Origin of the sequence: Oscillatoria salina IIICB1, from assembly GCF_020144665.1 — a bacterium.
GTDB lineage: Bacteria > Cyanobacteriota > Cyanobacteriia > Cyanobacteriales > SIO1D9 > IIICB1.
Genome location: NZ_JAAHBQ010000004.1, coordinates 1 through 57671 on the forward strand (window position 1 = coordinate 1; position 57671 = coordinate 57671).

Annotated in this window: 52 protein-coding genes (1 of these 52 running past the window's edge); 27 read left to right on the top strand and 25 right to left on the bottom strand. The window is 40.3% G+C overall.

Going from position 1 to position 57671, the window contains the following annotated elements:
* Window positions 1-160: 160 nt before the first annotated feature.
* The 3 genes from G3T18_RS01065 to G3T18_RS01075 all read right to left on the bottom strand — a co-directional run bounded on the left by G3T18_RS01065 (window position 161) and on the right by G3T18_RS01075 (window position 4908).
* Entirely contained in the window at window positions 161-2008 is a 1848-nt protein-coding gene (locus tag G3T18_RS01065) for an ArnT family glycosyltransferase (protein ID WP_224408663.1), read from the bottom strand.
* A 183-nt stretch (window positions 2009-2191) separates the two neighbouring features.
* Complete coding sequence (locus G3T18_RS01070) at window positions 2192-3004, bottom strand: SPFH domain-containing protein (protein ID WP_224408664.1); 813 nt, start codon at window positions 3002-3004, stop codon at window positions 2192-2194.
* Window positions 3005-3297: 293 nt separating this feature from the next.
* Complete coding sequence (locus tag G3T18_RS01075; RefSeq protein ID WP_318013911.1) at window positions 3298-4908, bottom strand: mechanosensitive ion channel; 1611 nt, start codon at window positions 4906-4908, stop codon at window positions 3298-3300.
* Window positions 4909-5243: 335 nt separating this feature from the next.
* Between G3T18_RS01075 and G3T18_RS01080 the strand changes: the two genes are divergently transcribed.
* The gene (locus tag G3T18_RS01080; RefSeq protein ID WP_224408666.1) at window positions 5244-5699 is read left to right on the top strand and encodes an SRPBCC family protein; all 456 of its coding nucleotides are present in this window, start codon (window positions 5244-5246) and stop codon (window positions 5697-5699) included.
* A 238-nt stretch (window positions 5700-5937) separates the two neighbouring features.
* Here G3T18_RS01080 and G3T18_RS01085 read toward each other — a convergent pair whose 3' ends face one another.
* The 3 genes from G3T18_RS01085 to recJ (G3T18_RS01095) all read right to left on the bottom strand — a co-directional run bounded on the left by G3T18_RS01085 (window position 5938) and on the right by recJ (G3T18_RS01095) (window position 10850).
* Window positions 5938-6771 (bottom strand): SirB1 family protein, encoded by an 834-nt coding sequence (locus tag G3T18_RS01085; protein WP_224408667.1) that lies wholly within the window; start codon window positions 6769-6771, stop codon window positions 5938-5940.
* 67 nt (window positions 6772-6838) lie between these two features.
* Window positions 6839-8380, bottom strand: coding sequence for an FAD-dependent monooxygenase (locus G3T18_RS01090; protein WP_224408668.1), 1542 nt, complete (start codon window positions 8378-8380; stop codon window positions 6839-6841).
* A gap of 145 nt (window positions 8381-8525) precedes the next feature.
* Complete coding sequence (gene recJ, locus G3T18_RS01095; RefSeq protein WP_224408669.1) at window positions 8526-10850, bottom strand: single-stranded-DNA-specific exonuclease RecJ; 2325 nt, start codon at window positions 10848-10850, stop codon at window positions 8526-8528.
* 68 nt (window positions 10851-10918) lie between these two features.
* Here recJ (G3T18_RS01095) and G3T18_RS01100 point away from each other — a divergent pair, with 68 nt between their 5' ends.
* From G3T18_RS01100 to G3T18_RS01110, 3 genes are all read left to right on the top strand, one after another.
* Window positions 10919-11218 carry a P-II family nitrogen regulator gene (locus tag G3T18_RS01100; RefSeq protein ID WP_224408670.1) on the top strand — a complete coding sequence of 100 codons (300 nt, stop codon included), beginning with the start codon at window positions 10919-10921 and terminating at the stop codon, window positions 11216-11218.
* A 68-nt stretch (window positions 11219-11286) separates the two neighbouring features.
* Entirely contained in the window at window positions 11287-11808 is a 522-nt protein-coding gene (locus tag G3T18_RS01105; protein WP_224408671.1) for a hypothetical protein, read from the top strand.
* 38 nt (window positions 11809-11846) lie between these two features.
* A complete protein-coding gene (locus G3T18_RS01110; RefSeq protein WP_224408672.1) occupies window positions 11847-12368 on the top strand; it encodes a DUF29 family protein in 522 nt (173 codons plus the stop codon).
* Between the two features lie 67 nt (window positions 12369-12435).
* Here G3T18_RS01110 and G3T18_RS01115 read toward each other — a convergent pair whose 3' ends face one another.
* Both G3T18_RS01115 and G3T18_RS01120 read right to left on the bottom strand, forming a co-directional pair.
* A complete protein-coding gene (locus tag G3T18_RS01115; protein WP_224408673.1) occupies window positions 12436-12663 on the bottom strand; it encodes a hypothetical protein in 228 nt (75 codons plus the stop codon).
* Between the two features lie 101 nt (window positions 12664-12764).
* Window positions 12765-17594 carry a two-partner secretion domain-containing protein gene (locus G3T18_RS01120; protein WP_224408674.1) on the bottom strand — a complete coding sequence of 1610 codons (4830 nt, stop codon included), beginning with the start codon at window positions 17592-17594 and terminating at the stop codon, window positions 12765-12767.
* Window positions 17595-17855: 261 nt separating this feature from the next.
* On the opposite strand from G3T18_RS01120, the gene G3T18_RS01125 reads away from it, so the two are divergent.
* Window positions 17856-18539: an SDR family oxidoreductase gene (locus tag G3T18_RS01125; RefSeq protein ID WP_224408675.1), complete on the top strand. Its 684-nt coding sequence runs from the start codon at window positions 17856-17858 to the stop codon at window positions 18537-18539.
* Between the two features lie 61 nt (window positions 18540-18600).
* Here the strand turns inward: G3T18_RS01125 and G3T18_RS01130 are convergent, their stop codons facing one another.
* Together G3T18_RS01130 and G3T18_RS01135 are read right to left on the bottom strand one after the other, a co-directional pair.
* Window positions 18601-19224: a DedA family protein gene (locus tag G3T18_RS01130; protein WP_224408676.1), complete on the bottom strand. Its 624-nt coding sequence runs from the start codon at window positions 19222-19224 to the stop codon at window positions 18601-18603.
* Window positions 19225-19417: 193 nt separating this feature from the next.
* A complete protein-coding gene (locus G3T18_RS01135) occupies window positions 19418-19666 on the bottom strand; it encodes a Ycf34 family protein (protein WP_224408677.1) in 249 nt (82 codons plus the stop codon).
* Window positions 19667-19752: 86 nt separating this feature from the next.
* Here G3T18_RS01135 and G3T18_RS01140 point away from each other — a divergent pair, with 86 nt between their 5' ends.
* From G3T18_RS01140 to G3T18_RS01155, 4 genes are all read left to right on the top strand, one after another.
* Complete coding sequence (locus G3T18_RS01140; RefSeq protein ID WP_224408678.1) at window positions 19753-20985, top strand: tRNA nucleotidyltransferase/poly(A) polymerase family protein; 1233 nt, start codon at window positions 19753-19755, stop codon at window positions 20983-20985.
* A gap of 272 nt (window positions 20986-21257) precedes the next feature.
* Window positions 21258-22265 (top strand): sirohydrochlorin chelatase, encoded by a 1008-nt coding sequence (locus G3T18_RS01145; protein ID WP_224408679.1) that lies wholly within the window; start codon window positions 21258-21260, stop codon window positions 22263-22265.
* Between the two features lie 113 nt (window positions 22266-22378).
* A complete protein-coding gene (locus G3T18_RS01150; protein WP_224408680.1) occupies window positions 22379-23566 on the top strand; it encodes an AAA family ATPase in 1188 nt (395 codons plus the stop codon).
* Window positions 23563-24348, top strand: coding sequence for a DUF4276 family protein (locus G3T18_RS01155; protein WP_224408681.1), 786 nt, complete (start codon window positions 23563-23565; stop codon window positions 24346-24348). Before G3T18_RS01150 ends, G3T18_RS01155 begins: the two co-directional genes overlap by 4 nt.
* Here G3T18_RS01155 and G3T18_RS01160 read toward each other — a convergent pair.
* The 3 genes from G3T18_RS01160 to G3T18_RS01170 form a co-directional block, all read right to left on the bottom strand.
* On the bottom strand, window positions 24324-24542 hold the full coding sequence (locus G3T18_RS01160) for a hypothetical protein (RefSeq protein ID WP_224408682.1): 219 nt from the start codon (window positions 24540-24542) through the stop codon (window positions 24324-24326). The genes G3T18_RS01155 and G3T18_RS01160 overlap by 25 nt on opposite strands.
* A 62-nt stretch (window positions 24543-24604) precedes the next feature.
* Window positions 24605-24817 carry a hypothetical protein gene (locus tag G3T18_RS01165; RefSeq protein WP_224408683.1) on the bottom strand — a complete coding sequence of 71 codons (213 nt, stop codon included), beginning with the start codon at window positions 24815-24817 and terminating at the stop codon, window positions 24605-24607.
* The gene (locus G3T18_RS01170; protein ID WP_224408684.1) at window positions 24801-25076 is read right to left on the bottom strand and encodes a BrnT family toxin; all 276 of its coding nucleotides are present in this window, start codon (window positions 25074-25076) and stop codon (window positions 24801-24803) included. Before G3T18_RS01170 ends, G3T18_RS01165 begins: the two co-directional genes overlap by 17 nt.
* Window positions 25077-25268: 192 nt before the next feature.
* On the opposite strand from G3T18_RS01170, the gene sipA reads away from it, so the two are divergent.
* The 3 genes from sipA (at window position 25269) to G3T18_RS01185 (ending at window position 27217) form a co-directional block, all read left to right on the top strand.
* Entirely contained in the window at window positions 25269-25487 is a 219-nt protein-coding gene (sipA, locus tag G3T18_RS01175; protein WP_224408685.1) for a regulatory protein SipA, read from the top strand.
* Between the two features lie 78 nt (window positions 25488-25565).
* Window positions 25566-26369, top strand: coding sequence for an SDR family oxidoreductase (locus tag G3T18_RS01180; RefSeq protein ID WP_224408686.1), 804 nt, complete (start codon window positions 25566-25568; stop codon window positions 26367-26369).
* A gap of 341 nt (window positions 26370-26710) precedes the next feature.
* A complete protein-coding gene (locus G3T18_RS01185) occupies window positions 26711-27217 on the top strand; it encodes a hypothetical protein (RefSeq protein ID WP_224408687.1) in 507 nt (168 codons plus the stop codon).
* 31 nt (window positions 27218-27248) lie between these two features.
* Here the strand turns inward: G3T18_RS01185 and G3T18_RS01190 are convergent, their stop codons facing one another.
* From G3T18_RS01190 to G3T18_RS01200, 3 genes are all read right to left on the bottom strand, one after another.
* On the bottom strand, window positions 27249-27548 hold the full coding sequence (locus tag G3T18_RS01190) for a TMEM165/GDT1 family protein (protein ID WP_224408688.1): 300 nt from the start codon (window positions 27546-27548) through the stop codon (window positions 27249-27251).
* A gap of 25 nt (window positions 27549-27573) precedes the next feature.
* Window positions 27574-27987, bottom strand: coding sequence for a TMEM165/GDT1 family protein (locus G3T18_RS01195; protein ID WP_397333897.1), 414 nt, complete (start codon window positions 27985-27987; stop codon window positions 27574-27576).
* A 108-nt stretch (window positions 27988-28095) separates the two neighbouring features.
* Window positions 28096-28446, bottom strand: coding sequence for a YkgJ family cysteine cluster protein (locus G3T18_RS01200; RefSeq protein ID WP_224408689.1), 351 nt, complete (start codon window positions 28444-28446; stop codon window positions 28096-28098).
* Window positions 28447-28633: 187 nt separating this feature from the next.
* Here G3T18_RS01200 and psb30 point away from each other — a divergent pair, with 187 nt between their 5' ends.
* Window positions 28634-28765 carry a photosystem II reaction center protein Ycf12/Psb30 gene (gene psb30, locus G3T18_RS01205; RefSeq protein ID WP_224408690.1) on the top strand — a complete coding sequence of 44 codons (132 nt, stop codon included), beginning with the start codon at window positions 28634-28636 and terminating at the stop codon, window positions 28763-28765.
* 210 nt (window positions 28766-28975) lie between these two features.
* On the opposite strand, the gene recJ (G3T18_RS01210) is transcribed toward psb30, so the two are convergent.
* Window positions 28976-31039, bottom strand: a complete 2064-nt coding sequence (recJ, locus tag G3T18_RS01210; protein WP_224408691.1) for a single-stranded-DNA-specific exonuclease RecJ — start codon at window positions 31037-31039, stop codon at window positions 28976-28978.
* Between the two features lie 146 nt (window positions 31040-31185).
* Here recJ (G3T18_RS01210) and G3T18_RS01215 point away from each other — a divergent pair, with 146 nt between their 5' ends.
* A complete protein-coding gene (locus G3T18_RS01215) occupies window positions 31186-35529 on the top strand; it encodes a PAS domain S-box protein (protein ID WP_224408692.1) in 4344 nt (1447 codons plus the stop codon).
* Window positions 35530-35533: 4 nt separating this feature from the next.
* On the top strand, window positions 35534-36640 hold the full coding sequence (locus G3T18_RS01220; RefSeq protein WP_224408693.1) for a hybrid sensor histidine kinase/response regulator: 1107 nt from the start codon (window positions 35534-35536) through the stop codon (window positions 36638-36640).
* Between the two features lie 6 nt (window positions 36641-36646).
* On the opposite strand, the gene G3T18_RS01225 is transcribed toward G3T18_RS01220, so the two are convergent.
* Window positions 36647-37501, bottom strand: a complete 855-nt coding sequence (locus G3T18_RS01225) for an SMP-30/gluconolactonase/LRE family protein (protein WP_224408694.1) — start codon at window positions 37499-37501, stop codon at window positions 36647-36649.
* A 249-nt stretch (window positions 37502-37750) separates the two neighbouring features.
* On the opposite strand from G3T18_RS01225, the gene G3T18_RS01230 reads away from it, so the two are divergent.
* The gene (locus tag G3T18_RS01230) at window positions 37751-38536 is read left to right on the top strand and encodes an SDR family NAD(P)-dependent oxidoreductase (RefSeq protein ID WP_224408695.1); all 786 of its coding nucleotides are present in this window, start codon (window positions 37751-37753) and stop codon (window positions 38534-38536) included.
* Window positions 38537-38697: 161 nt separating this feature from the next.
* Here the strand turns inward: G3T18_RS01230 and G3T18_RS01235 are convergent, their stop codons facing one another.
* Window positions 38698-38847, bottom strand: a complete 150-nt coding sequence (locus G3T18_RS01235; protein WP_224408696.1) for a hypothetical protein — start codon at window positions 38845-38847, stop codon at window positions 38698-38700.
* Window positions 38848-38975: 128 nt separating this feature from the next.
* Here G3T18_RS01235 and G3T18_RS01240 point away from each other — a divergent pair, with 128 nt between their 5' ends.
* Both G3T18_RS01240 and ilvB read left to right on the top strand, forming a co-directional pair.
* Window positions 38976-39524 carry a hypothetical protein gene (locus tag G3T18_RS01240; protein ID WP_224408697.1) on the top strand — a complete coding sequence of 183 codons (549 nt, stop codon included), beginning with the start codon at window positions 38976-38978 and terminating at the stop codon, window positions 39522-39524.
* A gap of 600 nt (window positions 39525-40124) precedes the next feature.
* Window positions 40125-41969, top strand: coding sequence for a biosynthetic-type acetolactate synthase large subunit (ilvB, locus tag G3T18_RS01245; RefSeq protein ID WP_224408742.1), 1845 nt, complete (start codon window positions 40125-40127; stop codon window positions 41967-41969).
* 276 nt (window positions 41970-42245) lie between these two features.
* On the opposite strand, the gene G3T18_RS01250 is transcribed toward ilvB, so the two are convergent.
* The 4 genes from G3T18_RS01250 to G3T18_RS01265 all read right to left on the bottom strand — a co-directional run bounded on the left by G3T18_RS01250 (window position 42246) and on the right by G3T18_RS01265 (window position 45841).
* Window positions 42246-42803 (bottom strand): DUF4276 family protein, encoded by a 558-nt coding sequence (locus G3T18_RS01250; protein ID WP_224408698.1) that lies wholly within the window; start codon window positions 42801-42803, stop codon window positions 42246-42248.
* 14 nt (window positions 42804-42817) lie between these two features.
* Window positions 42818-44044, bottom strand: coding sequence for an AAA family ATPase (locus G3T18_RS01255; RefSeq protein ID WP_224408699.1), 1227 nt, complete (start codon window positions 44042-44044; stop codon window positions 42818-42820).
* Window positions 44045-44229: 185 nt separating this feature from the next.
* Complete coding sequence (locus G3T18_RS01260; RefSeq protein WP_224408700.1) at window positions 44230-44775, bottom strand: Uma2 family endonuclease; 546 nt, start codon at window positions 44773-44775, stop codon at window positions 44230-44232.
* Between the two features lie 34 nt (window positions 44776-44809).
* Window positions 44810-45841: a hypothetical protein gene (locus G3T18_RS01265; RefSeq protein WP_224408701.1), complete on the bottom strand. Its 1032-nt coding sequence runs from the start codon at window positions 45839-45841 to the stop codon at window positions 44810-44812.
* A gap of 428 nt (window positions 45842-46269) precedes the next feature.
* On the opposite strand from G3T18_RS01265, the gene G3T18_RS01270 reads away from it, so the two are divergent.
* Window positions 46270-47517 carry an MFS transporter gene (locus G3T18_RS01270; protein WP_224408702.1) on the top strand — a complete coding sequence of 416 codons (1248 nt, stop codon included), beginning with the start codon at window positions 46270-46272 and terminating at the stop codon, window positions 47515-47517.
* A gap of 109 nt (window positions 47518-47626) precedes the next feature.
* Here G3T18_RS01270 and G3T18_RS25680 read toward each other — a convergent pair whose 3' ends face one another.
* Complete coding sequence (locus G3T18_RS25680) at window positions 47627-47755, bottom strand: helix-turn-helix domain-containing protein (protein ID WP_224408743.1); 129 nt, start codon at window positions 47753-47755, stop codon at window positions 47627-47629.
* Between the two features lie 198 nt (window positions 47756-47953).
* On the opposite strand from G3T18_RS25680, the gene G3T18_RS01280 reads away from it, so the two are divergent.
* The 6 genes from G3T18_RS01280 to G3T18_RS01305 all read left to right on the top strand — a co-directional run bounded on the left by G3T18_RS01280 (window position 47954) and on the right by G3T18_RS01305 (window position 53557).
* A complete protein-coding gene (locus tag G3T18_RS01280; protein WP_224408703.1) occupies window positions 47954-49357 on the top strand; it encodes an aspartate ammonia-lyase in 1404 nt (467 codons plus the stop codon).
* A 201-nt stretch (window positions 49358-49558) separates the two neighbouring features.
* A complete protein-coding gene (locus G3T18_RS01285; protein ID WP_397333899.1) occupies window positions 49559-49774 on the top strand; it encodes a hypothetical protein in 216 nt (71 codons plus the stop codon).
* A 333-nt stretch (window positions 49775-50107) separates the two neighbouring features.
* Window positions 50108-50923 (top strand): DUF362 domain-containing protein, encoded by an 816-nt coding sequence (locus G3T18_RS01290; RefSeq protein ID WP_224408704.1) that lies wholly within the window; start codon window positions 50108-50110, stop codon window positions 50921-50923.
* A 562-nt stretch (window positions 50924-51485) separates the two neighbouring features.
* On the top strand, window positions 51486-51674 hold the full coding sequence (locus G3T18_RS01295) for a hypothetical protein (protein WP_224408705.1): 189 nt from the start codon (window positions 51486-51488) through the stop codon (window positions 51672-51674).
* A 274-nt stretch (window positions 51675-51948) separates the two neighbouring features.
* A complete protein-coding gene (locus G3T18_RS01300) occupies window positions 51949-52461 on the top strand; it encodes an inorganic diphosphatase (RefSeq protein WP_224408706.1) in 513 nt (170 codons plus the stop codon).
* Between the two features lie 193 nt (window positions 52462-52654).
* Window positions 52655-53557: an MBL fold metallo-hydrolase gene (locus G3T18_RS01305; protein ID WP_224408707.1), complete on the top strand. Its 903-nt coding sequence runs from the start codon at window positions 52655-52657 to the stop codon at window positions 53555-53557.
* A gap of 113 nt (window positions 53558-53670) precedes the next feature.
* Here the strand turns inward: G3T18_RS01305 and G3T18_RS01310 are convergent, their stop codons facing one another.
* On the bottom strand, window positions 53671-54066 hold the full coding sequence (locus G3T18_RS01310; protein ID WP_224408744.1) for a response regulator: 396 nt from the start codon (window positions 54064-54066) through the stop codon (window positions 53671-53673).
* Window positions 54067-54465: 399 nt separating this feature from the next.
* On the opposite strand from G3T18_RS01310, the gene G3T18_RS01315 reads away from it, so the two are divergent.
* Window positions 54466-56853, top strand: coding sequence for an ATP-binding protein (locus tag G3T18_RS01315; protein WP_224408745.1), 2388 nt, complete (start codon window positions 54466-54468; stop codon window positions 56851-56853).
* Window positions 56854-56902: 49 nt separating this feature from the next.
* A protein-coding gene (locus tag G3T18_RS01320; protein WP_224408708.1) for a CheR family methyltransferase crosses the window boundary here: on the top strand, window positions 56903-57671 show its 5' portion. The gene runs 626 nt beyond the window's last position; 769 of the gene's 1395 nt are visible here — the first part of the coding sequence; it begins with the start codon at window positions 56903-56905; the stop codon falls past the right edge of the window.

Genomic DNA, 57671 nt, shown 5'->3' on the forward strand with positions numbered 1-57671 from the left:
AGAAAATTTGCTCAAATTAATAAGAGTTAAAATCAATGATTAATTCCTCCCCCTTCCCTTCAAGGGAAGGGGTTTGGGGGGTTAGGTTAGACAATTTTGCGTAGAAAATGAACTTGATGAATTTGAATTAAATATTAGTGATAACTGATAACTAAAAACCTTAATCCGCATTCTCCAAAAAATTTTCTCTAGTAGTGCGAATGAGTTGATAAGAACCTGTTGTCTCCAAAATTTGCAATCGATCGGGTTGAAGATCGGTTTCTTTAATTTCGCCAAGTTGAGTGAGAATTAATAAGTTTTCCGAGGGGTAACTATCGCTACTGGTTTCGGCTAAATATTCTTTAGCTCGTTCGGTTTTGGAAAGAAAGGTGACGGGTTGCTGACTATAAAAAACAATACTAGGTTTTTTGAAGCCGATCATCAATAATTCTTCTTCTGGTTGCTTGATTTCGGCGATCGCTGCGGACATTTCTCGTAATGGTAATTGACGCGCTCGATCGACTAAAAAAGATACTGGAGTAAGTACAAAAATGAAAAAGAGGACAAAACCAATTAAATTTACACTCCACAACCAACGCCAATTTTGTTTATGTCTGAGTAAAATTAAACCCGCGATCGCTACTGCTGTCCAAATAATTGCGGCTTTGATTGGTAAGCCTGATTCGGCGTATAATTCAGGTAAATTTTTAGCTGCGGGATCGTAACCGATCAAATTGGGACTGTAAAGAAAAACGGCTGCGAGAATTAATAAAATCGCGATGTTGACAATTCCACTGATTAATAAACCTCGGTTTTTGTGATGATTTTGTTCAGCTTTTTTCTTGACAAATTCTTGATTTTGTGTTAATAAATCGCTCCAAAGTAAAGCCACAAGAATTGCGGCGGCGGGAAGCAAAGGAATCACATAACTAGGGAGTTTAGTTACGGCGATCGTAAAGAAAACGAAAATAGCGGTAAACCAGAAAAAAGCAAATAAACCTAATTGGCGCGATCGCGGTTGTCGTCGCCAAATCGAGCGTCGCCAAAAACGAGAAGACGCGATCGCTAACGGCAGATAAATTGACCAAGGTATAAAGCCAATTAGCACCACTAGAAAGTAAAAATACCACGGTGCATCATGTCCGTTAACTACACCAGTAAAGCGTTCAAAATTGTGGTAGCCAAAGAAAGAATTAATGTAATCTTGTCCGTTTCTCCAGATAACGAGAACATACCAAGGCACAGTAATTAGTAAAAATAAAGGAATACCCCAAAATAGTTTTAACTCAGCAACAACTTCGCGAAACTTACCCAAATAAAGTAGAAAACTGAGAATAATTAATCCGGGCAAAACCAAGCCCACCGGACCTTTAGTTAATACCGCCAAAGAAATTAGCACATAGAAAGCGAGATACCAAAAATTAGGTAATCGTCGAAATTTTGGGGAATCAGAAGCTACATTTTCCTGCGTCGCATAGCCAACAAAAAAGCATAACAAAGCCATGCTCATACAGCCATTAAGCAGCATATCCGAAACACCGGTACGCGCCCAGACAATCGTTTGGGGATTAAGGGCAATAAAAGCAGCACCAAGCCAAGCAGAAAGCCATAACTGACGCTGATTTTGGGCGATCGTTTGTGTTGGGGAAGCAAAAATGGGGAAACCAAAACGACGTAGCGTGTAAAAAGCCAAAAACATCAACGCGATCGCTGCTAGCGCCGAAGGAAGCCGCACCGCCCACTCATTGACACCAATCAGTTTATAACCAATCGCCATCAACCAATAAACCAAAGGCGGCTTATCGAAACGAGTTTCGCCATTGAAATAAGGAGTAATCCAATCTCCAGTTTCCGTCATTTGGCGGGCAGCCTCAGCAAACAAAGGTTCAGTTTCATCAACCAAACCCGTATTACCCAAATGCCACAAAAAAGCCAACCAACTCAAAAACAACAGCCAAACTAGAGAAAATAATCTCATAGCTTGGGGATACTGCTCAAAAGATTTCCACAAATGTCTAATCGTCGTCATGCGTCATGCGATCGCGCTTACTTTTTTTCTGCTCTGACTAATTTAGCGCTTCTTGAAGGGGATTGGGGAAAGAGTGGGGAGAGGGGGAGGAATTAGGGGATAAACTGTTAACTGGTAACTGATAACTGTTCGCTGATAACTGTTCACTGCTAACTGAACCCAATCCCCAATTCCCGATAAGTTTCAGCCAGCACCATTACCATCATGTCCGCCAACGTTAACATCTTCTGGCGAAATCAAATCAGTTAACGCTTCAGACAGCGCCTTCGGGTCCATAAACAATACCTTAGAATTAGGACTATTACCTAACTTCTCATTGGCATCCACGTAACGTTGAGCAATGAGAAACTGGAGAAAAGCAGGACTACCAGGATCTACCCTTAAAGCCTGGGAAAGCATTTGAATTGATTGAACCTTACCTTCAGTTTCGGCAATATCAGCACGCTTTTTACTTTCAGCCGCCCGTTCTAATTCTAGTGACTCAATAATCGTTTTCGGTGGTGTAATTTCTTGTACCTCAACCCTGGTTACTTTCACTCCCCAGCTATCCGTCGCTTCATCTAACTGATGTAACAACTTTTGGTTAATTTCGTTTCGAGAAGAGTAAGTTTCCTCAAGTTGCATTTGACCAATTTCCGATCGCAGCGTCGTAACTACCAAATTGCTAATCGCTGATTGCAGATCGTCTACTTCGTAATAAGCTTTTTCTAAATCAAAAATCCGCCAGTAAACAACCGCATCTGCTTGTAAAGAAACGTTGTCTTTAGTAATGGCGTTTTGTGGTTGGATATCAATTACTCGTTCGCGAGTAGTTTCTCGAACTACAACTGTCTCAATGATGGGAACAATATAGTTAAGACCAGGCTTGAGTTTTTTATGAAATTTACCAACACGCTCTACTAAAGCTTCGTTTCCCTCGTTGATAATTTTTACGGAACTAATTGCATAGCCGATGGCTACAGCAATGGGGATTAAGAGGGAAAGAAAGGAGTTCATACTCGATCCTCGCAAGCGAGAAATTTTAGCTTAGTGCCTCTACGATAGCGCGTTTATGCTCTGAGAGGGAGAGGGGATTGGGGATTGGGGATTGGGGATTGGGGACTGGGGACTGGTAACTGGTAACTGGTAACTGTTCACTGATAACTGTTCACTGATAACTGTTCACTGATAACTGTTCACTGCTAACTGTTCACTGCTAACTGTTCACTGATAACTGAACCCAGTCCCCAATTACCTGAAAAACTCCTGGTGAGGGATACCAGGAGTTTTTGTGGATGAGTCAATCGAGTTTAGTCGTTTCTCTTAAACGAACTCAGCCATTCGCGAACTTGTTCGTTGGCGATATCGCGAGTACCTAAACCGAAAGCAAGGGCGATCGCCACAGCGACTGCACCGAAGAGTAAGCCAAAAGCTAAATTGACAATACTTTCAGCAATACCCATTTGTTGCAGTGCCATTGCTGTAACTAAGGCGATAATTGCAATACGAGCAGCTTGTCCCAAAATCCGGGATTGACGACTACCAGAACTAACAATCAGATTGAAGGCGAGATTTGCTAAATACAAGCCGATCGCAAAAACAATCAATCCAGCTAAAATCTGACCGGAAATTACGACAATACCAGCTACCAGTACAGTTAATGCTTCTATTTCCAGAATATTAACTGCGGCTAGGACTCCAAATAGTACGATCCCCACCCAAACGATAATTCCTACTAATTCCGATGGTGTTTTCCGAGGTACTTCGGAACCAGGTTGGATAGTGGTAGGTTGTCCGGTTTCTGGTGTGGGTACGCCCAAGTCTGGTGTTGGAGTCGGGCGAGTTCGAGGTTCGGGTATGCCGATCCATTGATAGACGTTGTTGAAACCAATTCCGGTGAGAATATTGGTAAGTAACTCGTAGATATATTTGCCTGCAATGTATGCCAGGATCAAGACTACTGCGGCAGCGAATAGCTTCGGCAGTAGGTTAAAGATTTGGTTGAGCATGGCGATCGCAGGTGCGGAAATTGCCTCAATTTCTAAGGTGTTGAGGGCAGCAACCGCGACGGGGATCAAGATCAAAACATAAACGATCGTCCCGATAATCCAAGAAAGTGATTGACTTTGGGTAGTTCCACTCAGTCCAAATCTTGTCCCGATCCGATCTGCTCCGGTGGCTGCTAACAAGTTGGTAACGACGCGACGCACTATTTGAGCCACTAACCAACCCGCAGCGACAATTAACAATGCTCCCAAAATATTTGGTAACATTGCCAAAATTTCGTTGAGTAGTACCAGTACTGGTGCTAAGGTTCCTTCTAACTCTAATGCGTCGAGAATGAGCGGCAAAAAGAGTAAGAAGATAAACCAGTACAAGGCGTTGGCTATAGTGTCACTGAGAGCATATTGGTTTTGTTCTCTTCCTTCACCAACTTGCTGCCCTAAACGCTCGTCTAGACGCAATGTTCGCAAGCCTCGCGACACTAAGAGTTTGACTAGGGTTGCGATTAGCCACGCTACTCCTAACAAAATTGCCGCACCTGCTAGTTTAGGCAGGAAACTGGTAACTTGCCCCAGCAATACATTTAAAGGCTCGGAAACTGCGTCTAGTTCCAATGCTTGCAAAAAGGCAACGATCGCAAACAGCAGAATTAACCAATAAACTACTCCCGCGATCCAGTCTTCAATCGGGATTGACTCGCTTCCTTCTCCTCCTCCGGTAATCCAAGAAGCAATTTTGTTGTCAATCTGGGTTTTCTTGAGCAATCCTTTGACGATCGCTTTCGCAATCAGAGCGATAATCCAGCCCACAATCAAAATTAAGATTGCTTGGACTAAATTCAGTAGCGATGAGCCAATATCTGCGCCCAACGCTCCCCTCACACTCTCAAAAGGTGAAAAGCCATCTGTCTGTGCCAATATTTTTGGCGCCAGGAGTGGCACTATTGAGCTAAATGGATGTATCATTCTGTCTCAACTTCCTTTGACGGTTTTAGTTAGTCTTTTACCGACTCTAGGGGCAAAATACAATATATTTGCCCCTCTTTGTCGCAATTTCTCTCAAATTAACCCTAAAATTTTCTTGCTTTTTTTTTACATCTGTGGTATGCAAACATCAATAAAAATCTTACTTTCGAGAGATATTAGCAACAATATGGATATTGGGCTAATTTTTTCCTCTATCTTTGTGAGTAATTATCCCAAAAAGGTCAATATTTGCCAAATTTGTCTATTTGCTACCACTGAAAGTTATTATGTCAGCACGTCAAGTTTTTGAACAGTCTATTAATATAAAAGCGAGTTCTACGGTCGTGGAACGCTGTATCGTCGATCGCGAACTGATGCACCGTTGGTTAAATCCAGCTTTACGTTGCGAACCAGTAGGTAAGTGGAGTACGGATGTGGGAAGTCGCAGTCGCTTTAAGATCCAGATTCCCGCGCTCGAACCGAGTCTTAAAAGTGTAGTAGTCGAGAGAGAACCTGGTTTAATTGTCTGGGAATTTGAAGGGTTTTTCCAGGGACGCGATCGCTGGGAATGTCAACCAAATGCTGAAGGAACTACTTTACTCAATCGCTTTGAATTTGAGATTCCCAATCCCATTATCAATTGGGGTTTCAACACGTTCGCTGCTAATTGGACTAAAGATGACATGAAAGCACAACTTAGAAGGTTGAAACGCATCGCTGAAGAGATTTATCAAATCGATTAGATTGGTGATTGGGTTCAGTTATCAGTAAACAGTGACCAGGGAACAGTTAGCAGTAAACAGTTATCAGTAAACAGTTATCAGTTACCAGTTAACATTGACTAGCGATTAGGGAACAGTAAACAGTTATCAGTTTATCCTCTGATTCCTCCTTGTCTCCCTTGTCTTCCCCCAGTCCCCAATCCCCAATCCCCAATCCCCAATCCCCAATCCCTAATACCCAATCCCCAATCCCCAATCCCTAATACCCAATCCCCAATCTACGAATATTAATCAATAAAGCGCGAATTGTATCTGCATCTTCAGCATTAGGAAGCATTTCCAGGTATTGCTGAAAATCTTCCGCAGCCTTAGTATAGCCATTAAGTTGATAATTGAGTAAACCGCGATCGCGCAATTCAATCGGATGCTCTGGAAACAACAACAACAACCTTTCAACAATTCCTAAAGCTTTCGCTAACTCTTGCTGATTAATATAAATAAACTTGAGATTTGTCAACATTCGTGCTATAAACTGCTTACTTGTTACAGGTTCCAAAAAAATTGGTTCCAGTTTAACTGGCTGTTGATAAATCTCGCTTAATCTCTCTTCGCAATCTTGCTCAAATAAAATTTCCCCACCCTCGAATGGATCGACAAAAATGCCTGCATTTTCAAATTCTGGACGAATTATAAAATGTCCCGGCATTCCAATCCCTACCATCGGAAAATCAATTCGTTTCGCTATTTCTAAATAAACTAAAGATAATGTTATCGGAATACCAGTACGATTGTCAATTACATCATTAAGAAAGCTATTCTTCGGATTATAATAATCATCGTTATTACCTTGAAAACCTAAATCCTCATAAAAATAGCTATTGATAGTTTGAATAATTTTCATCGGATAAGGCGTATCTGGTAAACGTTCTCTCACTTCCTCTGCCATTATGTCAAGAGAATTAAGATATTCTTCAGGATCGAGATCCGGATACTCTTCTTGTGCAATATATAATGCAGCTTTGGCTAAATCAATTTCTGATTCCGGTTGACTAATTTCGCGAGTGAAATTTTTACGCCCAAGATAAAAGTTCATAATTCAAACATTATTTAATTAAACTATCTTTCTCTAAATTTTAGACTCTACATTACCACCCGAACCACTAACTATGATAATCTTTACCCGAACCATATTTCCACGCATCAAGCCAACGATGATAAAAATATTGTTGCTGTAAAGGTAAATTTTTCATCAATGGTGCAAAATTCTTTCCGACTGAATATAAACCAGTATAAACAGCTAAATTAAGATAATGTTTCAGCCAATCTAATAACATTGGTAATCCCACCTGGGGAATAATTGGTAATACCAAACTTGGTTTTACCCTTGGTAAAGTTTTTGCTAAACCAGAAAATTTTACTACATCTTGTAAAAATGGTTTGAGGACATCATCACCCAAATTTTCCATCGCCACAAATACACTATTTAATAGATCGTTAATTTGATTTGGTGGTAATTCTTGATTCATTTTTACACTCATGGTACGTTGAAATAACCAAGTTACAGAAATATTCGGTTGATAAGGTTGTAGCAAAGCAAGTTCGTCTTTATTTAAAGCCTCAATTTTCAAAGCCTCATCGATACCATTAGTTAAGCGTTGAAGATGTCTTACCATTGCACCAAAACCACCAAAACTAACCGGAGATTGTCCGCCGCTACTATCGCCAACTGGTAAAATTCTGTTAAAGGAAAAACGTAAAGGACTTTGACGATAAGAAGGAAAGAAACCAAAGAGAAATCGCTCGAATTTTAGTTGCGAAAGTTCGACTTTTTGATATTCTGGTAACAAGCGCAAATACTCTTCCATGAAAAATTCTAAACTAGGGCGATTTAAATCTGCATCAAGATAAGTAAATAAATAAGTTGTGCGTCCATCTCGCGCCGGAAATGCTTCCCAAAAATATTGACATTGGTTTTGAATTGGTGTAAAAGAAACAATTAAATCGCCTATTTTATTCTCAGGATATCCTTGCGCGCAACTCCCCACAACCAAACAAACTCCTTCCGGTTTTTCACCTTGTCTAGCTTGTTGAGCAATTGGAGAAAAGTTACCCATTGCATCAATAAGTAAGCGAGTTTTAATAGTTTTATTTCCTGCTTCCACAACCACACCATTGGGATGCACTATAGCACTGTCAAAAGGAGTATTTTCGAGCAATTGTCCTCCAGCTTCCAGAAACTTTCCTTTCAGGGTTTCAAGAAGATATACTGGATCGATACCGATATTGAGAACATCTCTTACCCAAACATCTTTTCCACCATGAAAACTCACTCTAGCTGGATTATACTCTGTTGCGATCGCGTTTTCTAACTCAGCTTCAGTTAATAACCCTAACTCAACAAACACCTTTAACTCTTGACGCGAGATATTCCACTCTTGATCTCTTCCACGTAAAACACCCTTTTCAATTAAACTAACTTGCCAACCTTGCTTTTGCAAAGCCGCCGCTAATAAAATACCTAAAGTACCGCCACTAATAACAACATCGCAATCTAGACTTTCTAAACTTAGCGAATTCTCCTTAACCACATTCGGAATTTGTAAATCACCCTCTCGCAAAGCCCGCCAAAATTGGTCAGCCTTACGCAAACCTGCAAGTATATCACCTGGTTGTTGAGAAAGAATTTCTTCAGTTAAACTCATCACTAATTCCGATCGACAAAACTTACTCCTTATTCTCCAATCTTTCACTAACTTATCTCCCAAACACACCTCCAAAGTAATAAATTAATCTCAACTAATAAAATCCCCTTAGCCACTTGGCGACTTAGCGAGATTAAAAATCAACTTAAACCAACGTACTTCCCTTAACAATTCCTTCAAGAGTAGCAACAGGAACCTGATAAAAATACTCGCGACGAAATTGCGCTTCTGTAACAGCAGAAATAAATAAATCAATTGCTTGCTTAACAGTTGAAGATGGTGAATTCAACTCAACCACAGCAAAAAAATCGTCATTTCGCTCGACAACAAAACCGAGTTGGGAAAGTGCATCTATTCCCAACTGAAGTATCACCTGACTAATTCCTAACTTCACACAAATTTGCTCCGCAGTCGCCATTTTTCCAGTACGATAGAGATATTTCGCAATTCCCACTAACTGTTGCCAAACTTGCTCGGCTGGGGTAGACTGAGGATGAGAATAAGCGAGGGCGAGTTTTTGGGAATGTGCGATCGCGTTTCTAAACTTAATTTGCAATTCCTCCCACGCTACGGGACAATTTTCCATTTTTAAGACTTTCTCTAACATCTCCTGCATCTCTAAATCTTCTCCTTCTCCTCGCCAATCTAAAATCCATTCATTACCAGCTAAACTACTATTAAATTTACTCGCATCAGCACAACTTTTTACTGCTAACAACCTCACCTCATAATGCGGTTTACCAAAAGTGCTAAAATCCAATTCCACGATCGCATCACACAACTCTTCTTGAGGTAATTCATCTTTATAATGTCCCCACCAAACCCCTGGAAAACCTTCCTTAACCGTCTCATCCCCAAGTTCAAAATTAGTCTTAATGTATTGCACCTTTTTTTTCTTAAAATCACTGGTGTTTTTATTCCAAACATTAGTAAACCAGCAATTTTTAATTAATAATCTTGGCGCTGGATTACCCATTCCGCAAGGTTCGAGAAGTTTCAATTCCCAGAAAAGTTCTTTTCCTAATTCCGCCACAGTCACAATTAAATCCGCCTCAACTATGGGCGCAAGACTGTTAAAATCAACCAAATTTTGCCGTAATTCTTGATTGATTGCTTCTTGAAACAAAGGTAAATTTGCTACTGGTAAACTCAAACCAGCAGCAAAAGGATGACCCCCAAAACGAGCCAACAAATGCGCTTGAGAATTAACTAATTCATAGAGGTCTATATTACCAACAGAACGCGCCGAACCACGAGCAAATTTACCTTCAGAATCTATACTTAATAAAATAGTTGGACGACCGTATTCTTGGGCAACTTGACCAGCTACTAATCCTAACACGCCACCTTGCCATTGTGGATCTGCTAAAACAATCACGCTAGTTGTCGATAAATCGATTTGTTCGAGTCGCTTTTTTACATCTTTAGCAACATTTTTTTGTAATTCTTTCCGACGGGTATTCGCTAATTCGGTTTCTAAAGCTAGTTGCTGCGTGCGAGAATTGTCGCGACTGGTAAGTAACTCCACACAAAAGCTAGCATCCCCTTGAATGCGACTCACAGCATTGATTCGCGGACCCAAACCAAAGGAAATATCCGTCGGGCGATCGCCACTTCTTCTACACAATTCTAACAGAGCAGCCACCCCCGGACGAGTGGGTTCGCTTTTTTGCTTTTGTAACTGTTGAATTCCTTTTTGCGCTAAGTAGCGACAATCTCCACTTAATTGCACTAAATCGGCAATTAAACCAATCGCTACTAAATCTAATAAATCTTCTACAGGCTGTTTCGGGACATCGGGTAAAGTCTCATAAAGTGCTTCAATTAACTTATAAGCAACCGCCACTCCCGAAAGATGAAATAAAGGATGATTTTCGGACAAATAGCGAGGATTAATAATTGCTACCACCGCCGGACGTTCGGGAGGTAAAGTATGATGATCGGTAACAATAATCTCAATGCCTAACTTTTGAGCATAATTTATTTCTGCTAAATTGGTACTACCCGTATCGCAAGTAACAATTAATTTAGTTCCCAATTCCGCTAATTTCTCAATCCCTTCCTTATTCAAACCATGAGATTCCGTCAAGCGATTGGGAATATAATAACTTAGCTGGAGATGTTGCACAAAAAATTGCCCCAGTCCCTCCCAAAGCACACTTGTAGCCGTAATTCCATCCGCATCAAAGTCCCCCCAAATCGTTACTTTTTCACCTACTTCACGGGCTTGGACGAGCCTGTTAACGGCACATTTCATCTCCTCGCCAAACTCAAAACAACTCGCAGGTTGATAAAAATCTGGATTCAGAAAACCAGGTAATTTTTCCACATCCTGTATTCCCCGTTGCCATAATAATTGCGCTGCATAGCGTCCATTTGTCCCCTTCGTATAACCTTTAACTCCCTCTACAAATGACTGGGGAACTTCTGGGGCTGGATTAATTTGCCATTGAGGTTGCGGTTGAAACATAACAATCTTAACTTCGGCTGTGGCTGATTAAGTGGAATACTGGATATAGTCATTGTAAACGTTTTGTTATGTCCTCAAACTCCAAAGAAGCCGTTTTAGTTACGATTATCTGTGAAAGCGTATTGCAAGACCGTCTTGCGAAGCTCTTAAAAGAGTTAGGTATATCGGGTTACACTGTTGTTCAAGCCCAAGGTGCAGGTAGTCACGGCAGAAGGATGGGAGATATTGCTAGTTTTTTAACCAATATCGAACTGAAGACAATTGTTTCACTAGAATTGTCGGAAAAATTAATCGAACAGTTACATCAGTACAAGGAAAAATACGCTTTGATTGCTTACCGACAACAGGTAGATTCTTTTATCGATTAATTTAGTTGCTAAACTACAAAAGTCGAGTAGACTTTTGTAGTTGAAATTAAAATGATCAATGAATAATTATGACTCAGGAACTTATCGACTTACGAAATAGTATTCTTGAAGGGCGTTACGAAGATGCGCTCGAAATGGTTGATGAATTAGAGGGAATGAGCAAACAAGCTATTCTGCGGAATATTCAGTCATTTTTACTTAGACTGCTGACGCATCTCATCAAAAACCATGTTGAGAAACGTTTAACTAATTCTCGGGCAACTTCGATATCTGATTCAATTAGACAAATAAAAAAATTAAACTTGAAAGATAATCAAACCTCTTATTATTTAAAGTCCGACGAGTGGCAGGAGTTAATTGAAGATGAAATGGAAGCAGCTATCGATCTCGCAAGTGTGGAAGTATTTGCTGGTGCTTATAGTCGATTTCAACTAGCAGATATGGTTGATAAAGATCGAGTTAGAGAAATAGCTCAAGATTTGTTAGCTTTGACATATAGTAATTCTGTTAAAGAACTATCATCAATAGTTAATGAATATTTAACCACTTTACCAGGCGGTGAAGATTGGAAAGAAAGTAAACAGAGATAGAATATTTATTGAGAGATTATTTAGATTAGTTGTTAATTATGACTCAGGAACTTATCGACTTACGAAATAGTATTCTTGAAGGGCGTTACGAAGACGCGCTCGAAATTGTTGATGAATTAGAAGGAATGAGCAAACAAGCAACTTTTCGGCAAATTGAATCTTTTTTAAATAGGATGCTCATTCATTTAATTAAAAATCAAATTGAAGAACGTTTAACTAATTCTTGGGCAGCTTCTATTCGCGATTCATTACGACAAATTCAAAAGCTAAATTTGAAAGAAAATAAAAGCTCTTACTATATCAATCGTGATGAATGGGAAGCCGAAATTGAAGATGAACTCGAAGCTGCAATTCGGACAGCAAGTGTGGAAGTTAGGAGTGGTGCTTACACTCCTGCTCAACTTACAGAATTAGTAGATAGAAGTCCGATTGTGCAAAGAGCGCATGATTTATTGGCTTTGACTTATCTCCATTCAAAAAAGGAATTACCTCCAATTATTGATGAATATTTAACTCAATTACCGGGGGGTGAAGAATGGAATCAAGGAGGAATAAGATAATTGCAAATACAGGGGAGAGCTTAGGTTAAGAAACCTAAGCTAAACTTGAAAAATTGCGATTAATATGTTATCGTTTTTGATGAACTTCTTCGGTAGCACGATTTAACATCGATTCTTGTTGATGTTGTTGTTGGTGATGTTTTTTCGCCATTAATTCTCTGGCTTCTTCTTCAGTGTTTGCTGTTTCGTGTTGATGGACTTCTTCGGTAGCACGATTTAACATCGATTCTTGTTGATGTTGTTGTTGGTGATGTTTTTTCGCCATTAATTCTCTGGCTTCTTCTTGGGTACTCATAAATTAAGCTCTCCGATCGCTGGTTCTCTTTCAGCGTTACACAATTTTCGGTATACTGTATCGAAATTGACAGAAATCTTAAAGACTTTTAAATATGTTTTCTACCTTTGAGTAGATGTACTTGATTGAGCCTGGCAATTTGGATGAGTAATTACTACCCCTTGAGGTGTTACTTGGGGTGCATTGGCGGTTAAAACTATTGTACCGTCAGGCATTGTTACCCAACCTTGGGCTTGACGAATAACTGGTGTAGCTTGTTGGGTGGCAATTTCTCGCTGACGTACTACGGGAGGAGTTTTTGACTCGGTTTGGACTTGGGGACGAAACCATTCTATTATACCTGTTAACGGTGTCAGAGGTTGGGTAGGATTGGTTGGTAAACCGCCTCTTCCGGTGATAATAAAAGAACTTCCCCCGGCAATTTTCCCATCTTCAAGACGACACAAATCTCTCGCGACTAACGATTCTACATCGATAGTTTCGGTTGATAGTTCTACTATGCCTTGAGTGGGATCTACTTGAGTGTTAATTTCGATTGTACCGTCGATGCCGCGTTCGGAAGTAGCAGTAATCGCGCTAGTGTTATCTAAAAAGACACCTTCGGCGGTAATTTGAATGTTACCACCAGATCCGGCGATCGCGTTAGCACTGATCGAGCTATTCTCGCGCACAATAATAAACTTCGCATCGCTAGTAATGTTACCCCCTGTCGCACTTCCGGTAGCATTAGTTGTAATCGCGCTATTATTTTCTAACTCAAGATTCGTAGTTGTCAGAGTAATATTACCACGATCTGACTGAGCAGTTTCGGCGCTCAGAGTACCTTGATTAAGATTAATTTCGTCAGCGATAATATTTAAACTACCAGCAATTCCCTCAGTTGAGCTAACCGCAATCTCAGAATTTTGGAAAACGTCTAATCTTCCTGTCTCAATATTCAACGAACCCGCTTCACCTGTAACTGTCGCAGAAGCATTCAAATTACTATTATTATTTAAGCTGATTTCTTGCGGTGCAATTACGGTCAAATTGCCGCCAATTCCCTCTTGCGTTGCTGCTGAAATCGTCGCCTGATTATCTAACCTCAAAGTTTCGGCTAAATCAAGAATAATATTCCCATTTCCACCCAAACTTGTTTCTGCACGAATACTCCCACTATCAAGAAAAACATTACTCGCTGTAATACTTAATTGTCCCGCATCCCCACCACCTAAACTATTAACAAATATTCCCGAATTTTCGCCATTAATTAACAGCAAATTAGTGTTTACAGCTAACGAACCTGCCTCCCCATCTCCCCTAGCGGAAGCTTCTAAGATACTATCATTATTTAAACTTACTTCTTGAGGCGCATTGATAATCAAATTACCGCCATTTCCTTCGTTGGTAGCAGCCGAAATAGTCGCCCCGTTATCCAACCTCAAAGATTCACTTAAATCTAGGAAAATATTTCCATTTCCACCTAGATTAGTTTCCGCACCAATAACCCCATCATTCAGAAAGATATTCCTTGCTGTAATTTGTAATTCTCCCGCATCACCACCACCTAAACTATTGACAAATACGCCGGAATTTCCCCCATTAATTACCAGCACATCTGTATTTACAGTTAACGCCCCTGCTTTACCATCTCCACTTGCCGAAGCAGTCAAATTACTATTATTAACTAAGTTTACTTCTTGAGGGGCATTGACAATTAAATTTCCCCCAGTTCCTGCTCTCGTCGAAGCTGAAATACTCGCATTATTTTCTAAACTCAAACTCTCGGTTAAATCCAGAATAATATTTCCATTTCCACCTAAATTTGTTTCCGCCCGAATACTACCACTATCTACAAAAACGTTGTTAGCGGTAATACTTAATTGTCCCGCATCACCACTTCCTGCACTATTAACAAATATTCCCGAATTACCACTAATAGAAACTAAATCTGTATTTACAGATAACGAACCTGCTTCGCCATTTCCTAAAGCGGATGCACTCACATTACTATTATTTGCTAAACTTAATGACTCGGTTAAATTTATTTGAATATTTGCGTTACTACCTTGATTAGTTTCGGCAATAATACTTCCGTTATTTAGCAAAACATTATTAGCTGTAATTTGCAATTGTCCGGCATCGCCAGTTCCCCGACTACTAACAAAAATATTTGAACTTTGACGCACAAATACTTCTTCACTGTTGATAGTTAAACTACCTGCTTGACCTGCGCCAAAAGCTTCCGCAGAAATTACGCTATTATTTTCTAAAGTTATGTTTGGTGTCTCAATAATTAAATTTCCTCCGATTCCATCAGTAGTAGTTGCAGCAATAACGGAGTTGTTGAGTAAATTTAGAGATTCTGAAAGTTGGATAGTAATCGAACCTTCGGAACCATTATTATTAGAAACATTAATAATACTACCGTCAATGAGAAAATTATTAGCTTCGATCGATAAATTACCTGCTACTTGGTTTGCCCGAGATTGAGATTCTAAGGTGCTAGTAATAGCATCTTCTCTATTGGTATCTATTATTTGGATGTTGTCGGCAGTAATAAAGACATTCCCTGGTTTTCCTTCGCTAAAAGTACCCGCAGCTATTGCTGCTCCATCTAGCATTAAAAGCCGCTCAGTATTAATAGTAATATTACCGCCATCTCCGGTTGCTTCTGTTTGTACATCAGAAAAAAAACCAGTGGGAGATTGACTATTACCAATGATTTCTATTTCAGTAGCATTAATAAGCACATTTGCGCCGTTACCTTCGCCAAAAGTACCTGCACCTATTCTAGCTCCATTGCTAAGGGTAAAGCGTTCTGTATTAATAGTAACAGTGCCGCCATCGCCACTTGCTTCTGGTTTTACGTCTGACAATAAACCAGTCAAAGACTGATTATTAGTAAGCGCTCCGATTAAGTTTATTTCTGTACTATTAATTGTTAAAGCTCCAGCATTTCCTTCACTAAAACTAGAAGCGGAAATTACGGCTCCATCGACTAAATTGAGCAGGTTACTGTTTACCGTAATACTACCACCATTTCCGGTGGCTTCTCGCAAAACATCAGAATAAAATCCGCTACTGGATGAGTTATTATTAGGATTACCAATTAATTCGATTTGGTTAGCATTTACTAATAAATCGCCTGCGTCTCCTCCACCTAATGTGGAAGAAGAAATTATAGCTCCATTTTGGACAGTTAAATTTTCAGTATTAATAGTTAAAATGCCACCATTTCCTGTGGCTTGGGCTTGAACTTCAACGAATAAACCGCTTGATAAATCGGGATTGTCTCCGTTAATTACTGCTACATTAGTAGCATTAATAGTTAAGTTACCAGAATCGCCTGCACCGGAGGTAAAAGCTTTAATTTCTCCGCCATTAATCACGTTAAAAATTTCAGTATCAATGGTTACATTGCCACCAGTTGCAGTGGCTTCGGCGGTGCTACCTGTGCGAATTGTACCATCAATTAATTCTACTGTTTCGGATGCTTTAATAATAATATTACCACCCGATCGCGTGCCTCGATTTTCACCAGAGATGCGTGAGTCGTTAGTCAACGCTAAACGCCTTGCTTGTATTTGCACTTCGCCGCTACCAAAGCCACTGACATCGACGAGGGCGGAATTATTTAGCTCAATGTCGCGAAAGTTCTCTATTTGCTCGTAATTAAGCGCATATCCTCTTTCTACTGTCTCGATACCTACGATACCATCATCAACGCTACCTAATTCAATCCTACCTTCGGCGACTAAGGCAATACCACCATCAAAGAAAATATCTCCGCCAATTAAGGCTAAAGTTTGTTGTGGGGGTACGACTAAACCTGTTTGTTGATTGATAGATTGATTGACAATGCTGCCTCTTTCTTCTCCCACCAAAAGATTAAAAGATAATGCTGTTGGCGCTACGGCAAGTAAGTTACTATTTTCGGGATTTGTGGCACTAAATAAGCCTGTTGTCCCGAAGTTAATGGCATCGGCGGTGCTGGCGATAAATGAACCTGAGACACTTAAACTCGCATTTCCACCAAAGTTAATTCCGTTTGGATTAAGGAGAAATAAATCTGCTGTTCCTAAAACTCCTAAGCTGCCTAAAATTTCTGAAGAATTTTCTCCGGTTACTCGTGAGAAAATGCGCTCAACTCCTGTGGGATTTTCAAATAATATTCTTTCGCCTGCTTCAACGTTAAATTCGGAAAAACTATGAAATAAATTTGCGCCGCGAGTTGAACCACCAGTAATATTTTTGCTTGTATTTTCTGACGTTATTACTAGGGAATTTTCTGTGCCCAAAGTATCATCGGGAATCAAACGCGATGAGTTAGTTGGTTCGCTATTTTCAGCCTCAATAGTTAAAACTTCTCCTGGGTTAACTGTAACTCCAGCGATTTGATTTTGTTGGGCGGTTAAAACGGTTAAACTATTAGAAAATAAGGCATTTGGTTGCACGTTTAATAAGATGCTATTTTCTGGGTTTGTAGCGCTAAATATCCCATTTTCTCCTAGTTGAATAGCGTCCGCGCTGCTAGCCACAAATGAGCCACGAATATCTAAGCTAGCATTTTCACCAAAAAAGATGCCGTTGGGATTAAGTAAAAATAAATTTGCGGTTCCTTCGACACCTAAAACACCAAAAATATTACTTGCATTGCTTCCAGTTACGCGAGTGAGAATGTTTTCAATTCCATCAGGATTAGCAAAATAAACGCTGCTTCCTTCACTAATATTAAATTCAAGAAAGCTGTGAAATAAATTGCTTCCTCTGGTTGCTCCGCCAGTAATTAAATCTTTTAATTCTTCAACTGCATTGACTCGGGAATTTTCTGTGCCTAATGTTGCATCGGGAATTAATTGTGCTTTGAGTTTGCTAGTTTCACTAATGCTGGCAAGTAAAGAAAAAGCTAATGTTAGCGAAGCTACTGGAAGAATTCGCACGAAGTTCATTTTTTTAGGTAGATAATGGGATTGGTTCTAACTTGTGAAAATTGTGTAGACTAAAGAAAATTAAGTGTTTTTTAGTTTAATTAAACTTGTAGTCATTATAGCTAATACAGATAACAAATAGGGGGATGTAAAAATATTTTTTTACATCCATCGAGATCGCAATAAGTTGACAAAACGGCAAGTAGTAGTAAGGATTTGGCTTTGGCTCAAAAAAACGCTATTATCAGTGCTATGTCCATCTGTGGTTTCATCTACAAAAAAATGGTAAAATTGATTTTAATTACAGGGGTTAGTCGCGGTCTAGGTCGTGCTATGACTGAAGAGTTTATTAAACGAGGACATACAGTCTTAGGTTGCGCTCGTAATGAAGATGCGATCGCGAAATTACAAGCTAAATTTGGTTCTCCTCATGATTTCGCAGCAATAGATGTTACCGACGATCGCGAAGTGAAAGCTTGGAGTAAAATTTTATTAGCTGAGTATGGCGCACCAGATTTGTTAATTAATAATGCTGCGACGATCAATAATCTTGAGCCACTTTGGCAAGTTTCAGCTACAGAATTCGATCGAGTTATTGATGTGAATATCAAAGGTGTAGCTAATGTTATTCGTCATTTTCTCCCAGCAATGATCGAACGTCAAAGCGGTATTGTGGTTAATTTTAGCTCTGGTTGGGGTCGTTCTACTTCACCGGAAGTTGCTCCTTATTGTACCACAAAATGGGCAATTGAAGGATTAACGCGATCGCTAGCGCAAGAACTTCCGGTGGGTATGGCGGCAATTTCACTTAATCCTGGTGTTATTCACACTGATATGCTGGAAATCTGTTTCGGTGAAGAAGCTGCTAATTATACTTCTATTGCGGAGTGGGTTAGCAAATCTGTTCCTTTCCTCTTGGAAATTTCTCCTCAAGATAATGGTATGCCTTTAACTGTACCAGTTTAATTTAACTATAAAGAAAGACAGAGAAATTTTTCTCTGTCTTTCTTTAAGTTGATGACAAAAATTATCCTTCAACTTTTTTTCTTCGAGACTCCAACCAAACAGGTATCGTAATCGAAGCAATCAGTAAAATTAGGGCAATAATGCCAAAATTAGTTACCCAAGTTACTAATTGCTGCAAAGGTACAATTCTGCCCAAAAAGAATGATAAAGTAACCATTATTGATGCCCAAATAGTAGCACCACCAATATTACAAAGTAGAAATTGTGGGTAAGGCATCTGAGCAATTCCCGCTAACGGACCTGCGAAAATCCGCAATAAAGCGACAAAACGACCGAAAAATACGGCTCTGGGAGCGTTTTCGCTAAATTCGTTTCTTACTTGTTGCAGTTGCTTTTCACTGATACGGAAAAAACGCCCCACTTTAACTAAAAGATGCCAACCACCAAATTTACCAATCCAATAACCAAAATTATCGCCTAAGACAGCGCCTCCGATCGCGCTTGCCAAAACGTACCAATACCTTAACTCGCCGCTACCTGCCAGGAAACCGCCAACAATCGTAATTGTTTCGCCTGGTAAAGGTATTCCTGTATTTTCGAGGGCAATGCCGATAAATACTGTCCAGTAGCCGTATTCGCGAGCAAGATTCTGGATTGCCTCCAGCGACAAAAACTCAAAAGACATCCAGTACAGCCTTTACAAAGGTTTACCTACCTTTTCATCTTGGCGCGATCGCTACAGTAATGTCAATTACGGTTTCTACAGATTCCTGCTAATTTCCGATCTCATACCATATTTAACTATTCTTGTCAAGATTATTGACGAAAATAGTTAGACGGCAAAAATCCCGCGAGATTTTTGCCGTCAGCAACAAACCCTAGGTAGGGACAGCTTCTCCAGGGCGTAGTTTCGCCCATTTACCATCCTCCCGCAAGAAACTATGACAGCCGACCACATCCCATTCCATCTCGATGTGATCTTCGCGAGGACGGATGTTAACATTGATTGACGGTTCTTTGGGTTCAAAATCCGGGTTTTCCGTCAAATGTTCTTGTTCGTGTTGCGTTTCTACAGCGTGGTAGGTTTCGCAACGGTCTACAAAGTAACAGTTTACACAAATACACATGGCACAAATTTTCGGAGTGCTTTTCTGTTAATTTAGCTCAGACCAAAGCGCGATCGCTGGTTCTTTAGATTGATTTTTGTGAATTAATGACTTTACCGTCAGCAGCAAATTTTCCTTTCAGTTTAGAGTTACTACCCCAACCAGCTTATCTGGTTGGTGGTGCAGTCAGAGATGCTTTACTCAACCGTAAACGTCGAGAATTTGACTTTGATTTTGTCTTAGCAACTCAAGCGGTAGAAACTGCTAGCAAAATTGCGCGTATTTGTCAAGCAGGTTTTGTTTTGTTAGACGAACAAAGACAAATTGCGAGAGTTGTTTTTGACGAGGGAACTGTTGATTTTGCGCTTCAGGAAGGAGATAGCTTAGTCACGGATTTGCAGCGAAGAGATTATACAATTAACGCGATCGCTTATAATCCTCTTACTACTGAATTAATCGATCCTCTCGAAGGACAAAAAGACATTCAAAAAGGTATTTTGAGAATGGTTTCCGTTGCCAATCTCGAAGACGATCCCTTACGTTTATTAAGAGCTTATCGTTTTGCGGCTCAACTTAATTTCACCATCGAACCCACAACTCGCGCAACAATTAGCCGTTTAAATCAATTATTACCTAAAGTTGCCGCCGAACGAGTCCAAACCGAGTTAAATTATCTTTTAGCAGCGCCACAATCTTACATCTGGTTAGCTGCTGCAAACGAAGACAAGTTGCTGCAATTTTGGTTTCCCCAAGCAACTCCAGAAAATTTCCAACTAATTGAAAAGGTTGACAAAGTTACCGAGAATGTAGTAGAAAAATTTCCCAAATTAGCAAAGCAATTAAACACATCAGTTAGCGGAAAATCATTATCGAGACTAAATTTAGCCAAACTTGCTTGTCTGGTCTCGACTCAGCCAGCAGCAGCCGAATTAGAGTTAATTCAATTAAAGTATTCCAAAGCGGAAATTCGTACAGTTACAACTGCATTAAAATCCTTACCAAATTTGCTACCCCAAAGTTTACGAGAAGAATATTTTTTGTTTCAGAATCTCGGAGATGTCTTTCCCACTTTAGCAATCTTAGCCCTAGCTACAGGAAAAGAAATAGAACAAATTGCTAATTTAATTAAACGCTATCTTAACCCAGAAGATTTAGTAGCCCATCCTACATCATTAGTTACCGGAAACGACTTAATTAATCGGCTAAAATTGACACCATCACCCCAAATCGGCAAATTACTCACAGAAATCCAAATCGCCCGCATCGAAGGTAAAATAGTCACGGTAGAAGACGCGATCGCTTTTGCTAGGGAATTGGGGACTGGTTTCAGTGACCAGTGACCAGTGACCAGTGAACAGTGAACAGTGAACAGCGATCAGTGAACAGTTTGTCCTCCAATTCTTTCTTGTCCTGTTTGTTCCAATTTCAAGTCTTAATCGTTATAGATAACTGCTAACTGCTAACTGCTAACTGATAACTGTTCACTGCTAACTGATAACTGCTAACTGATAACTGCTAACTGCTAACTGTTCACTGAAACCCCCCTACCCTGCATTTTGCTCGCAGACGGGATCGGCTAAGATATAAATTCTGTCAAGAAATATTAAGTTGAATGGTTGCTACAAACTCGAACAGCTTCACTGAGAAATCCCTCCAATTACCACCTTTACCATTAAAACGACCCTTACTGGCGATCGGTCACGGTACCAGAGACACAGAAGGTCGTCAAACTTTCATTGATTTTGCCGAAGCTTATCATAAACTAGATTCATCCAGACCAGTAATACCTTGTTTTCTGGAACTGACAACCCCAACAATTCAAGAAGGAGTTGACAACTGCGTCGAACAAGGATACACCGAATTTTCCGTTGTCCCAATTTTATTATTTGCTGCCAGACATAATAAATTTGACGTTACCAACGAACTCGATCGCGCCAGAGAACGCCATCCGCAGGTAAAATTTCATTACGGACGACATTTTGGGATCGCACCTGGTATTCTCGAATTGTGGCGCGATCGCCTCGCAGAACTCGACAAACCAGAGTATAATCCTCACAACATCTCTCGTGCAGAAACAGTTTTGTTATTTATTGGACGAGGTTCGAGTGACCCCGATGCGAATGGTGATGTTTACAAATTAGCCCGCATGATTTGGGAAGGAAGCGGTTATCATACCGTAGAAACTTGTTTTATTGGAATCACTCATCCACGTCTCGAAGAAGGTTTTCGTCGCGCTCGTCTTTACGAACCAAAAAGGATTATTGTCTTACCATATTTCTTGTTTACTGGCGTATTAATGAAAAAGATTTTTAACATTACCGCCGAACAACAAGCACAATATCCTCATATTACGATGAATTGCTTACCAGAAATGGGCATTCAACCGCAATTATTGCAAATCTTACGTTCCAGAGAAATAGAAACTCAACTCGGAAATGTGCAGATGAATTGCGAAATGTGTAAGTTTCGATTAGCTGCTAAAGATAGTGTAAGTAATGGACATTCTCACGAACATCATCATCACCACCACGGTCATCATCACCATCACCACGAGCATGATACACCAGATCCTTATGCTAATTTAGACCAATATCATCAACGTATTTGGCAAGCACCGTAAGATGAAATAAGTACCTGCATTTACCAATTCTACCAGTGGAAAACGAACAACTTTCTGGCGTACCTCGCACCATGTTAACTCTCTCCTAATAAACCACAGTTAAATTAAAACTTATGAACAGCCCTTTAATAAAAATTGTTGTAAAAAACTACCGATGCTTGGCAGATATATCAGTGCAAACTAATTCGCTCAATGTTTTGTTTGGACCGAATGGAGTTGGCAAATCAACATTTTTAGATACAATTTGGTTTTTACGAGATTGTGCAATTCGAGGGGTTGAGTTTGCTTCATCAGATCGAGATCATGGTATTGGCTTGCTTTGGGATGGGGCAGAGGAACAAGAAAATATTATTATTGAACTTGAAAGTAACTTAGCACGGTATCAGGTTTATTTTGGCTATTCTTCAGGACGAATTGAGCCATTTGTAGGTGAAAAATTAATTAGCAAAGAAACTGATTTATCAATGATAAATAGAACAATTGGGAGTAATAGAGTCTTATTTAGTTACGAAGAATCAAAAGAAACATTTAGTAGTCTTAAAGAACCGAATAAACTGGCTTTAACCAAATATGTAGAACTAGCTCAAAATAATTCCGTTGCTTCTGAAATTGATAATTTATTAAGACAAGTTCGTTCTTACAATTCTCGTTCTTACCCCCTTGATAAGTTAAAGAAGTTTGGTTCTGAAGTAGATTATAGCGATCGCTTACAAGATCGCGCTGAAAATTTGTGGTCAGTTTTGCGGAACTTACACGATCGCCATGTCATAGACGATCGTTATCAAACGATCCTCCAATTTATGAGAGAAGCCTTTCCAAACTTTGAAGAACTGTATTTTGAACAAACAGGACGTTTAAGTGTCTATGCTTATTTTCTAGATAAAAAAAGACGTAAACCAATTCAAGCCTCCGGCATATCCGATGGACATTTACAGCTATTAATTAACTTAACTGCTTTGTTTTCTGAAGGTAAAAATAGAACATTGATTTTAATGGATGAACCAGAAACATCCCTTCATCCTTGGGCATTAGCGATTTTTGGCAAAGCGGTTAAACTAGCAACAGAAGAATGGAATAAGCAGGTATTTATCGCAACTCATTCCCCTGTTTTATTAAGCCAATTTGAAGCCCAGGATATCTTAGCTGCCGAATTAGATGCTCAGGGAAAAACAGTTATTAAAAGAGTGAGCCAAATTGAAGAAGTTCAAGACTTACTCGAAAATTATGCAGTAGGTTCGCTTTATATGGCAGAAATGATTGCCCCTCAAAGTCAGCCTGCAATTAAAGAGGTGAAAGCGTGAGTGTTCCCTCTAGTTCACGTTCTCCCTGTTATTACTTTAAGTTTGGCTTACTGGTGACAGGACGAGGAGAAGAACAATATTTGCCTCAGTTATTTAGGTCATTGATGGAAACAGGTATTTGTTCTTTTGAAGTCATTGGTAAAGTAGAACAACTTAATCCTATCACATCTAAAATAAAGAAGTTAAAAATGGTGGGAAGTGGAAAGACAATTTTGAGTAAGGATGAAAAAAGAATTGGTATTCCAGCAAGAGAATATATCAAGTCAGATCCTTGTAAATATGTCATTTTGATTGATGATTTAGAAGCAGATCGCCAAGAGATTGCTAAAGAGGTATTTGATCGTTATCGAACAATCCTAGATACGATGCTACCGAAACAAAAAAATCAGACCTCTGTTCATTTTTTAGTAAATATGCTAGAGGCTTACTATTTTGCTAATGCTCAGTCTATCAATAAAGTTTTAGGCACATCCTTACGAGATTTTGCAGGAGATGTAGAAACAATTCGTCATCCTAAAGGAGAGTTGAAACAAATTTACTCTGGGTTTCAGGAAGTTAGAGATGGCGGAAAAATTTTACAAGAGCTTGATGTTACCCATATTTTAGCTAATCCTGAAACCTGTGCAGCTTTACGCACGCTTTTTGCTTGGTGCTTAAAAATTATTCAACAGTATCCCTATGCTGATGATTTAGATTTAAACTCTTTAGAAGAACTTTATCAGATCAAAACTGGCAAATTATATGAAGTTACTGCTTCTCAATTAGACCTTTTACTTAGTTGAAATCTCTCTGTATGGGCAGCAAGATTATCCGTGGCTACCACAGCAACAGCCCATAATTGAGGAAGCAGAGACTTTTGAGGACGAAGCGCAAAAGTATAATCATCTAAAAAAACTTGCAGATGACTAAGAGAAGCTTTTCCCAGATAAAGAGCAGGACGTTTTCTTATTTTCTCAATTAAAAGATAAAAATCCATAAGTTTAGCTAAAAATCAATTTCGGTAATTTGAAAACCTTTGCTTAACAAGCTAATCATTTATTAGACCGTAATCGACTTCGCTATTTTTGCAAGCAATCGTAAAGCTTCATTCACCGAAGCCGAATCTGGGAAGATTTCTGCAACATCTGGATCGAGGATGATTACATTACTCGATTGCGTATAAGCTTCGTAATATTTACCCCGAACACCACCTGAAAAATCGTATTCAGATCTCATTTCATCGTTACCAGTTTTTTCAGGTTCTTGACTCATAATTTTTCCTCTCCTGTTTAGTGGCTAAACGAGCGCTGATTAGGCGTACTTCGTCTTTTCGCTCAGTATGGGATACAACTAGAAGCCGTTGTAACTTGGAATATCCTATCGTTAGAAGCCGGAACTCACCAACTGAGTGATCGGGGTCAGCGATCGTTACAGCTAATGGATCTCCAAAGACTGTAACAGCTTCCTCAAAAGACACACCGTGCTTTTTAATGTTGCTATTTGCTTTACTTTGGTTCCACTGAAACTTCATAGAACTATTTTAGCTTTTAGCACCAAGATTTTCAGGGGAGAATCTGTATTAAACTCTAATTAGTTAGTGCGACTGAAAAGATTTGTTTATAGTTTTACGAAAATTTCTCGGTATAAATTATAAATATTTAGGAAATTGACAGCCCTAGTCTATTTGCTATTATCAGTTTGAACATCACAGAGCGCAGGATTTATGAGTGAGAAAGAGATTACTGTAGGTGAAAAAGTACGGGTGGTAACTCTACCTCCTTATCTGAAAACGGCGGAACCGATGCCAATGTTACGTCCTCCGGACATAATTAAAGTTGGTGAAGAAGGTGTGGTTCTCGATCGCCGTCCTGGGGGATACTGGGGAGTACGTTTTGCTAAGGGTGCTTTTTTGCTGGAAAATCAGTATATTGAACCTGTATAGCTCTAACTTTCAGCAGAAGCGCGTGAATAGCTGAGTAAATTACCATATTTGCGAAGTTTTTACAGTAGCAGTGAAGTTATGCAACGTCTCAAAAATCAAGTAGCTTTGGTTACAGGTGCAAGTTCGGGAATTGGTATTGCCGTAGCTAAGGCTTTGGCTGCTGAAGGGGCACAGGTTGTGGTAAACTATCGTAGCTCGAAGTCAGAAGCTTTGCAAGTTGTGGAAGAGATCGAGGCTGAGGGTGGAGTTGCGATCGCGCTTCAAGCTGATGTTAGTGATGAAAATGCTGTTCAGCAAATGTTTGCGGAAATGTTCGCGGCGTTTGGTACGATTGACATTTTGGTGAATAATGCAGGTATGCAAAAAGATGCTAATCTCGTCGATATGTCGTTGGCTGATTGGCAAAAAGTGATTAATGTTAATTTAGGCGGTACTTTTATTTGTGCTAGGGAAGCAGCGAAAGAATTTATTCGTCGCGGGGTGATTTCGGAACGTTCTTGTGCTGCTGGGAAAATTATTTTTATGAGTTCGGTACATGATATAATTCCTTGGGCTGGTCATAGTAATTATGCTGCTTCTAAAGGTGGAATGAAGCTTTTTATGCAGAGTATTGCTCAAGAACTTGCTCAGTATAAAATTCGCGTTAATAGTATCGCCCCAGGTGCAATTAAAACGCCAATTAATCGCGAAGCTTGGGAGACAGCCGAGGCAAGAGAAAAGTTGTTGAAATTGATTCCTTATGGGCGGATTGGTGTACCCGAAGATATTGGCAAAGCTGCGGTTTGGTTGGCTTCTGATGATAGCGATTATGTTCACGGTGAAACTTTATATATTGATGGGGGAATGACTCTTTATCCTGGTTTTGCTACTGGTGAAGGTTAGTTTTTTTAGAGGTTTATTTCGCTGATTTTTCGCTGGTAAATGCTTTGATTAAAAGAGTTTTTGAGAAGTAGAGATTTTGCCAGCCTAGTCTCGACAATCAATAAATGAAGCCCCGGTAATTGACAATCTGCATAAAGTTTATTCTTTTCCTGCATAATTTCCGGTTGGATATGGTAGTAATAACCGTCAGTTGAAATAGAGCTTAAGTTTACATTTCTTATTGGTAAGAATTGAGTAGAAATATTACTAGATTACAAATTTTTTCTTTACGAATTTTGATATTTGTTGCTGGAGAAATTAGTTAAGCTAGAAATATACATAAGAAAGGTTGAGGAATATTTATGAATGCTATTCCTAGTCAAGGATTAAATAAAGTTAACTGGCAAACTATAGTAATGTTTGCTTTAGGTTTCTGGCTCAGTGGTAGTTTGCTGTTAGACTTGGCAGTTGTACCAAGTTTATCGGCGGCTGGGATGATGAATCAAGCTGGGTTCGCGGCTGCGGGTTATACTATTTTTGGCATTTTCAATCATATCGAGCTATTGTGCGCGGCTTTGGTGATGACAGGAGCTTTGGTATTACACGGATCTCATAAATTGTCTTCTTACCGAGAAATTGTCTGTCTAGCTTTAGCTGGTGTTTTGTTAGCGATCGCTATTATCTATACTTACATTTTGACACCACAAATGAGTGGCTTGGCGCTGCAATTAAATCTTTTTGCTCCGTCTACCACGATGTCAGGATCGATGATTCCCCTACACGAAGCTTACTGGGGTTTAGAAGTTGTCAAGTTGATTGCAGGTGCAACGTTGCTCCGTTGGTGCTATCGCGATACTTGCGCGATCTAAAATTGCTTTAGAGATGTTGCACCCAACATCTCTAATCACAGCCTTCGGTTTCTTCTGCTTCCGAGTTAAAAAAGAGGATTCGCAGTGCGAGAAGTGCAAAACCGAGTGCAGCGATCGCTTTTACAATCCGAGTTGGTAAAAACTCGGCGGCTGTTTGTCCTAAAATAACTCCCAGGAAGCTAGTTAGCAATAAAGCTGTTACTGAGCCGAAAAATACAGCGCGAGGAGAAATTGAGTTACCAGAAAGCGCGATCGCTGCTAATTGGCTTTTGTCTCCTAATTCTGCTAAAAATACAGTTATAAATGCCAGTCCGAGTAATTGCCAGTCCATTATTTTTTCTCATTCTCAAATTAACTTAACCTTGGATTACATCCCACAACAACCAGGCTGAAACTGATAATAACAGCATTCCTACTACCTTGTCTTGAATTCCCGCAGGTAGTCTTTTTGCTAACCAACAGCCCAACATCACTCCTAATAAACTGGTAGCAATTAAAGCTGTAGCTGCACCTGCAAAGACAATCCAAGGTGAATGAGATTCCGCCGTCATCAAAAGCGTTGCTAGCTGGGTTTTATCTCCCATTTCGGCTAAAAAGATGGTAACAAATGTCGAACTAAATGCGCCCCAAAAGCCCATTTTTTTATTCTTGACAATTTTCTCTTTTTGTGCTATAGCTTCTAAAGTGCACGATTCGAGTTTTGCTGTCGGCAAATTTTCGGACTGGTTAGTTTGAGAAAGCTCTTTTTCAACTGGCTCTGTATAGGTCACGTTAATTATCAGGCTAAGTTTACTACAGCTACAAGGCTAAGGTGGGCTATTTGCCAAGGTTTTGACAAATATTAATTTATTTATTATTCCAGAAATTGTCGGCAAATTTCAACCTGGGAGATCCCGATTATAGCGAAACATTTCCGCAGAATTAAATCCCCACACTCCCGCTATTTGCTGCTGACAGCAGTCAATAGCAAAATCGTTAAACTCTTCTGGAGAGACTTGATACATCTGCTGAAATGTCTCTGGTTGAACCCGACAAAAGCGAGGACGTTCTTCGTAAATGCGACATTTGCGGGTATGATGGTCGAAATTCACGCACCAACCATCTTCTCCCACCATCGTTAAATATTGCTTTAGTTCCTCGGATGAGAGATAATCTTCTAAGTCTGGTCGCTCGCTGGGATCGAGATGACAGCAGGCTCCACAATTTTGCACGCAACGCCAAGTTGACATAGTTATTATTTGGCTGATTCCTCAAATAGGGTAGCAAAATTCTCGCGATCGCCCAGCTAACATAACAAAACTTTATGAATTTTTATGTAGTTTCTGAAAAAAATTTGCGATTTGCCAGGTAATATATTAAACGAGTTTGTGTTTTTGCCTTAAACATTGTTTCGGGTTGCCAAAATCGGGAGGAGATATGGATTTTATTACGAGTGCTTTAACAAGCGTTAACTGGGAAGTAATTTTTCAATTGCTGTTCGTTGCTTTAATTATGCTCTCAGGACCAGTAGTAATTTTTCTACTGGCTGCTCGCGGCGGCGATCTTTAAACCTTTTGCAGTTATCCTGGTTATGGTATGGACGCATTTCGGTGCGTCCATATTTTTAGTGAGTGGGGACTGGGGTTTTCAGTGAACAGTGAGCAGTTACCAGTTACCAGTGGGTAGTGGGTGGTTGGTAGTCGAGGTTGGAAGTGGGAGGGATTGGGGAAATTGTACTAATTGGGAGACAAACTGGTAATTGGTAAATGCGGCTACGTGCTAACTGGTAACTGTATCCAGGGCTGCGATCGCGGCTTGAATTAAGTTAGAGTAGATAGGTTTGCTAATGTCAACTTGGACAGCATCATCTCTGGTTTTTCCGCGCAAACCCACAGTTTCCCCTTGACGAATAGCGAGAACTTCACCACGAGAATTTCTAATTCTGAGTTCATTTTCGGGTTCGACAAGGTTACAAAGATAAGAATTTCCTTGATAATCGAATTTAGCTTTTTTACTAGGAAGAGTCGCGTTTGCAGGTAGTCGCACGCCTACTAATTGTAACTCGATATTCGTGTTGCCTTGAAAATGATTTTCTTGCAACTTGTAAGCGATATCGAGACGATTAGGTAAAGGAAAATAAGCCCCCCAACGCCACGCGATCGCGCTCATTTTTCTAGTACCATGAGGAGTATCTTGACCGAGTACCAGTTTGAGGTGATTTTTGCCAACAATACGCTGTTCCAAAACCCTGACATTTGGAGTCCAAAATATTGGAAAATTATTGGCAATTCCCCAAGGTTGTAAACTATCAATTTGTTGGTAGAAACTAGGAGTTAATTGACTAAAATTTGCCTCCCCATCAATTTCCACAAGCGGTTTGAGATGTTCTCGTTCTAAACATTGATAAGCAAACTCACTCAACCTTTGTTGAAAAGCAACTAAATTAGCCGCAGATAAACTGAAACCACCAGCCGCATGATGTCCGCCATATTTACCTAGTAAATCATCACAATATTCTAAACCCTGAAAAACATTAAATTCGCGAATACCTCTAGCCGAACCCCGAATGTGTGTTTTTTCCTCATCTTCATAAGTTCCGATAAACACAGGAACACCATAACGTTCCACCAAACGAGAAGCAACAATCCCAATAACTCCATGATGCCAATTTGGTTGGACAATAACTAAAACTCTCGCTTGAAGATAATCATAAAAATGAGTTTCAGTCGGCGCAGTAATTAGATCCGGAGCATTAGTTTTGCGATATAGTGCAGGCTGAGGAGATGCTTGTTGAAATTGCTCAATTGCTGAAATCGCCTCATGTTCAATTTGTTCGCAAAGTTGCTGACGCTGATGATTTAATTGTTCGCATTGCATCGCCCTTTCTAAAGCAATACCTTCATCAGTAGTCGTCAACAATTCGATCGCAATTTGAGGATCGCCAATTCTCCCCACAGCATTAATTCTCGGTCCCAGTTTGAAACCAATATCATCGGGTTTTAAAGCTTTTTGTGACTCACTAACACCTGCAACCTGAATCAAAGCTTGAATTCCCCGGATTTCCGACTTTGGTAAGATCCGCAAACCACGCTTCAACCAACGACGATTAACCCCCACCAACGGCGCAAGATCGGCAATAGTTCCTAAAGTAAATAACTCCAGCAATTGATTCGTCAAACCCTTAAGTAAACCTAGACTTTGGGCAGTAGTTACCGCCAAAATATAAGCAACCCCAACTCCAGCCAAACTGCGATAAGGCGAATTAGGACGAATTAACTTCGGATTGAGAATCGCATCGGCGGGTGGTAACTTTTCGGGAATATCATGATGATCGGTAATAATTACCGTCAACCCCAACTCGATCGCCCGCGCGATCGCCTCATAAGCAGAAATGCCATTATCAACCGTTAAAATTAAGCCAACCCCAGACTCCGCAAATTCTTCAACAATACGCTGATTAATCCCATAGCCATCCTTCATCCGACTAGGAATCGCATAATCCACATCTATCCCCAAATGAGCAAAAGCACGTAACAATAAAGCCGTGCTAGTCATCCCATCAGCGTCATAGTCACCACAAATCGCCACTTTTTCCCCAAAAGATCGCGCTTCTGTGAGCAACTCGACACTTTTCGCCAAATCGGGGAAATCATCCAGTGGTGAGGGTAACTGCTCCACTTCCGGGTCAAGATAAGTATAAGCTTCTTGGGGAGTATCAATACCGCGATTGACAATTACTCGAGCAATTAAAGGATCGAGTCCAGTAGTTTGAATGAATAAATCAACTTTTTCCTTTGCTGTTGGTGCTATTTGCCACCGTTGAGCAGGCAATCGATCGATCATTGTTTACTTTCCGTTGTTCATCGTTCATTGTCTCTCCTTCGTTGCAAACTGACAAGTACAGAGATTACACGGTGTATCTCTAAAGAGAGCGTGGTTAAAATCAAAAGAAACCACAGCAAGATTGTTATTCAGTGTTGCGATAGTCTATGTCACTCGAAAACCTCGGATTTTACTCACCCACCTTAGAAGAGATTTGCGATCGCTCTCCACTTCAAGTAACTCCCGATACTCCCCTCGAAGAAGTTCTCGATCGAATGTACCAGACTATCGGCACTCAGTGTTTAGTTGCAGATGGTAAGGCTGAAAGTAAAGTACTTTCTAGCAGCTATGCTTTAGTAATCGAAGCTAACAAAATTGTGGGGATTTTTACCGAACGAGATTTAGTAAATATTGCCGCAAGCGAAAAAAAACTTGCTCAGTTAACTGTTTCTGAGGTAATGACGAAGCATTTGTTTACCTTAAACAAAAGTGAATATCGAGACGTTTTCGGGGTTTTAGCAATCTTACGACAGCATCGCATTCGTCACCTGCCAGCGATCGACGAACAGGGAAATATCTTTGGAGTCATTACTCAAGATCGACTGCGCGAGTGTATGCAACCCCTGAGTTTGCTGAAGTTGCGAACTGTCGCTGAGGTGATGCACGCTCAGGTAATTTGCGCACCAGCAACAACTTCGGTGTTAGATTTAGCTCGGTTAATGGCAATGCACCAGGTTAGTTGTGTTGTAATTGTTGAAAATGGAGAGACTTTACAGACAAACTCTCCACAAAACTCACCAGTTACCAATTCCCAGTCCCTAATTCCCAGTCCCCAGTCACCAGTCACCAATTCCCAATCTCTCAAACCGATTGGGATGATTACTGAGCGAGATATTGTCCAATTTAAAATCTTAGGTTTAGATTTAGCACGTTTACCAGCGTCAGTGGTTATGAGTGCGCCACTATTTTGTCTGAATCCCACTGATAGTTTAGCGATCGCTCATCAAAAAATGCAGCGTCGGCGCATCCGGCGTTTAGTCGTAACTGGTTCTGGGGGAGAGTTACAAGGAATAGTTACCCAAAGCAGTTTATTGCGTCCTCTCGATCCAGTTAATTTGTATGATGTGGTCGAAGTTTTGCAGCAAAAAGTTTGTCGTCTGGAAACCGAGAATTGGCAACTCCTACAGCAAAAGAATACTGATTTAGAGCAACAAGTGCAAGAACGGGCGGCAGCGCTACAACAACAAGCTCGACGCGATCGCCTCTTGGCAGATATTTCTTTACACATCCGCCAATCGATCGATATTAATGACATTCTCAACATTACCGTAACCGAGATTAGAGAGTTTTTTGCTGCCGATCGGGTAATTATTTATCGTTTTTCTGAAGATTGGAGTGGAATTGTCGTCTCCGAGTCAGTTGCAGAAGGTGCTGAGTCGTTGATGGGACGAGTTATTTACGATCCTTGCTTTGCTCCCAACTGGGTTGAACCTTATAAAAAAGGTCGCATTCATCCTGTCAGCGACATATATACCGCAGGAATGGCTCGGTGTCACCTCGAACTTTTAGAGCAATTACAAATACGCGCCAAATTGTTAGTTCCCGTACTGACTGGCGAAGAATTGTGGGGTTTAATGAGTGTAAATCAGTGTTGGGAATCCCGACAGTGGCAACCAGAAGAAATCGAATTACTAGAAAAAGTAGCTACTCAAGTAGCGATCGCCATTCAACAAGCGACTTTGTTCGATCGCGTCCAAGCCGAACTTGAAGAACGTTCTTTAGCCGAAACCAAACTCCGCCTTCGCGCTCAACAACAAGAAGCGATCGCCCAACTCGGTCAAATTGCTTTAGCGCAAACAGACCTCGATGCACTCATGGACGAAACGGCTAAAATCATTGCTAAAACTCTGCAAGTCTCACACTGTCAGGTTTTGGAACTACTTCCCAATCGAGCTGCACTGTCTCTCAAAGCTGGTATCGGCTGGCAGCAAAATTGGCTTGGACAAGCGATCGTTAGTGTCAACCAACGCACGCAAGCAGGTTATACTTTACTGCAATCTCAACCGATAGTAGTTGAAGATTTGCGCGTCGAAAATCGCTTCGGCGGTTCCCCTTTTTTACACAACCACGGCATCATTTCCGGCATAACCGTAGTTATTCCCGGCAAAAATAACGAAGCCTATGGTGTTTTGGGAGTGCATACCACCACAGCCAGAAATTTTACTACCGACGACGTTAACTTTTTACAAACAGCAGCAAATATTTTAGCGATCGCCATCGAACGCCGACAAGCAGAAGAAGAGTTAAATCGCTTTTTCAATATTTCTTTAGATATGTTCTGTATTGCTGGTATCGATGGCTATTTTAAGCGCCTTAATCCTTGTTTTGAATCCACTCTTGGCTACACTGAAACCGAACTACTCACCAAACCATTTATTGACTTTGTTCATCCTGATGACGTAAATTCTACTTTCACTGAATTAGAAAAGTTATCCGCAGGTATCCCCAGCACTTATTTTGAAAATCGCTATCGCACTAAAGAAGGTAATTATCGTTGGTTTGCTTGGACATCTCATCCGGCTGTTGATGGCAAACTTTATTCTGTCGCTCATGATATTACCCAACGCAAAGAAGCCGAAGCCGAACTAAAAAAATTAAATGAAGAACTAGAAACCAGAGTCGAACAACGCACCCGAGAATTAGTTAAAACCGTCGCCGAACTCATGCAAGAAATTAGCGAACATCGGCGCACCGAAGAAAAACTACGCGAAAGTGAAGAACGTTTCCGTAACTTAGTAGAAACTAGTAGCGATTATATCTGGGAAATTGACTGCAACGGAAACTTTACTTATCTTAGCCCCAGAGTTTATGATATTTTAGGTTATCACCCCCAAAAATTACTTGGCAAAAACTTTTTTGATTTAATGCTACCCCAGGAAGCAGAGCGAGTCGAAGAAATTTTTAATCTCCAAGTACGAGCAAGACAAAGTATTCACAACTTAGAACATACCCTTATTCATCGCCAAGGTTATCTCATTTTTGTCGAAACTAGCGGTACACCAATTTTTAACGCTCAAGGTCAATATAAAGGTTATCGCGGTGTTGAAAGAGATATTACCGAACGCAAACAAGGAGAAGCCGAACGACAAAAATTAGCTGCTTTAGTCGAAAATAGTAGCGAATTTATTGTCATGACTAGCGTATCTGGACAGCTTACTTATCTCAACCGAGGTGGTAGGGAATTAGTAGGTTTAAATGAAGATATAGCTTTAGACACCAAACCTATTACTGATTTTTATTCACCAGCAGATTTATCTCAAATAGTAACGAAAATTTTGCCCAAATTACGCCAAGGTGAAGCTGATACTGGCGAAATTGGTTTGCGTCACTTTCAAACTGGAGAAATTATCCCCAGTCTCTATAATGTTTTTCCAATTAAAGAACGAAATACTAAGCAAATTTTAGCTTTTGCTGGCATTTTTCATAATCTCAGCGAACGGAAGAAATTTGAATTAGCTTTACAAGAATCCAAGCAACAAATTTCCGATATTTTAGAAAGTATCACCGAAGGTTATTTTGCTTTAGATAAACAATGGCGATTTATTGCTGTTAATTCTTACTTGGAACCAATTTTACAGCGTCCGGCAACAGAATTAATTGGCAAAAATATTTGGTCAGTATTTCCAGAAGCTATCGGAACTAAGTTTGAAGCTGCTTATCTTCAAGCAACTGAAGAACAAAAAACAGTCGCTTTTGAAGAATATTATCCACCCTTAAAAATTTGGTTTGAAGTGAGAGTATATCCCTACAAAGATGGCATCTCAGTTTACTTCCGAGATATTAGCGATCGCAAAAAAGCTGAAGAAAAAATTAAAGCTTCTTTACGGGAAAAAGAATTGTTACTAAAAGAGATTCACCATCGCGTTAAAAATAATTTGCTCGTAGTTTCTAGCTTGCTTGAATGGCAAGCTGATTATTTCAAAAATCCGAAAATTATTAAAATGTTTGAAAATAGTCAGCATCGCATTCAAACAATGGCTTTAATTCATGAAAAATTATACCGCTCTGACGACTTAGCGCAAATTAATTTTGGTGACTATTTAGAAACATTAGTTAATCATATTTTTATGTCTTGTAATCCTGAATCTCAATCAGTTAAAATCGCTCTAGATTTACAACCAATTAATTTAAATATTGAAACAGCTAATCCCTGTGGCTTGATAGTTAATGAATTAGTTGCTAATATATTTAAACACGCATTTCCTGGTGACAGAAAAGGCAAAATTTGGCTAAAATTAGAGAAAAATAAAGCTCGAGAAATAACTCTAATAGTCAAAGATAATGGTGTCGGCTTCCCCGAAACAATCGATTGGCAAAATACAGAATCATTAGGTTTGCAACTAGTTTGTACTTTAACCGAACAAATAGAGGGTAAACTAGAATTAGAGCGAAGTCACGGCACAACATTTAAATTAACATTTTCCGAATTGCACTACGAAAGGAGATTATAAAATTGTGAATGAAGTTAAGATTTTAATTGTTGAAGATGAGCTATTAATAGCCAAAAGTTTGTCACGAAAATTACAAGCTTTGGGATATACAGTAGTAAGTGTTGTTTCTTCGGGATTAGCAGCTCTACAAAAAACCATTGAACTTAACCCTGACTTGATTTTAATGGATATTGCAATCAAAGGAAACTACGATGGTATCGAAACAGCAAATATGATTCGTGAAAGTCATAATATTCCGATTGTTTATTTAACAGCTTATGCCGATGACGACACTTTAGCAAGAGCTGAAAAATCTGGTTCTTATGGTTATATTCTTAAACCTTTTAAAGAAAGAGAGTTACACGCAACAATTAAAATTGCCTTAAAAAAACACGAGGAACAACTAAAAATTGCCGAAATTCTCGCAGCATCTCAAGCTAGCAATGAAGAAAAAAAGCGTTATATTTCAATTGTATCTCACGACCTAAGTAATCCCCTAACTGCAATCCAAATCTCTACAGAAATCTTGCAAAATTACGATCGGCAATTAGACGAAGAAAAAAAGAAAAAGCAGATCGAAAGAATTCAAGTAGCAGTTAGCAACATGAGCGAGTTATTGGGCGATATTTTAACCTTGAGTCGTGCTGAATCAGGTAAACTAATGTTAAATCCTATACCGCTAAATATTGCTCTGTACTGCCAAAACTTATTAGCAGAATTTAGCATAATTGCTACAGAAAAGCATAGTTTAAAATTTAGCGATCGCGGAGAATGCCGCCTAGTTTATTTAGATGAAAAACTCCTGCGTCACATTCTCAACAACTTACTTTCCAATGCGATTAAATATTCTCCCCAAGGCGGTAAAATTAGCCTCAATCTAGTTTGCAAAACAGAACAAGTTATCTTGCAAGTAACCGATGAAGGAATTGGTATTCCCTCAGATTATCAAAACAAAATTTTCCAACAATTTGAACGAGCAAAGAACGTAGGCAAAATTAAAGGAACTGGCTTAGGTTTATCAATTGTCAAGCAAGCAGTCGAACTCCATCAAGGTACAATTTTTGTAGAAAGCAAAGAAGGAGTAGGTACTAGATTCACCGTCACTCTACCTACACATTCTCCTCGTCAATAACTAATCTTAAAAACCGATACGAGAGGAAAATTCAGGTACACCTTGAATACCTAAATTGAGGTGAAAAATAGCACCAGCACCCGCACCTTCTTCAGCGCGATTATCGCCACCAGCCGTAGTAATAAACATATCTGTATAATCTTCACCACCAAAAGTAAGGCTAGTAACTTTTTTCGCCGGAAAAGGAACGCGCAAAACTTCTTCACCAAGAGTATTATAACGGAAAAGATGTCCTCCATTCCAACGAGCCGACCAAAGAAAACCTTCTGCATCGACAGTTAAACCATCAGGTAAGCCTTCCTTTTTAGGAATGGTAAGATGAACTCGTTGATTACTGAGATTCCCACTAGCAGCATCGTAGTCAAACAGATAAATTTGTCCTACGGTAGAATCGGTATAATACATTTGCTGGCGGTTAGGAGTAAAACCCATCCCATTCGAGCAACCAATCCCATCAAGAACACTTGTCAGAGTAGCATCAGTATTAAGGCGATAAAGTCTACCCAGACGTTCGGGTGTAGGCATTGTACCGCAAAAAACTCGTCCTTGAGGATCGGCGATCGCGTCATTGAAGCGAGATTCACTTTCGTCGGGAATTTCTGCAATTAAAGTCATTTTCCCATCATCCCAGCGCAGAATCTTACCACCAGCTTTTAACAATAGCAAAGCTCCGTCATCTTGAATAGTATAACCCCCAACTGGACTACCTTCATAAATTTGTTCGCTTTTCTTTGTCCCCGGATGATAGCGATACATTCGTCCCCTAGGAATATCCGTCCAGTATAAGCATTTTTCCCTCTTGTGCCAAAGAGGAACTTCTGCATTATGACATTGATAATCGGCAATAATTTCCGGTTTCATAATCTTGCTAATTTCTTCCTCCAGCTTCAGATACTCTTTCTTGTTAAATACCTTTTTTCTCCTTAGTAAAATATCCACTAATAGTTATAATTTCCTCCATCACCCAGTAATTTTTCTTCTAGTTAAGACTACAGATAGAAGCTAAAATAAGACTAATTCTGGCACAATAAATGTAATCTTTGCTTTTCACGGAAATGAATCAGCTCATCTCCCGAACAGCAATTTGTCATAATTAAACTAATAAATTCCATGTCCACAGCTTTAGTTACAGGTGCTTCTTCTGGTATTGGCGAAGCTTTTGCCATTGAACTTGCCAAGCGCAAAAACGATTTAGTTTTACTTGCTCGTTCCGAACATAGACTATACCAAATTGCCCAAGAATTGCAAAATAAATATCAAATTCGTGCCGAAGTAATTGTCCAAGATCTTACTGAAACCGATGCTGGCACTAAAGTATTTAAAGCTGTCCAGGACAAAAAATTGCAAATAGATTTATTAATTAATAACGCTGGTTTTGGCGACTACGGTCGTTTTAGCGAAACTGACCACGAAAAACAACTAGACATAGTTAAATTGAATGTCTTAGCCTTGGTAGACTTAACTCATCAATTTCTCCCTTTAATGCAGCAGCGAGGCAAAGGAAGCATCATCAATGTTTCTTCCTTTGCAGCATTTCAACCTATACCTTATCTCTCGGTTTACGGAGCAACAAAAGTGTTTATTTTGCATTTCAGCGAAGCACTTTGGGCAGAAAATTTAGATACAGGAGTAAAAATTCTCGCTTTTTGTCCCGGACCTACAGAAACTAATTTTTTCAGTCGTGCAGGCTTCGGAAAATTTGCTTCCGGAGGTGAAAAAGAAGGTGCTGCGGCTTCTCCAGAATCAGTAGTTAAAGAAGCACTTCAAGCTTTAGAAAATAATAATTCTTATGTCGTCGCAGGTGGAATTCAAAATAAAATTATCAGCCGACTTTCGGGAATTTTACCTCGACCTTTATTAGTAAGATTAGTTGCCAGACAATTTCGTCCCCAATAAATTTTAAGGCTTTTTTCCTCCCCTAAGCAATAGTTAGCTAGAGGAGGTTATTTCCCACAGTGGACTTTTGTTACACTCACGAGTAAAAATGAGGGTGTTATCAAGAATTTCGCTAAATAAAAGCCAAGGCGTATCCGAGTAAGATTCGATCTTAAATTGTGTTATTCTGATACCCATTTACAAATCAGCTTGCCGTCAATTTTATACCATTTAGCGATAAGTTTCGGTTTCCTAGGACGCGAAATTGATTCTTTAGCAGGGTAAACTTCAGGAAGCGATAAACTTAGTTGAGCAACTTGCATAGTTTTCATCTCCCAACTCTTTTATTCTTAGTCTGGAAGATATTGCTAGCAATCACTCTGATTTTCGTCGCGCTAAGAAGTGATTTAGATCGGTGACTATTTTGCAGTTATCGGTTATTATTGTTAGAAACTCGCCAATGGTTAAACTAATTTGTCCTGGTATCCATTCTCCTCAGTTAACCGACTCGTTTGTACAACAATTGTGTCAAAACAGTGAAGAAAATTTAAAAAACTTCATCATTTTTCCAGCCCAAGAGCGACAAGCATATTCAGCTATTGATATTTTCAACTTTCTGGAGAGCAATGTTACCCTAAATAGTAACTCATCAGTGCTGTTTATTGCTTTTAGTGCTGGCGTTGTTGGTGCTATGGGTGCAGCTTTAGGTTGGCAGATGCAAAAGCGGAAAGTAAAGGCTTTAATTGCTTTTGATGGTTGGGGAATGCCTCTAGCTGGTAATTTTCCCATTCATCGGGTTAGCCACGATTATTTTACTCACTGGAGTTCGGCTTTACTAGGTGCAGGTGAAGATAGTTTCTATGCTGAACCAAGTGTAAAGCATTTAGCATTGTGGGCAAATCCTCAAGCTACACTAGGATGGTGGGTAAAAAGTTCTGGGTGTCGGGTACGTTGCTCGACTAGGGAATTTTTAACTGTACTTCTGAAACGTTACGAAGAAGAACTTTAGCAGCTAGCATTTATCAGTTAACAGTTATTAGTTATCAGTTATCAGTAATCAACTGTCAATAAAGATGAGGGAGTCGGACATGATGGAGGGAGACAAAGAGAAATTAGGGGATAAACTGATAAATACAGGTACTTGCTAACTGTTCACTTTTGACTGATAACTGAACCCAGTCCCTAATTCCCAATCACCAATTCCTAATCCCCAATCTCCGGCAAATTCTAAAACTTGTATAAAGTACGAATAAAGAGAGATGAATTATGAAGTATTAAGGAGTTAAAAGGAAATAGTAAAGTCTCAGCTTAATTTTTTAGTATTATCACACTTATGATAATTTGTCAAGGAAACAGATCGAGAAATTTTGATAAGAGGGAAAGCGCGTACCGCAAGATTGGTGTAGCCATCCCGAGCCAGGGAAAAGTTACAACCTCCAGTTTTTCCGCAAAAAAACTAAATCACCTCTAGACAGTAAGAAAATATTAAATTAAAGTAAAAACTTATACCAATATCAAGTTTTGCTCTAAATTGTTGCATCATTAGCAACAAAACCTAAATATTAAAGTTCGCTTAGTTTGGGAAAGTTATATCGTGGTTACTACAAAGATTTCTAATTCAAGATCGTTAACTATGAAGCCATCGCGCCAAACGGGTGCATACGCCTTAATTGACAGTATCGTTCGCCACGGGGTAAAGCATATTTTCGGCTATCCCGGTGGTGCAATTCTACCAATCTATGACGAGTTATATCGTGCCGAAGCCAGAGGCGACATCGAACATATTTTGGTGAGACACGAACAAGGTGCGTCTCACGCTGCTGATGGTTATGCGAGGGCGACGGGAAAAGTCGGAGTTTGTTTTGCTACTTCCGGTCCTGGGGCAACAAATTTAGTTACGGGAATTGCTACCGCACACATGGACTCAATTCCAATGGTAGTAGTAACAGGTCAGGTTGCACGAGCGGCGATCGGTACTGATGCTTTTCAAGAAACTGATATTTTTGGAATTACGTTACCAATTGTTAAAAATTCTTATGTAGTGCGGGAAGCGACTGATATGGCGAGAATTGTCGCTGAAGCTTTTCACATTGCGAGTACGGGTCGTCCGGGACCTGTTTTAATTGATGTACCCAAGGATGTCGGTTTAGAAGAATTTGATTACATTCCCGTCGAACCTGGTGATGTTAAGTTACCTGGTTATCGTCCTACAGTTAAAGGTAATCCTCGGCAAATTAATGCGGCTTTGCAATTAATTGAAGAGTCAAAGCAACCTTTGCTTTATGTAGGTGGTGGGGCAATTTCAGCGAACGCCCATCCAGAACTTAAGGAACTCGCAGAACGTTTTCAAATTCCGATTACGACAACTTTGATGGGGATAGGAGCATTCGACGAACATAATCCCCTTTCGGTAGGAATGTTGGGAATGCACGGGACGGCTTATGCTAATTTTGCTGTTTCGGAGTGCGATTTGTTGATCGCTGTGGGAGCGAGATTTGACGATCGCGTTACGGGTAAGTTAGACGAATTTGCTTGTCGGGCGAATGTTATTCATATTGATATCGATCCCGCCGAAGTTGGCAAAAACCGCGCTCCAGATGTACCAATTGTTGGCGATGTACGTCAAGTTTTGCAACAAATCTTACAACGCGCCGACCAATTAAATTTACCGGAATCGCGCGATCGCACTGCTGAATGGTTAACGCGCATCGATCGCTGGCGCAATGATTATCCTTTGGTCGCTCCTCAATACCCAGATAGCCTCTCTCCCCAAGAAGTTATCGTCGAGTTGGAACGACAAGCGCCTCACGCATATTACACCACTGATGTCGGTCAACACCAGATGTGGGCGGCACAATTCTTGAAAAACGGTCCCCGTCGTTGGATTTCTAGCGCAGGTTTGGGAACAATGGGTTATGGCTTACCCGCCGCAATGGGCGTAAAAGTGGCAGTTCCTGACGAAGAAGTTATCTGTATCAGTGGCGATGCTTCGTTCCAAATGAATTTGCAAGAGTTGGGTTGTTTAGCACAATATGGTATAAATGTCAAGACCATAATTATTAATAACGGTTGGCAAGGAATGGTACGCCAATGGCAACAAACCTTCTTCGGCGAGCGTTATTCCTCATCAAATATGCAATTAGGAATGCCTGACTTTGAAATCTTAGCCAAAGCTTACAGGATCAAAGGAATGGTAATTTCGTCTCGCGCAGAATTGCCAGACGCGATCGCCGAAATGTTAGCCCACGACGGTCCAGTCTTAATCGATGCACGGGTGAAGAGAGACGAAAACTGCTATCCAATGGTCGCTCCCGGCAAGAGCAACGCGCAAATGATTGGTTTACCCGAACAAAATCGACTTGACAAAGCCGCCGAATTGATATATTGCAGCAATTGCGGCGCCAAAAATATCGCCCTCAACAAATTCTGTCCTGAGTGCGGTACAAAACTGTAGGGGCAAACCCCCCGTGGTTGCCCCTATTTCTCGTGGGGGCAAACCCCCCGTGGTTGCCCTTAACTCAGCTAGTTTAGTACGCTCCTCGCTCTGAAGAAAGCTTGCAGTGGTTTAGTCATACTGCCGTTAGAGCCAATCTAACCGTTGTTTCTTACTTACCGGGATTTCGACCTACTAGAGCGAAGAATCACGTAGATTTTCGTTTTACTCGCTATCAACTATTGTACTAACTTTCTAGTTTCTTTTCAATCAAAGTCGCCGTAGAACAGCGAGGCTTTAAACCCATTTTTTTTGGTAAGAAGCAATTTCTCTTGCAGCTTGAGATTTATCTAATCCTCCTAAGTGATATCCGGCTTTTTGAAGGATTGTTTCCAAAGCTTCCCAAGTTCCTCCCTTAATGGCATCAGGATCTCGATATTTAGATTTATTAGCAAGATTTTTATTGATTCTCGGATAAGCTTTAATTATTGCTTCAATATCTCCAAAAAACCAAGCTTCAAGTTCCTCAATAATAATTCGATTCAAAACTTGAAATTTTTGTTTATTTGTCGCTGAAGACTTAGTTAGTAAGTCAACATCACTTGCTATTTTTTCTAACTTATGTTTAAGTTTTTGACAATCTTCTCGATCTCGATCTAATAAAATAACTATTTTCCAATCATCAGTTATCCAAGCTTTATATCCTTTTAGCCTTGCGGGTAATTTCTTAAGTAAATCAGGTTTTCCTTGAAAGGGGTGAATATTAAAAGTTATATCTCGATCGAGAATTTTGGGTAAGATTAATTCTAAAAATACTTGACTTGAATATTCCTCTACTAAAAACTCTAGATGCAAAGTAAATCGCTCCCTTACATTTTTGTGTTAATTTTTTTCCTAGGCGCACCATGATTTTTAAGAGGATTACCAAATTCAAAAAAGTCTTCCATCCACAAAGAACCTAATAATGCACCATTTTCTATAAATTCTTTAATACCTTGCATATCAGCAGTACGTTTAGCTTGAGTATAACCCTTTTCATCTCGATACAATACCCAGATTTGCTCCGGTTTGAGTCTATTAACAAAAAACGGTGAATGTGTTGTTACCATCAATTGTGTATTTGCAGAAGCATGACGGCACTCTTCAGCAAGTTCCGGTAATAAACGAGGATCGAGATGATTCTCTGGTTCTTCGATACCAATAAGCTGAGGCGGATCTGGGTCGTACAAAACTGTTAAGTATGCTAACATTTTTAAAGTACCATCAGAAGCAAATTTAGCTAAGATTGGAGTAGCGAAAGGAGCATCTTTAATCTGTAGTAATAGCCTGCCATCTTGCATAATTGATGGTTGAACTTTTTCTAAGCGAGGTACGCGAGAAGAAAGTTTCTCCAGAATTTCATTTAACTGTTGCGGATGTTGTTCTTTTAGGTACTGAATCACATTTGGTAAATTATCTCCTGTAGGAGAGAGTCTTTCTTGTGCGCCTGCTTCGGGAATACTACGAGTATTGTCTGCTGTTATATACGAAAGATGCCAATCTGTAACGAAGCGACGTAAGGCACTAACGCGAGGGTGTTTGGCAAACTGTCCAAGGGTGCTTACGGCTAGATATTCAGCAGACTCTAGCTGCTCATATATTCGCTCATCTTGTTCATCAGGCATTTCTCCAGTAATTACTTTTCCTTCTCCTTCTTTAAAGTCAAGAAACTTAAAAGGTTTACCCCTTTGTCCTCTTCGCCATTGCAACCACTCTTCAGCTACGAATGGTCCTTTTACTCTTTCTGCGATCGCTAAGTGATAAGTAATTAAAGGAGATTTTTGGGTTTCTCTATATTTGAGTTCAAAAACTATATTTCCTTCTGTATCTCTCGTCCGTAGTTCTCTAAATCTTCCTCGTCTATCCCAAGCTTTTCTTAATCCATCGGTAAAACTTTCTGCTAAAAAAGCAAAAACATCAAAAATTGTAGATTTGCCGCTACCATTGGGACCCAGAAAAACCGTGAGAGGAGTTAAATTTTTTAATTCTAAGTTATGCAAAGCCAGGTAATTTTGAACTCGGAGGTATTCAATTCTAGGAATAGATTGTTTAGGCATTGTGTATCTTGTTTTTTTGTTCAGATATTGTTATAGCTATTTTAAGCTAATATCTTACTAAATTTAAGTTAGAAGCACTGAGCCTAAGAAAGAAAATTAAGCAAATTATGCTATTATCGAGCCGGAGTCTTAAGCAGTACGTTCCCTAGCAGAGCTAGGGAACCAGGGAAAAAAGGTGAATTTGTTTAAGCTAGCAATCTAGTAACAGGAAGACTAACATCAGGAAACGCCAGAAGCGAGACAGAACCAGAAGTTAGCCGTTGTTCGGAGGTATAATCACCATTATTGGGGTGACGATAGATAATCAGTTGACGCGAGATCAAATCCACAACCCAATAATCGTTAATTTCGGCGATCGCATAAACAAGGCGTTTCTCTTCCGTATCCTTAGCCAAACTCGAATTAGCAAACTCAATAATCAAGTAAACATCAGCAGGAGAGGGATGCGATCGCAAATAAGACTGAGGCTTCACCAAAGCTAGATGCGGTTCCGGTTCGCTGTTACTCTCTTCAATTGTAATCGGTTTCGCCGCACGAACTCGATAGCGACCTTGAGCAGCACCGATCGATAATTCCATCGTATCGGTACTTTTCTCAGCATGAGCGGGTCCTTCCGGCGACATTTCAACAATTAACCCCTTAAGTAATTCCACACGACGAGAGACAAGCAAACCAGTTTCAATCATCCGGTGGTACTCAGCAAGTGTCCAATGGGCGATCGCGGTAGTCATGAATTTCCCAACCTCGTAAAAAAGCCTAGCCTAACTACGAACTTCTAGCCCGCAAAGCCTGAATTATTTCTTCAGCTTTCGGACTCATCTTATCACTTTCCTGAGCAATAGTTTCGCATCTTGCTAATAATGGCGGAACGAAATCCGGTTCTAATTGACCAATTAATAATTCCAGAGGTTGAGGATTTTCAATTTGATGAGAAATTGCCTCAACGGAAGAATCAGGAAAATGTACTGAGTGAATTTCGTTAATCACATCTGCGCGAGTTTTATCAGGATAAACCGCTAAAATCATCTCCACCAAAACTTGATTCATAATCGCTTGTTGAGACTGAGATTTCGTCAAAAAAGCTTCACTTTCCTGATAAATAGTTTCCGGATTGAAATTAGCTGCTTTACCTTGTTTAGCCTCATAAAAACGAGCAGCAGCATAACCAACCGCATACAGCATTGCCGCATTACTCGCCGCACCAACAAAAGCCCCAACACCAGGAATAATCTCGACAAAATTCAAACCCAGTTTAACAGCATTAAAACCACCTGCCAAAGCAAAAATTGTCACCACCTCACCGCGACGAGAAGGTTCTTTTAGATCGAGATTATAAGCAGCAGCAATTTGATAAACCAACTCAGCTTGCATTTGCGTCGTTGCAGCTAATTCAACACCAAACAAAATTGCTGCAAAAGGAGGAAGTAAATTCGTAAATAGTCCCAAACGTCCCGCATTCAAAGCTTGTTCGACCATCAAACGATGAGCAATTTCGCTTTCACTTTCTTGAGGATATTCTGACTTAAATTTATTTACCTTAGCTTCAACTTCGGCAACATCCACCTCACCCAACAAACTTAATAACCAATTTGCCTTAAAAAACTTCACAGTTTGGCGCAAAAAAGGTAAATCTGCGATCGCCTCCAGAGTAGTACCAGTTCCCGCGATCGCGCCAGCCAGTAATTTTTCCGCCTCCCCAAAAGCAGTTTCGAGAACTTCTTGAGAAGTTTTACCTACTGTCTCAGCAACATCAGTAACAGCTTGAATTGGGTCAGGATTATTTTGAGTGTTCGTCATAGAAATTTAGCTTAATAATTGATAGATTAAACCTAGAATAACACCGATAAAAACCAACTTACCCCGACCAAAAGAAAGAAAAATTGGGGATTGGGTTCAGTGAACAGGGAACAGTGACCAGTGAACAGTGGTGAACAGTGAACAGTTTATTCCCTAATTGCTTTTTGTCTCCAATATCTATTGGTAAATGAGTTCTTATAATGAGTAACATAAAAAATATGTATCTAAACATACAATTTTGGGGAAATTTAGCCTATTTATCAAGATATGATGACATTACAGCCCCCTTCCACAACTTACCTGCAATAGTTGCGAGCTTCAAAATTCAATCAGCCTTTAGCTTTTATTGTCCGTATAGGAACTCCGGCGAAACTCTTAGGGTTTAGGAGTCTGTGGAATGGGATGTAAGTTAAAGTTCCCCAAAATCCATGCCAAGAAAAAGATCTTTGGACTACCTGCCTCATACAGAATCAGCCGATCGCGCAATTCGCCTAAGACAACATCAGTACCTCTTCTATTGGCTTTCGATCGCCGCCGGACTAATTTTTCTACAGGGGTATATGATAGCTCCCCTCATTCCCCGTTTAGCTGAAGTATTTAACGTTCCGGTGCAGGAAATCGGCTTTATTGTTCCTGCCTATATGCTGTCCTATGCACTGATGGCATTATTCTACGGGCTACTGTCCGATCGCTTTGGACGATGGTCGATTATTCGTCTCTCTCTAGCCATTTTTGTCCTTTGTACAGCTTTAACAGCGACCTCTCAAACCGCTTCCCAAATGGCAACCTGGCGACTCTTAACCGGAATTGGAGCAAGTGGGGTGATTCCTCTCACCTTTGCCTTAATTGGTGATTTATTCCCATTCGATCAGCGAGGTGCAAAGCTAGGATTAGTATTTGCAGCAATGGAGGGAGGAATGGCAGCAGGATCGGCAGGGGGAGCGATTCTTGAACCATTTATCGGTTGGCGATCGCTGTTTCTCGGAACGGCTGTGCTGGCGGCGATCGTACTTTGGCGACTTCATCGTTACGGAGGTTTATTTGATACACCAAAAGTCGAAAAACTACCCACCCTTCGCCAAATCTTTCAAGGATACAGTCAAATTTTAGCCAGTTTTCGGGGACAACGAACCTATGCCTATGTTTTATGGAATGGCATTTACCACTCTGGCGTATACACTTGGCTAGGCTTATACTTGTCGCAACGGTACAATATGAATGCCTTGAGTATTGGTTTAACCATTCTTGGGTACGGTGTTCCTGGATTATTGCTAAGTTCTCTGATTGGTCGAGCAGTAGATCGCTGGGGACGGCGTTGGCTTGTTCCGGCTGGGTTAGTCATGGCTGCTCTGGCTGGAGTGGTGATGATTTTCGAGATTTCACCCGTGGGAACAACAATCGCAATTCTTGTGTTGTCTTTAGGTTATGACTTGACTCAGCCCTTGTTTGTGGGAATTGTCACGGATCTGGGAGACGATAATAATCTAGGACAAACGATGGGGCTAAAAGTTTTCACTCTTTTTACAGGATTTGGCATTGGTAGTTTGATATTTGGGGAGCTACTGCGCTTTGGATTTGTAACGTCTCTGGCTATATTTGGTGGGATTCAACTGATAATAGGTTTGTTTGCCGTTCCCCTCTTCTGGAAAGAAGTTCCCGATCGAGTACGAGTTTAGCTTAAAATGGGCGAACGATAAGCTTATGTGAGAGTAGCAAGGGCAGAAAGTCGCTTCCGACATGAATCAGTTTTCTATTCCCGAGTCAATTAACTTTCAAAAAGCTATCTCACTCACTCAAGCCTTTTACTATTTCTTTGTAGGTGTTGGATGTCAATTCAAGCGCAAAATAAAAAAAACAACGCGCAGAACCAAAAGACTTAGCAAGTAAGATATTTTGTTCGGACGTTGGATATATCCCTGTACTTGTACGCTTTTAACATTGACTATTACCACTCCTTGCCCTAATCTTAATAGACTATTGTTGGAATGGTAGCGATCAAAATGGTAGGAAGCGGAACTTAGGGCGCAAAGCGCATCCGGTGTCGTCAAACGACGAGGTTTTCTCGCGCCATCTTACACAATAAGGAGAACACCTAAATCGACAAATAACCTAATGAACGAACCAAACTACCGCATTGAAAAAGACTCAATGGGAGAGCGAGAAATTCCCCAAAACGCCTACTACGGAATTCAAACCTTACGCGCCATCGAAAATTTCCCCATTAGCGGCATCAAACCCCTACCCACGTATATTGATGCCTGCGTGCTAATTAAAAAAGCTACAGCCATTACTAACGGTGAATTAGGCTGTATTCCCCAGGATATCTCAAAGGCGATCGCCCAAGCCGCAGATGAAATCCTCCAAGGTAAATTTCGCGATCAATTTGTCGTTGACGTTTACCAAGCTGGGGCGGGTACTTCCCACCACATGAATGTTAACGAAGTCCTCGCTAATCGTGCCTTAGAAATTTTAGGCGACAAAAAAGGTAACTATCAGCGCGTCAGCCCCAACGACCATGTAAACTACGGTCAGTCTACCAACGATACAATTCCCACAGCAATTCGGATTGGCGCATTACTCGCCTTAGAACATTCATTGTATCCAGCTTTGTCGGACGCGATCGCCATTCTCGATCGAAAAGCGATTCAATTTAAGGATATTGTCAAATCAGGTAGAACTCACTTACAAGATGCTGTCCCTGTAAGACTAGGAGAGGGTTTCAAAGCTTGGGCAGAAATTTTAACCGACCATTTGGTTAGAATCGAAAGAGCCTCAGAAGATATCTCTATACTTGGTATTGGTGGTAGTGCGGCGGGAACTGGCTTAAATACACATCCGCAATATCGCTACCGCGTCACTGAACTACTTACTGAATTTATTCAACAACCTTTACAACCCGCAGAACATCTCATGGCAGCCATGCAGAGTATGGCTCCTTTTGTCAATATCTCTGGAACATTGCGTAACTTAGCCCAAGACTGCGTAAAAATCTCCCATGACTTGCGCTTAATGGACTCTGGACCCAAAACGGGTTTAAAAGAGATTCAACTGCCTTCAGTACAACCAGGATCGTCGATTATGCCCGGAAAATACAACCCAGTCATTGCCGAAATGACTTCGATGGTCTGTTTTCAAGTTATGGGTTATGACACCGCGATCGCTTTTGCTGCCCAAGCAGGACAATTAGAATTAAATGTCATGATGCCCTTAATTGCCTACGATCTCATCCACAGCATCGAAATTCTCGGTAATACCATCGAAGTCTTAGCCAAACGCTGTTTAGCAGGAATCGAAGCCAACCAATCTCGCTGTCTTAGCTATGCTGAAGGTAGTTTAGCTTTAGTTACCGCCCTTAACCCTCACATTGGCTATCTCAAAGCTGCCGATGTCGCTAAAGAATCCCTCGAAACAGGCAAATCAATCCGCCAAATCGTCCTCGAAAAAGGTTTAATGAATGAAACAGAACTCGCCTCTGTTCTCGATTTAGAAAAAATGAGCGCCCTTTCTGGGGATTAGGGACTGGGGATTAGGGATTAGGGATTGGGGAGGAGGGGATTGGGGAGGAGGGGACTGGGAAGACAAGGGAGACAAGGGAGACAAGGAGAAATTAGGGGATAAACTGATAACTGGTAACTGATAACTGGTAACTGATAACTGATAACTGGTAACTGATAACTGTCTTCGATCGCTGAAAATTTCGGAATAAATTAATTTTTCATGACAAATAATGTTAGTTTAATTCGTGCCAATTCTTATAACCTCGAAGAATTGCGAAACGATCTTAGGAAATTGTTAGAACCATTAGGAGGAATGGAAACTTTTGTCAAAAAAGGATCTCGCGTCCTCCTGAAACCCAATCTTCTCACCGGAAGTCGTCCGAGTAAAGAATGTATCACCCGTCCCGAAATCGTTTACCAAAAAAAATGGGTTTAAAGTCTCGCTGTTCTACGGCGACTTTGATTGAAAAGAAACTAGAAAGTTAGTACAATAGTTGATAGCGAGTAAAACGAAAATCTACGTGATTCTTCGCTCTAGTAGGTCGAAAACCCGGTAAGTAAGAAACAACGGTTAGATTGGCTCTAACGGCAGTATGACTAAACCACTGCAAGCTTTCTTCAGAGCGAGGAGCGTACTAAACTAGCTGAGTGATGGATGTTTGAAAGCATAAAACTCAAAAAAGTAAGCGCAATATATGCGGCTATATGTCAACATATTGAGCGTCTAGAGGCAACTTGACTGTGCCTGCAAGAGGAAAGAGAACTACTTGTGAATCCCCTCCCTTTAGCAACGCGGAGGGAGGGGAGTAGTCAATGTGTCGCCCAATTAGTCAAAGAAGCTGGGGGTAAACCGTTTTTTGGTGATAGTCCCGCTTTTGGTACTGCTAGAGGTGTGGCGAAAAGCAATGGTTATCTGCCTTTAATTGAAGATTTATCCTTGCCAATTGTCGAATTTCATGGTAAGCGTTACGAAACAGATAGCGATCGCTTTAGCCATCTTCGCCTCTCGAAAGAAGCAATGGATGCCGATGTCGTCATCAATTTACCCAAAGTCAAATCCCATGCCCAGCTAAACTTAACTTTAGGCGTAAAAAATCTCTTCGGCTGCGTTCCAGGGAAAATGAAAGCTTGGTGGCACATGGAAGCAGGTAAAGATGTTAACCGCTTCGGCGAAATGCTCGTCGAAACAGCACGCACAATTAACCCAGATTTGACCATCATCGATGGTATCATCGGTCACGAAGGTAATGGACCTTCTGGTGGCGAACCAAGGGATTTAGGTATCCTAGGAGCATCGGCGGATGTGTTGGCTTTAGACCGCTCAATGGTAGATATTCTGCGAGTTTCGCCCGATCTCGTACCGACAGTAGCAGCTTCGCAACGCTTAGGAATTTGCCCGGAAATAGCCGCAATCAATTTCCCTCTCCAGCATCCTAGCGAGTTAACAGTCGAGGATTGGAAATTGCCAGATAACTTAGTAGCGATCGATTTCGGCTTACCGAGAGTCATGCGATCGACATTTAAGCATCTTTATATCCGATTGATCGAGGAACCAATGAGTATTTATGTCGGTAAATCTGGCTAGACGGTCAATTCTGTTACAAACAATCACCTAAATAGGATCGTATCCTGTGTTAACCCTCCGATTGCTTAACTAAACCGCCCTCTCTTCAGTGGCGGTTTTTATTTGTTAAATTATTTGGGGATTGGGGATTGGGGATTGGGAACAGTAAACAGTGAACAGTGAACAGTGAACAGTGAACAGTGAACAGTGAACAGTGAACAGTGAACAGTGAACAGTGAACAGTGAACAGTGAACAGTGAACAGTGAACAGTGAACAGTGAACAGTGAACAGTGAACAGTTAGCATTTTATCCTTCTTGTCTCCCTTGTCTCCCCAGTCCCCAGTCCCCAGTCCCCAGTCCCCTCCTCCCCAATCCCCTCCTCCCCAATCCCCTCCTCACCAGTCACCAGTCCCCAGTCCCCAGTCCCCAGATAGAGGACAAGGAAGAAAAACTTTATTTAATATTGGTTGCACCGAAGACAATTTGCGACAGCGAAAGTCGCTAAAATAGTAATTAGGGGGTTATAATTGTTAACCCCTAGCTTTTTTAGTAATCGATCGAGTTATTTTCCCAAATCATTTTATGGAATCGAGTGGCCCGTCAGGCAACGCTTCTGAACAACCGCAAAGTAGATTAGCAGGAATTGTCGGAACAGCGATCGCAATCTTGACTTTGACTATCCCGATGTTAGTAATTGCTTACTATTCTTCCAACAGAAACATCGAAATGTTACCGCGAACCACTTATGTGCTACCGGGCAATCAGAATTAACTTATCAGAATTTGAGCTAAATCAACCAATCATGAAGTAAATCACCAAAAAAGCTCGGAGAAAGCCAAAGCTAACACTACGAAATTCAATCTTTCTCTGATAACAAGTCGAAAATTAGTATTGGTGATGACACCAGTAGTCCGTAATGTGCCAATTCTGTGTAGAATGCTTCACGAGGGTTAAAGATGTCGGTCGTAAAATCTGATTCAGGATGTGTAGATTGACGTCAGTTACTCTGTATACCTTGTAGTGTCTTATTTTTGGGAGTTCATTTGTGGATTTATCGCGCATTCCGGCTCAACCAAAGCCCGGTATAGTGAATGTTTTGATCGAAATTCCGGCAGGAAGTAAGAATAAGTACGAATTTGATAAAGATTTGAATGCTTTTGCCCTGGATCGAGTGCTTTACTCTTCAGTACACTACCCTTATGATTATGGTTTTATCCCCAATACTTTAGCTGATGACGGCGATCCCCTTGATGGGATGGTATTGATAGACCAGCCAACTTTTCCCGGATGCACGATCGCTGCTAGACCGATTGGTATGCTAGAAATGATCGACTCAGGCGATCGCGATGAAAAAATTATCTGCGTCCCCGATAAAGATCCTCGTTACACTCAGGTTAAGTCTCTGGAAAATGTAGCTTCTCATCGCTTGGATGAAATTGCTGAGTTTTTTCGTACCTACAAAAATTTAGAAAACAAGAAGACGGAAATTCTCGGCTGGCAAAACATTGACAAAGTAATGCCCTTAATCGAAAAGTGCATTGCTGCCGGAAGCAAGTAGACAATTACCTCGTGAGTGGGTAAAACTGTTGGATGTGACGTATCTCACAAGTTAATGATGATAAGAGCGCTAAGATTAATAAACCTGGTTGAAACTTCCCACAATCTTACCCACTCATCTAGATAATTTTCTTACTGCTAGTAATTTAAGCTGGGAAGTCCGCTCTGTAGTTGGGCGTTCAAAGAAGTAAAAAATGGCAGATCTCGAGCCAGCAGCACCAAAGTTAGAAAAGTTGATTTCAGACAGCAAGGAAACTAACCCTGCTGCCTGTTTTCTCGTCAAGTTCTGGGGAGTTAAAAATCAAATTGCTACTCCTGGAAAGGATAACCTGCGCTATGGGGGTAATACTTCCTGCGTGGAAATGCGCGTCGCCGACAAACGTTTAATTTTTGATGGCGGTACGGGAATACGCAAGCTAGGAAATAGTTTGCTCTCGCAGATGCCTGTGGAAGCTCATATCTTTTTTACCCACTGTCACTGGGATCGCATCCAAGGGTTTCCTTTTTTTGTTCCTGCCTTTATTCCTGGAAATTGCTTTCACATTTACGGTGCAGATGCCTCGAATGGTTCTTCTTTCCAAGAACGACTTGCCAAGCAAATGACTCATCCTAATTTTCCGGTTCCTATTCAGGTGATGCAGTCGGAACTCAAGTTTCACTGCCTTACTCCGGGACAAAAGGAAAATTTAGATAATGTTGAGGTTGAGACAATTTTGCTCAATAATACTCATCGCTCTGTTGCTTATCGAGTGAGTTGGCAAAAACATTCTGTGGTTTACGCTACCGATCTCGAATACTCTTGTGAAAGTTTTCCTCAAAAATTACTTAATTTGGCTCAAAATGCAAATTTACTGATTTTGGATGTTCCGGAAGTGGCGAACTCGAATTTACATAATTCGGCTTCGCCAGAATTGCAAGAGAAGGTGTGGTTGTGGAGTGTGGAAACAGCAAAAGCTGCTCGGGTTAAGCAAGTAGTTTTGTCTTCTCATTCTCCAGATTATAATGACGATCGCCTCGACCAAATGGAACAAAAGATCAAGTCGGTTTTTGGCAATGCCTGTCTTGCTCGTGAGGGAATGCTTGTGAGTGTTAATTAAATTTACAATTGAGAAATCCTCAAAGACGAGCTACTGATGATTTTTGCCGTCGGCGATCGCGATTATTTCCCATACTTGGTTTTTTTGATTTGGTTTTGCTGATTATCTCATTTTTAACAAGATTTACTCGGTTTCACGTAGTTACTAACAATTGAACGTAAAGTATTAGCATCAAAAGGCTTGGTCAGATATTCTGTTGCTCCAGCCAAACGACCTTGAACTTTATCAAAAGTTCCATCTCTTGCTGTTAACATCACAATTGGTAACTCTTGAAATTGAGGTAAACTACGCACTGTCCGACAAAGTTCTAAGCCATCAACTCCAGGCATTGATACGTCTAATAACAAAACGGCAATTTGTTGATGGTAAATCATTGATAAGGCATCAACAGCGTTATCTGCAACTAACACTTCGTAGTCGTTTCCCAAAATTCGTTTAATCAGTCCTTGCATGACGGTGCTGTCGTCCACTGCTAATATAGTTGGTTGCTTGTTTAAGGTTGAAGACATATTATTCATCGCATTTCGTGGTGTAGCATTTTTCATTATTTTTTTCTCTAGATAAGTTACAAATGAATAAAACTATTGGTTGTTTCTGGAATTCCTAGTTACATAATGGGTAAAGCAGCGATCGCTAATCACAAACATATAATAACTTTTTTAACAAATTTTCGCCAAAAAAATCACTCGGCGAGATTCTTCACCTTAGTAATAAATTGCTCTCAAGTCTTTGATTTAAGAAAGATAAACAATTGTCAAGTTATTTAAAGAATTAACTCAAAAAAAAAGAAACTAGGAGAAGAGAGCAAAAACTTAAATAAAAAAATCCAGTAGAATAGGGAGTAGTAAGCAGCAACAAGATTAAAATCGTTGGTAGAGATAAAGTCTTTTCTGTAGGACAGTGGGATGATGATTCATCTGGAAAATAACAGTATTTTAGACAATTTTACGGATGTGTTTTTCGTTTTGGACAGTAGGGGAAGATTCACATACCTAAATATACGAGCAGAACAATTTTTTTTGTGCAGCAGAGCAGAATTAATTGGTAAGTGTATTTGGGATAAGTTTCCCACATTAGCAAAAACCAACTTGGAGCAACAGTATAGCTTAGTAAAATCAAGTCAAGTGAGTGTTAAATTTGAGGAATTTTATGAACCTTTAGGCATTTGGTTTGAAGCCAGTATATTTCCCTACCAAGAAAATTTTGTCGTCAGTTGGCGAGATCTCAGTGAATGCACGCAAAAATCTCATTTAGCTAGGTTACAAGCAAAACTAACCGAAATTATTGCCGCCGGAGAAAGTTTAACTGCTACCCTGCAAAAATGTACGGAGATAATAGTAAACCAGCCAGATATTAGTCGAGCAGAAATCTGGACTTATAACTTGAAAGAAAAACAGCTACAACTAACAGTTTTTTCCGAGAAAGTATCTGCTCGGGAGAATCAAGAAGACTACAATAATCGTCAAAATCTTAATGGCGATCGGAAGTTATCAAGCTCAAATAATAGGTGCGTTGACGAAAATTTAATTGAGATAATTGCTAGGACTAGGGAAGCATATTATGGTATTCCTCAGCAAAGTCAAGAAAGAAAAAAGGGAAGTTTATCATTCGATGTAAGTGAAGAAAAAAGCTATTTTATTGGCTACCCATTGTTACTCGAAGAAAAATTAGTTGGTGCGATCGCTTTTTGGTGCGATAAGCCAGGAAATTCACAAATGGAGGAAACTTGGTCTAGTTTGTTAAAGCTAATCGCTATAGGGATAGAGCGTTGTTGGGCAAAACAAGCAAAAGCTTCTCATCGAGAAGGCTTAATTTTTTGTCTAGCTAATCAAATACGCAATTCTTTAGACCTTGATACAATCTTGCAAACTGCTGTCAGTGAAATCCGCAGTTTGTTACAAGTAAATCGTTGTTTTTATTTGTGGTGTTGGTCGAAGCCGAATCACCCTAGCTTGACAATATCTCACGAAGCTTGTGACCCTGAAAGTAAGTTAAGTACAATTGGAGACTGTCCGCCGCAAAAGTTAGGGCTTTTAGCCAAGACAGTTACTAGTAATACAATTTTATGTATAGACGAGATTAGTAATTATTCAGCTAAGAAAGATGAAGAAACAATCGAATTGCTAACTGAGTTGGGTATTAGTTCGATACTCTTGTTACCTTTAAAAACTCGCGCTGGACATTTAGGAGCGATCGCCTGTAGTAACTCTGAGGGTAAAAGAGTGTGGAAAAATGAAGAAATAGATATTTTGCAAGCAGTAGTGGATCAATTAGCGATCGCGATCGACCAAGCAGAATTGTTCGCTCAAGCTCGCGCTACTGCTCTTGCTGCTCAAACTCAAGCTCAACAACTACAATTAACTTTACAACAACTGAAACAAACTCAAGGGCAACTGATCCAAAATGAAAAAATGTCGAGTTTGGGGCAAATGATAGCAGGGATCGCTCACGAAATCAATAATCCGGTTAACTTTATTAGCGGTAACTTAAGCTGTACGAGCGAGTATGCAGAAAACGCGATCGCCCTATTGAAACTTTATCAAAAACATTATCCTTTTCCTGACCCAGAAATTCAGCAGTATGTAGAAGATATTGATTTGGAGTTTTTGGCTGAAGATTTGCCGAAAACTATTGCTTCGATGCACGTTGGTGCAAATCGCATCCGGGAGATTGTACTTTCGTTGCGTAATTTCTCGCGTTTAGATCGAGCAGAAATGAAGCCTGTGGATATCCACGAAGGAATTGAAAGTACCTTGTTGATTTTACACAATCGCCTCAAAGAAAAAGCACATCAGCGCGAAATTCAAGTGATTAAAGAGTTTGGCGATTTGCCGAAGGTAGAGTGTTATGCGGGACAACTCAATCAAGTATTAATGAATATTCTCAGTAATGCTATTGATGCTTTGGAAATGACCTCAGATAAGCAAGAAAGTAATTTAGAGATATTGAGCGATTCGAGATTAATACCGATGATTCGCCTCCGCACTCAATTAGTTGAGGATTGGGTGAGAATTTCGATTGCGGATAACGGTCCGGGTATGAGTGAGAAAATCCGCGATCGCATTTTCGATCCTTTCTTTACTACAAAACCTGTAGGTAAAGGTACGGGTTTGGGACTATCAATCAGTTATCAAATTATTGTCGAAAAACACGGTGGTAGTTTCGAGTGTATTTCTGCACCCGGAGAAGGAAGTGAGTTTATTATCCAAATTCCTCTTACACCGCTACCTGAGAAAATGAGGGGACGATCGTTTGAGGGAGCTTTGGGAGAATTCTCCGAATCAGAAGAGGGATAAACTGATAATTGGTAACTAAACTCAATTCCAATCAAAGAAGGAGAATAAGGTGTCCTTGCTAAGACATTTAGAGAAGGCTTTGCTGGAAAAATTCATCCACTTAATTGCAGCTAATACTGGTTTATCTGTTCGCGAACAAGACAGAAATGGTTTGGCTCGCAAAATTTTGTTTCGGATCAAGTCACTGAAATTATTTTCACCAGAAAGTTATTACCAACTCCTAGCATCTGAAAGTAATCAAAGCAGACAAGAATGGCAAGAATTAATTGTTCTGCTAACGACGACAGAAAGTTATTTTTTTCGCGATCGCGGACAGCTTAATCTCTTACAGAAGATAATTTTACCCGAACTAATCCAAAGGCAAAAAGCAACTAAGACGCTGAAAATTTGGAGTGCCGGTTGTTCTACTGGAGAAGAGCCGTTTTCCCTCGCTATTATTCTCCAAGAAATTCTCCCCGATCTGGCAGATTGGCAAATTTCAATTTGGGGAACTGATATTAATCGAGAAGCGCTTGCTAAAGCTGAGAAGGGCGTTTATACTTCCTGGTCATTTCGTTTAGTCGAGCGTAAAATTCTCCAGAATTACTTTCACCCAATTTCTCAAGGTTTTCAACTTAAGGATGAAATACGCGAACTAGTTAAATTTGAGAATTTAAATTTAGTTACCGCTCGCTTCGATAGTCCTAATTATAACATTTACGATCTAGATTTGGTTCTTTGTCGTAACGTTTTTATTTATTTTGATAAAGAAGCGATCGCGACGGTATTGGCAAAATTTCATCAAACCATAAAACCTGGCGGATATCTCCTCACGGGAC

Coding starts and splice junctions, on each gene's coding strand:
- G3T18_RS01240 (WP_224408697.1), top strand. CDS start 38,976: ATGGTTAAACTAATTTGTCCTGGTATCCATTCTCCTCAGTTAACCGAC.
- G3T18_RS01315 (WP_224408745.1), top strand. CDS start 54,466: ATGATTCATCTGGAAAATAACAGTATTTTAGACAATTTTACGGATGTG.
- G3T18_RS01200 (WP_224408689.1), bottom strand. CDS start 28,446: ATGTCAACTTGGCGTTGCGTGCAAAATTGTGGAGCCTGCTGTCATCTC.
- G3T18_RS01185 (WP_224408687.1), top strand. CDS start 26,711: ATGAATGCTATTCCTAGTCAAGGATTAAATAAAGTTAACTGGCAAACT.
- G3T18_RS01080 (WP_224408666.1), top strand. CDS start 5,244: ATGTCAGCACGTCAAGTTTTTGAACAGTCTATTAATATAAAAGCGAGT.
- G3T18_RS01255 (WP_224408699.1), bottom strand. CDS start 44,044: ATGCCTAAACAATCTATTCCTAGAATTGAATACCTCCGAGTTCAAAAT.
- sipA (WP_224408685.1), top strand. CDS start 25,269: ATGAGTGAGAAAGAGATTACTGTAGGTGAAAAAGTACGGGTGGTAACT.
- G3T18_RS01125 (WP_224408675.1), top strand. CDS start 17,856: ATGGTAAAATTGATTTTAATTACAGGGGTTAGTCGCGGTCTAGGTCGT.
- G3T18_RS01140 (WP_224408678.1), top strand. CDS start 19,753: ATGACTTTACCGTCAGCAGCAAATTTTCCTTTCAGTTTAGAGTTACTA.
- G3T18_RS01065 (WP_224408663.1), bottom strand. CDS start 2,008: ATGACGACGATTAGACATTTGTGGAAATCTTTTGAGCAGTATCCCCAA.
- G3T18_RS01285 (WP_397333899.1), top strand. CDS start 49,559: ATGACAAATAATGTTAGTTTAATTCGTGCCAATTCTTATAACCTCGAA.
- G3T18_RS01280 (WP_224408703.1), top strand. CDS start 47,954: ATGAACGAACCAAACTACCGCATTGAAAAAGACTCAATGGGAGAGCGA.
- G3T18_RS01270 (WP_224408702.1), top strand. CDS start 46,270: ATGCCAAGAAAAAGATCTTTGGACTACCTGCCTCATACAGAATCAGCC.
- G3T18_RS01090 (WP_224408668.1), bottom strand. CDS start 8,380: ATGAGTTTAACTGAAGAAATTCTTTCTCAACAACCAGGTGATATACTT.
- G3T18_RS01295 (WP_224408705.1), top strand. CDS start 51,486: ATGGAATCGAGTGGCCCGTCAGGCAACGCTTCTGAACAACCGCAAAGT.
- G3T18_RS01160 (WP_224408682.1), bottom strand. CDS start 24,542: ATGGATTTTTATCTTTTAATTGAGAAAATAAGAAAACGTCCTGCTCTT.
- G3T18_RS01150 (WP_224408680.1), top strand. CDS start 22,379: ATGAACAGCCCTTTAATAAAAATTGTTGTAAAAAACTACCGATGCTTG.
- G3T18_RS01070 (WP_224408664.1), bottom strand. CDS start 3,004: ATGAACTCCTTTCTTTCCCTCTTAATCCCCATTGCTGTAGCCATCGGC.
- G3T18_RS01105 (WP_224408671.1), top strand. CDS start 11,287: ATGACTCAGGAACTTATCGACTTACGAAATAGTATTCTTGAAGGGCGT.
- G3T18_RS01165 (WP_224408683.1), bottom strand. CDS start 24,817: ATGAGTCAAGAACCTGAAAAAACTGGTAACGATGAAATGAGATCTGAA.
- G3T18_RS01130 (WP_224408676.1), bottom strand. CDS start 19,224: ATGTCTTTTGAGTTTTTGTCGCTGGAGGCAATCCAGAATCTTGCTCGC.
- G3T18_RS01110 (WP_224408672.1), top strand. CDS start 11,847: ATGACTCAGGAACTTATCGACTTACGAAATAGTATTCTTGAAGGGCGT.
- G3T18_RS01310 (WP_224408744.1), bottom strand. CDS start 54,066: ATGTCTTCAACCTTAAACAAGCAACCAACTATATTAGCAGTGGACGAC.
- G3T18_RS01265 (WP_224408701.1), bottom strand. CDS start 45,841: ATGACGAACACTCAAAATAATCCTGACCCAATTCAAGCTGTTACTGAT.
- G3T18_RS01235 (WP_224408696.1), bottom strand. CDS start 38,847: ATGAAAACTATGCAAGTTGCTCAACTAAGTTTATCGCTTCCTGAAGTT.
- G3T18_RS01170 (WP_224408684.1), bottom strand. CDS start 25,076: ATGAAGTTTCAGTGGAACCAAAGTAAAGCAAATAGCAACATTAAAAAG.
- psb30 (WP_224408690.1), top strand. CDS start 28,634: ATGGATTTTATTACGAGTGCTTTAACAAGCGTTAACTGGGAAGTAATT.
- recJ (WP_224408691.1), bottom strand. CDS start 31,039: ATGATCGATCGATTGCCTGCTCAACGGTGGCAAATAGCACCAACAGCA.
- G3T18_RS01260 (WP_224408700.1), bottom strand. CDS start 44,775: ATGACTACCGCGATCGCCCATTGGACACTTGCTGAGTACCACCGGATG.
- recJ (WP_224408669.1), bottom strand. CDS start 10,850: ATGTTTCAACCGCAACCTCAATGGCAAATTAATCCAGCCCCAGAAGTT.
- G3T18_RS01120 (WP_224408674.1), bottom strand. CDS start 17,594: ATGAACTTCGTGCGAATTCTTCCAGTAGCTTCGCTAACATTAGCTTTT.
- G3T18_RS01190 (WP_224408688.1), bottom strand. CDS start 27,548: ATGGACTGGCAATTACTCGGACTGGCATTTATAACTGTATTTTTAGCA.
- G3T18_RS01115 (WP_224408673.1), bottom strand. CDS start 12,663: ATGAGTACCCAAGAAGAAGCCAGAGAATTAATGGCGAAAAAACATCAC.
- G3T18_RS01215 (WP_224408692.1), top strand. CDS start 31,186: ATGTCACTCGAAAACCTCGGATTTTACTCACCCACCTTAGAAGAGATT.
- G3T18_RS01180 (WP_224408686.1), top strand. CDS start 25,566: ATGCAACGTCTCAAAAATCAAGTAGCTTTGGTTACAGGTGCAAGTTCG.
- G3T18_RS01305 (WP_224408707.1), top strand. CDS start 52,655: ATGGCAGATCTCGAGCCAGCAGCACCAAAGTTAGAAAAGTTGATTTCA.
- G3T18_RS01135 (WP_224408677.1), bottom strand. CDS start 19,666: ATGTGTATTTGTGTAAACTGTTACTTTGTAGACCGTTGCGAAACCTAC.
- G3T18_RS01100 (WP_224408670.1), top strand. CDS start 10,919: ATGTCCTCAAACTCCAAAGAAGCCGTTTTAGTTACGATTATCTGTGAA.
- G3T18_RS01145 (WP_224408679.1), top strand. CDS start 21,258: ATGGTTGCTACAAACTCGAACAGCTTCACTGAGAAATCCCTCCAATTA.
- G3T18_RS01230 (WP_224408695.1), top strand. CDS start 37,751: ATGTCCACAGCTTTAGTTACAGGTGCTTCTTCTGGTATTGGCGAAGCT.
- G3T18_RS01085 (WP_224408667.1), bottom strand. CDS start 6,771: ATGAACTTTTATCTTGGGCGTAAAAATTTCACTCGCGAAATTAGTCAA.
- G3T18_RS01225 (WP_224408694.1), bottom strand. CDS start 37,501: ATGAAACCGGAAATTATTGCCGATTATCAATGTCATAATGCAGAAGTT.